This window comes from Aeromonas sp. S8(2024) (assembly GCF_041403085.1).
Taxonomy (GTDB): Bacteria; Pseudomonadota; Gammaproteobacteria; order Enterobacterales; family Aeromonadaceae; genus Aeromonas; species Aeromonas dhakensis.
The window spans coordinates 681,736-736,920 of record NZ_JBGLRF010000003.1 but is presented as its reverse complement, the minus strand read 5'-3'; the positions used below and the strand labels follow the sequence as shown (position 1 = coordinate 736,920).

The 55,185-nt window shown below is 64.2% G+C and carries 52 protein-coding genes and 1 riboswitch (1 of these 53 only partly in view); of the genes, 38 read left to right on the top strand and 14 right to left on the bottom strand.

The genetic code is table 11. From position 1 onward, the window contains the following. Positions 1-511, bottom strand: the 5' portion of a protein-coding gene (gene cysZ, locus ACB031_RS12210) for a sulfate transporter CysZ (protein ID WP_371139645.1). The gene continues 254 nt to the left of window position 1, outside the view; only the first 511 of its 765 coding nucleotides appear in the window; its start codon is at positions 509-511; its stop codon lies beyond the left edge, outside the window. 109 nt (positions 512-620) lie between these two features. On the opposite strand from cysZ, the gene ACB031_RS12205 reads away from it, so the two are divergent. The 3 genes from ACB031_RS12205 (at position 621) to ligA (ending at position 7,241) form a co-directional block, all read left to right on the top strand. Beyond that, positions 621-3,995, top strand: coding sequence for an AAA family ATPase (locus ACB031_RS12205; protein ID WP_017779873.1), 3,375 nt, complete (start codon positions 621-623; stop codon positions 3,993-3,995). A 15-nt stretch (positions 3,996-4,010) separates the two neighbouring features. Continuing rightward, positions 4,011-5,135 (top strand): cell division protein ZipA, encoded by a 1,125-nt coding sequence (gene zipA / locus ACB031_RS12200; RefSeq protein WP_017779874.1) that lies wholly within the window; start codon positions 4,011-4,013, stop codon positions 5,133-5,135. A gap of 99 nt (positions 5,136-5,234) precedes the next feature. Beyond that, positions 5,235-7,241 (top strand): NAD-dependent DNA ligase LigA, encoded by a 2,007-nt coding sequence (ligA, locus tag ACB031_RS12195; RefSeq protein ID WP_371139644.1) that lies wholly within the window; start codon positions 5,235-5,237, stop codon positions 7,239-7,241. A 73-nt stretch (positions 7,242-7,314) separates the two neighbouring features. Here ligA and ACB031_RS12190 read toward each other — a convergent pair whose 3' ends face one another. After that, on the bottom strand, positions 7,315-8,292 hold the full coding sequence (locus ACB031_RS12190; protein WP_371139643.1) for an ABC transporter substrate-binding protein: 978 nt from the start codon (positions 8,290-8,292) through the stop codon (positions 7,315-7,317). Positions 8,293-8,735: 443 nt separating this feature from the next. Here ACB031_RS12190 and nrdD point away from each other — a divergent pair, with 443 nt between their 5' ends. From nrdD to ACB031_RS12170, 4 genes are all read left to right on the top strand, one after another. Beyond that, entirely contained in the window at positions 8,736-10,853 is a 2,118-nt protein-coding gene (gene nrdD, locus ACB031_RS12185; protein WP_124249167.1) for an anaerobic ribonucleoside-triphosphate reductase, read from the top strand. A 169-nt stretch (positions 10,854-11,022) separates the two neighbouring features. Then, positions 11,023-11,532, top strand: a complete 510-nt coding sequence (gene nrdG, locus ACB031_RS12180) for an anaerobic ribonucleoside-triphosphate reductase-activating protein (RefSeq protein ID WP_268038181.1) — start codon at positions 11,023-11,025, stop codon at positions 11,530-11,532. A gap of 64 nt (positions 11,533-11,596) precedes the next feature. Continuing rightward, positions 11,597-11,767 carry a YqaE/Pmp3 family membrane protein gene (locus ACB031_RS12175; protein WP_005343870.1) on the top strand — a complete coding sequence of 57 codons (171 nt, stop codon included), beginning with the start codon at positions 11,597-11,599 and terminating at the stop codon, positions 11,765-11,767. 144 nt (positions 11,768-11,911) lie between these two features. Further along, positions 11,912-12,304: an energy transducer TonB gene (locus tag ACB031_RS12170; RefSeq protein ID WP_010634739.1), complete on the top strand. Its 393-nt coding sequence runs from the start codon at positions 11,912-11,914 to the stop codon at positions 12,302-12,304. 31 nt (positions 12,305-12,335) lie between these two features. On the opposite strand, the gene ACB031_RS12165 is transcribed toward ACB031_RS12170, so the two are convergent. The 5 genes from ACB031_RS12165 to slyA all read right to left on the bottom strand — a co-directional run bounded on the left by ACB031_RS12165 (position 12,336) and on the right by slyA (position 16,294). Next, positions 12,336-12,695 carry an MliC family protein gene (locus ACB031_RS12165; protein ID WP_371139642.1) on the bottom strand — a complete coding sequence of 120 codons (360 nt, stop codon included), beginning with the start codon at positions 12,693-12,695 and terminating at the stop codon, positions 12,336-12,338. Between the two features lie 127 nt (positions 12,696-12,822). Further along, complete coding sequence (locus ACB031_RS12160; RefSeq protein WP_123245535.1) at positions 12,823-13,584, bottom strand: ABC transporter substrate-binding protein; 762 nt, start codon at positions 13,582-13,584, stop codon at positions 12,823-12,825. Between the two features lie 140 nt (positions 13,585-13,724). Beyond that, on the bottom strand, positions 13,725-14,753 hold the full coding sequence (locus ACB031_RS12155) for a DUF2955 domain-containing protein (protein ID WP_005303346.1): 1,029 nt from the start codon (positions 14,751-14,753) through the stop codon (positions 13,725-13,727). A gap of 10 nt (positions 14,754-14,763) precedes the next feature. Beyond that, positions 14,764-15,819: an HlyD family secretion protein gene (locus tag ACB031_RS12150; protein WP_371139683.1), complete on the bottom strand. Its 1,056-nt coding sequence runs from the start codon at positions 15,817-15,819 to the stop codon at positions 14,764-14,766. A gap of 1 nt (position 15,820) precedes the next feature. Continuing rightward, positions 15,821-16,294 carry a transcriptional regulator SlyA gene (gene slyA, locus ACB031_RS12145; protein ID WP_010634735.1) on the bottom strand — a complete coding sequence of 158 codons (474 nt, stop codon included), beginning with the start codon at positions 16,292-16,294 and terminating at the stop codon, positions 15,821-15,823. A gap of 290 nt (positions 16,295-16,584) precedes the next feature. Here slyA and ACB031_RS12140 point away from each other — a divergent pair, with 290 nt between their 5' ends. The 5 genes from ACB031_RS12140 to ACB031_RS12120 all read left to right on the top strand — a co-directional run bounded on the left by ACB031_RS12140 (position 16,585) and on the right by ACB031_RS12120 (position 22,487). Continuing rightward, positions 16,585-16,806: a hypothetical protein gene (locus tag ACB031_RS12140; protein WP_017787826.1), complete on the top strand. Its 222-nt coding sequence runs from the start codon at positions 16,585-16,587 to the stop codon at positions 16,804-16,806. 529 nt (positions 16,807-17,335) lie between these two features. Beyond that, positions 17,336-18,643 (top strand): 2-hydroxycarboxylate transporter family protein, encoded by a 1,308-nt coding sequence (locus ACB031_RS12135; RefSeq protein ID WP_042007937.1) that lies wholly within the window; start codon positions 17,336-17,338, stop codon positions 18,641-18,643. A gap of 11 nt (positions 18,644-18,654) precedes the next feature. After that, entirely contained in the window at positions 18,655-20,205 is a 1,551-nt protein-coding gene (locus ACB031_RS12130; RefSeq protein ID WP_371139641.1) for an NAD-dependent malic enzyme, read from the top strand. Between the two features lie 17 nt (positions 20,206-20,222). Then, entirely contained in the window at positions 20,223-21,791 is a 1,569-nt protein-coding gene (locus ACB031_RS12125) for an ATP-binding protein (RefSeq protein WP_371139640.1), read from the top strand. A 3-nt stretch (positions 21,792-21,794) separates the two neighbouring features. Beyond that, a complete protein-coding gene (locus ACB031_RS12120; RefSeq protein WP_005303332.1) occupies positions 21,795-22,487 on the top strand; it encodes a response regulator in 693 nt (230 codons plus the stop codon). 97 nt (positions 22,488-22,584) lie between these two features. Here ACB031_RS12120 and ACB031_RS12115 read toward each other — a convergent pair whose 3' ends face one another. Next, positions 22,585-23,472 carry a DMT family transporter gene (locus ACB031_RS12115; RefSeq protein ID WP_042049751.1) on the bottom strand — a complete coding sequence of 296 codons (888 nt, stop codon included), beginning with the start codon at positions 23,470-23,472 and terminating at the stop codon, positions 22,585-22,587. Positions 23,473-23,568: 96 nt separating this feature from the next. Here ACB031_RS12115 and ACB031_RS12110 point away from each other — a divergent pair, with 96 nt between their 5' ends. Next, positions 23,569-24,375 carry a helix-turn-helix transcriptional regulator gene (locus tag ACB031_RS12110; protein ID WP_005298514.1) on the top strand — a complete coding sequence of 269 codons (807 nt, stop codon included), beginning with the start codon at positions 23,569-23,571 and terminating at the stop codon, positions 24,373-24,375. A 62-nt stretch (positions 24,376-24,437) separates the two neighbouring features. On the opposite strand, the gene ACB031_RS12105 is transcribed toward ACB031_RS12110, so the two are convergent. Further along, positions 24,438-25,955, bottom strand: a complete 1,518-nt coding sequence (locus tag ACB031_RS12105) for an aldehyde dehydrogenase family protein (RefSeq protein ID WP_371139639.1) — start codon at positions 25,953-25,955, stop codon at positions 24,438-24,440. A 235-nt stretch (positions 25,956-26,190) separates the two neighbouring features. Here ACB031_RS12105 and ACB031_RS12100 point away from each other — a divergent pair, with 235 nt between their 5' ends. The 21 genes from ACB031_RS12100 to ACB031_RS12000 all read left to right on the top strand — a co-directional run bounded on the left by ACB031_RS12100 (position 26,191) and on the right by ACB031_RS12000 (position 45,597). Further along, entirely contained in the window at positions 26,191-27,867 is a 1,677-nt protein-coding gene (locus tag ACB031_RS12100) for a sigma-54-dependent Fis family transcriptional regulator (RefSeq protein ID WP_371139638.1), read from the top strand. 85 nt (positions 27,868-27,952) lie between these two features. Next, on the top strand, positions 27,953-29,128 hold the full coding sequence (locus ACB031_RS12095) for an acyl-CoA dehydrogenase (RefSeq protein WP_371139637.1): 1,176 nt from the start codon (positions 27,953-27,955) through the stop codon (positions 29,126-29,128). Then, entirely contained in the window at positions 29,128-30,282 is a 1,155-nt protein-coding gene (locus ACB031_RS12090) for a CaiB/BaiF CoA transferase family protein (RefSeq protein WP_371139636.1), read from the top strand. Before ACB031_RS12095 ends, ACB031_RS12090 begins: the two co-directional genes overlap by 1 nt. 148 nt (positions 30,283-30,430) lie before the next feature. Continuing rightward, positions 30,431-30,841 (top strand): VOC family protein, encoded by a 411-nt coding sequence (locus tag ACB031_RS12085; RefSeq protein WP_371139635.1) that lies wholly within the window; start codon positions 30,431-30,433, stop codon positions 30,839-30,841. Between the two features lie 102 nt (positions 30,842-30,943). Next, a complete protein-coding gene (gene phoB, locus ACB031_RS12080) occupies positions 30,944-31,633 on the top strand; it encodes a phosphate regulon transcriptional regulator PhoB (RefSeq protein WP_005298527.1) in 690 nt (229 codons plus the stop codon). 9 nt (positions 31,634-31,642) lie between these two features. Then, complete coding sequence (phoR, locus tag ACB031_RS12075; RefSeq protein ID WP_005298529.1) at positions 31,643-32,938, top strand: phosphate regulon sensor histidine kinase PhoR; 1,296 nt, start codon at positions 31,643-31,645, stop codon at positions 32,936-32,938. A 377-nt stretch (positions 32,939-33,315) separates the two neighbouring features. After that, on the top strand, positions 33,316-34,290 hold the full coding sequence (locus ACB031_RS12070; RefSeq protein ID WP_005298532.1) for a PstS family phosphate ABC transporter substrate-binding protein: 975 nt from the start codon (positions 33,316-33,318) through the stop codon (positions 34,288-34,290). A 150-nt stretch (positions 34,291-34,440) separates the two neighbouring features. After that, positions 34,441-35,247, top strand: a complete 807-nt coding sequence (locus ACB031_RS12065; protein ID WP_017785985.1) for a M48 family metallopeptidase — start codon at positions 34,441-34,443, stop codon at positions 35,245-35,247. Further along, entirely contained in the window at positions 35,235-35,741 is a 507-nt protein-coding gene (locus tag ACB031_RS12060; RefSeq protein WP_099358645.1) for a GNAT family N-acetyltransferase, read from the top strand. Before ACB031_RS12065 ends, ACB031_RS12060 begins: the two co-directional genes overlap by 13 nt. 109 nt (positions 35,742-35,850) lie before the next feature. Continuing rightward, positions 35,851-36,753 (top strand): ROK family protein, encoded by a 903-nt coding sequence (locus ACB031_RS12055; protein ID WP_019839095.1) that lies wholly within the window; start codon positions 35,851-35,853, stop codon positions 36,751-36,753. A gap of 42 nt (positions 36,754-36,795) precedes the next feature. Continuing rightward, entirely contained in the window at positions 36,796-37,521 is a 726-nt protein-coding gene (locus tag ACB031_RS12050; RefSeq protein ID WP_371139634.1) for a copper homeostasis protein CutC, read from the top strand. A gap of 31 nt (positions 37,522-37,552) precedes the next feature. Next, entirely contained in the window at positions 37,553-37,648 is a 96-nt protein-coding gene (locus ACB031_RS12045; protein ID WP_195878161.1) for a copper homeostasis protein CutC, read from the top strand. Positions 37,649-37,679: 31 nt separating this feature from the next. Next, entirely contained in the window at positions 37,680-37,775 is a 96-nt protein-coding gene (locus tag ACB031_RS12040; protein WP_017780624.1) for a hypothetical protein, read from the top strand. A gap of 198 nt (positions 37,776-37,973) precedes the next feature. Next, complete coding sequence (locus ACB031_RS12035) at positions 37,974-38,585, top strand: FKBP-type peptidyl-prolyl cis-trans isomerase (protein WP_005298548.1); 612 nt, start codon at positions 37,974-37,976, stop codon at positions 38,583-38,585. A gap of 129 nt (positions 38,586-38,714) precedes the next feature. Beyond that, on the top strand, positions 38,715-39,596 hold the full coding sequence (locus ACB031_RS12030) for an ABC transporter ATP-binding protein (protein WP_371139633.1): 882 nt from the start codon (positions 38,715-38,717) through the stop codon (positions 39,594-39,596). 73 nt (positions 39,597-39,669) lie between these two features. Next, entirely contained in the window at positions 39,670-40,683 is a 1,014-nt protein-coding gene (locus ACB031_RS12025; RefSeq protein ID WP_211051565.1) for an ABC transporter permease, read from the top strand. Continuing rightward, positions 40,680-41,006, top strand: a complete 327-nt coding sequence (locus ACB031_RS12020; RefSeq protein WP_005298553.1) for a DUF2845 domain-containing protein — start codon at positions 40,680-40,682, stop codon at positions 41,004-41,006. Before ACB031_RS12025 ends, ACB031_RS12020 begins: the two co-directional genes overlap by 4 nt. Before the next feature lie 461 nt (positions 41,007-41,467). Next, positions 41,468-42,487 (top strand): amino acid ABC transporter substrate-binding protein, encoded by a 1,020-nt coding sequence (locus tag ACB031_RS12015; RefSeq protein ID WP_005298555.1) that lies wholly within the window; start codon positions 41,468-41,470, stop codon positions 42,485-42,487. A gap of 61 nt (positions 42,488-42,548) precedes the next feature. Beyond that, positions 42,549-43,736 (top strand): amino acid ABC transporter permease, encoded by a 1,188-nt coding sequence (locus ACB031_RS12010; protein WP_226009506.1) that lies wholly within the window; start codon positions 42,549-42,551, stop codon positions 43,734-43,736. Between the two features lie 9 nt (positions 43,737-43,745). After that, the gene (locus ACB031_RS12005; protein ID WP_371139632.1) at positions 43,746-44,840 is read left to right on the top strand and encodes an amino acid ABC transporter permease; all 1,095 of its coding nucleotides are present in this window, start codon (positions 43,746-43,748) and stop codon (positions 44,838-44,840) included. Between the two features lie 13 nt (positions 44,841-44,853). Next, positions 44,854-45,597 (top strand): amino acid ABC transporter ATP-binding protein, encoded by a 744-nt coding sequence (locus tag ACB031_RS12000; RefSeq protein WP_005298561.1) that lies wholly within the window; start codon positions 44,854-44,856, stop codon positions 45,595-45,597. A gap of 105 nt (positions 45,598-45,702) precedes the next feature. Here ACB031_RS12000 and ACB031_RS11995 read toward each other — a convergent pair whose 3' ends face one another. Further along, complete coding sequence (locus ACB031_RS11995) at positions 45,703-45,918, bottom strand: DUF1107 domain-containing protein (protein ID WP_005298562.1); 216 nt, start codon at positions 45,916-45,918, stop codon at positions 45,703-45,705. A 172-nt stretch (positions 45,919-46,090) separates the two neighbouring features. On the opposite strand from ACB031_RS11995, the gene yfcD reads away from it, so the two are divergent. Next, positions 46,091-46,594 carry an NUDIX hydrolase YfcD gene (gene yfcD / locus ACB031_RS11990; protein WP_017783488.1) on the top strand — a complete coding sequence of 168 codons (504 nt, stop codon included), beginning with the start codon at positions 46,091-46,093 and terminating at the stop codon, positions 46,592-46,594. Positions 46,595-46,657: 63 nt separating this feature from the next. On the opposite strand, the gene ACB031_RS11985 is transcribed toward yfcD, so the two are convergent. After that, positions 46,658-47,584 carry a phenylacetate--CoA ligase family protein gene (locus tag ACB031_RS11985; protein WP_010634714.1) on the bottom strand — a complete coding sequence of 309 codons (927 nt, stop codon included), beginning with the start codon at positions 47,582-47,584 and terminating at the stop codon, positions 46,658-46,660. Positions 47,585-47,710: 126 nt separating this feature from the next. On the opposite strand from ACB031_RS11985, the gene ACB031_RS11980 reads away from it, so the two are divergent. Together ACB031_RS11980 and ACB031_RS11975 are read left to right on the top strand one after the other, a co-directional pair. Continuing rightward, positions 47,711-48,184 carry a peroxiredoxin gene (locus ACB031_RS11980; RefSeq protein ID WP_017783489.1) on the top strand — a complete coding sequence of 158 codons (474 nt, stop codon included), beginning with the start codon at positions 47,711-47,713 and terminating at the stop codon, positions 48,182-48,184. Between the two features lie 124 nt (positions 48,185-48,308). Next, complete coding sequence (locus ACB031_RS11975) at positions 48,309-49,277, top strand: calcium/sodium antiporter (protein WP_094697009.1); 969 nt, start codon at positions 48,309-48,311, stop codon at positions 49,275-49,277. Positions 49,278-49,345: 68 nt separating this feature from the next. On the opposite strand, the gene ACB031_RS11970 is transcribed toward ACB031_RS11975, so the two are convergent. Next, positions 49,346-50,497, bottom strand: a complete 1,152-nt coding sequence (locus ACB031_RS11970; RefSeq protein WP_252604152.1) for a type III PLP-dependent enzyme — start codon at positions 50,495-50,497, stop codon at positions 49,346-49,348. 508 nt (positions 50,498-51,005) lie between these two features. After that, positions 51,006-51,116, top strand: a riboswitch (glycine riboswitch). Between the two features lie 250 nt (positions 51,117-51,366). On the opposite strand from ACB031_RS11970, the gene ACB031_RS11965 reads away from it, so the two are divergent. Further along, entirely contained in the window at positions 51,367-52,743 is a 1,377-nt protein-coding gene (locus ACB031_RS11965) for an alanine/glycine:cation symporter family protein (RefSeq protein ID WP_371139631.1), read from the top strand. 108 nt (positions 52,744-52,851) lie between these two features. On the opposite strand, the gene ACB031_RS11960 is transcribed toward ACB031_RS11965, so the two are convergent. Together ACB031_RS11960 and ACB031_RS11955 are read right to left on the bottom strand one after the other, a co-directional pair. Then, a complete protein-coding gene (locus tag ACB031_RS11960; protein WP_371139630.1) occupies positions 52,852-53,553 on the bottom strand; it encodes a protein ligase in 702 nt (233 codons plus the stop codon). A 99-nt stretch (positions 53,554-53,652) separates the two neighbouring features. Then, on the bottom strand, positions 53,653-55,050 hold the full coding sequence (locus ACB031_RS11955) for a nucleobase:cation symporter-2 family protein (RefSeq protein WP_371139629.1): 1,398 nt from the start codon (positions 55,048-55,050) through the stop codon (positions 53,653-53,655). Positions 55,051-55,185: the final 135 nt, after the last annotated feature.

The window sequence follows — 55,185 nt, the reverse complement described above, 5'->3', positions numbered from 1 at the left end:
CAGGCGCCAGGGTCTGGCCCACCACCGGAATGAGGAACAGGATCAGGCAGCCGATGGCCTTGGGCAGGTAGTATTTGAGCTTGAGCCACTCGCGGCCGAAGGTGCGTGGCACATCCTTGACGATGTCCAGCATGCCGGTGTCGTTGGCGGCCTCGCCAGTGAGCGCCTGCTCCACCTTCTCCGCCAGCAGGCCGTTGAAGGGGGCGGCTATCCAGTTGGCCACCGAGCTGAACAGGAAGGAGAAGACCACCAGTATGGTAATGAGGGCGATGGGCCAGAGCAGGTAGTCCAGCCAGTCGAGCCAGCTCGGGATCTGCTGGTGCAGCCAGGCGAACAGGCCATCCAGCTGCAGCAGCAGGGCGTAGAAGGCCCCGGCAAACAGCACGAAGTTGACCAGCAGGGGGATCAGCACGAAGGTGCGGATGCCGGGCTGGCGAATGAGGGAGAAGCCGCGCAGAAAGTAGTCTGCACCGCTGATCGAGTCTTTTACCATACGGGGGGAGTGGCTCATCGGAGCTCCATCTGTTCATGGGAAACTGCCAGCATATTACAAACAAGCTTTTGATTTGGTAAAGTCGCCTGCCCGCCTCCTCTTTATTTCGTTACCGACATAGGCCGCCATGCGTCTGAAATTGATCAAACTCGCCGGCTTCAAGTCGTTTGTCGAGCCGACCCGCATCGAACTCAACGCCGACATGACTGCCGTGGTGGGGCCCAATGGCTGCGGCAAATCCAACGTCATCGACGCTGTGCGCTGGGTGCTGGGGGAGAGCTCCGCCCGCCATCTGCGTGGCGAGAACATGACCGACGTCATCTTCAACGGCTCCATCAACCGCAGCGCCCACGGCCGCGCCTCGGTGGAGCTGGTGTTCGATAACCCCCACAACCGGGTACCCGGTGAGTTCGGCCGCTTTACCGAGATCTCGGTGCGCCGCGAAGTGCTGCGCGACGGCTCCAACCACTACCAGATCAATGGCCAGAAGTGCCGCCGCAAGGACGTGACCGACCTCTTCCTCGGCACCGGCCTCGGGCCGCGCAGCTACGCCATCATAGAGCAGGGCACCGTCAGCAGGCTGGTGGAGTCCCGCCCCGCCGATCTCAAGCTGTTCATGGAAGAGGCTGCCGGGGTCTCCCGCTACAAGGAGCGGCGCCGGGAGACCGAACAGCGCATCCGCCATACCCAGGAGAACCTGGAGCGCCTCGGCGACATCCGCGGCGAACTGGGGTCGCGCCTCGACCATCTTAAGGCCCAGGCTGAGACCGCCGAGCGCTACAAGCAGCTCAAGAGCCGCAGTCGCGCTGCTCGCGCCGAGCTGATCGGCTCGGAATTGTGGGCGCTGGAGACGCGTCTGGGCGAGGCCAAGACCGAACTGGCCCAGACCGAGCAGGCGCTGGCGGCCCTCGATGCCAAGCGCACCACTGATGAGGGGCGCCACGTCACCCTGTCGGTCGCCCGCCAGGAGGCGCAGGCCGAGCAGGCCAGCCGTCAGCAACAGATTTTTCTCGGCGGCCAGGCCATCGCCCGCCTCGAGCAGCAGCAACTGCACCAAACCGAACTCGGTCGAGACTGGCAGGCAAGGCGGCAGGCCCTCGGTGAGCGCATCGAGGGGCTCAAGACCCAGCTGGCCGGCCAACTGGAACAACTGGGCGAAAGCACTCTGCAGGGGGAGGTGGCGTCGGCGCGCCTCGAGCAGTGTGAGCAGTTGCTTACCGACCAGCAGAGTGTGCGCACGGCGGCGGGCGAGCGGCTCGAGCAGGCGCGCCAGCGCCAGCAGCAGTGGCAGCAGCAGCTTGGCCAGTTGCAGGGGCGGCTCAACCAGACCCGCGCCGAGGTGAACGGCCTGCAGGAGCTGCAGGCCAAGACCCGGCTGGCCCGTCTCAAGCTGGAAGATGAACAGGCCGGGCCCCTCGGCGGGGAGGGGGAGAACCTGCAACCGGCGCTCGATGCGCTGGCGGCGACGCTCTCGCTCTCCCGCGCCCGCCATGAAGAAGCCGAAGCGGCGTGGCAGGCCGGCGTGGCCCGTCATGAAGAGCTCAAGGCAGAGCAGGGGCGCCAGCAGGGTTTGCTGCGCGAGCTGGAGGCTCGCCTCGCCACTCTGGATCAGATCCTGGGGGAGCAGATGGCGGGCGCCACCCTGGCGGATCGGCTGCAGGTCCCCCCCGAGTGGGCCCGGGGGCTGGACAAGGTGCTCGGTCGCTGGTTAACCGCCACCCCGGCGGACGAGTGCAATCTGGCGCAATCCGGGCTCTGGATTGGTCCGGCCCGACCGGCGGTTGCCGGCACCCTGGCGGCGCAACTGGGCGGTGAGCACATACCCGCCTTCCTCAACGCTATCTGGCTGGCAGAGAGCCGGGAGGAGGCGCAGGCCCGCCTGCACAGCCTCTCTGCCGGTGAGTCGCTGCTCACTCCTGCCGGTGATTGGTTCGGCCCCAACTGGGCGGATCTGGGGGAGGGCATGGCCCTCGGCACCCTGGCGCTGCTCGGCGAACGTGAGCGGTTGCACAGCGAGCTGGTCGCGGGCCGGGAGGCGCTGCGCCGGCTCGATGAACAGTTTGCCGCTGCCGATGCGGCGCGGGCCCAGCTGCACAGCGCCCATGAACTGGCCCAGCGCACCCTGCGCGAGCAGGAGCAGCAGTGGCAGCAACTGCGCGAGGCCTGGAGCCTGCGCGAAGGGCAGCGCCAGGCGCGGTTGCAGCGCCTCGGCCAGCTGGGAGAGGAGTTGATCCGGCTGGATAAGGAGCAGGCTGAGGAGGCGCAGCGGCTAGTGTCGGCCGGGGAGCGGCTTGAGCAGGATGAAGCGGCCCTCGGCGAGCTGCAGGAGCAGGGGGAGCTGCTTGCCGAGGCGCTGCTGCTCGCCCAGGAGCAGGCGAGCACGGCGGATCGCGCTGTGGAAGAGGCCCGCCTGCGTCGTGAGCAGCAGCAAGCCGCCTGCCAGCGGCTGCAACTGGAGCAGCAGAACCAGCGCCAGCTCATCACCCTGCGCGAGCAGGAGCTGGCCCGCCTCGGGCTGGAGCTGGCCGAACTCAAGGAGCCGGGGGCCACTTCGAGTCAGGATCTGTCGCCCCTGCTGGCCGAGCAGCGCAGCCTCGAGGCGCAGCAACTTGCCTGTCATCAGCGGCTTGCAGAATTGGAGCGCCAGTTGACCGAGCTGGAGCAGGCCAGAAGCGCCGATCACAAGCAGCTGGTGCAGATACAGGAGAAGCTGGCGACCCTGCGGCTCGAGCGCGAACGCAACCTCACCCGCCGACAGGGGCTGCACGAGCAGTTCGAAGAGCTGGGGGTACGGCTGGTGGATCTCGATCAGGCGGTGCTGATAGCGGCTGATCGCGGCAAGCTGCGCCAGGAGATCCAGACCCTGGAGGCGCAGGTGGAGGCGCTTGGCGCCATCAACCTGGCGGCGCTGGAGGAGTATGAAGAGGCGAAGACCCGCGCAAGCTACCTGGAAAACCAGTGCCAGGATCTGGAGCAGGCGCTGGAAACCTTGAGCCAAGCCATTAAAAGAATTGATAAAGAGACACAAATACGCTTCCGTGACACTTTCGATAAGGTCAACGAAGATTTAAAATCCCTGTTTCCAAAAGTGTTCGGTGGGGGCAGTGCCTGGCTTGAGCTCACCTCCGATGATCTTTTGGAGGCCGGAGTGAGCATCATGGCGAGACCTCCGGGTAAGAAGAATGCTACCATTGCCCTGCTTTCCGGGGGGGAGAAGGCGTTAACCGCTCTTGCGCTGGTTTTTGCCATCTTCAGACTCAATCCGGCACCTTTCTGTCTGCTGGATGAGGTGGATGCACCGCTCGATGAAGTGAACGTCGGTCGCTTCTGTTCTCTTGTCAAAGAGATGTCGAGCACAGTACAGTTCGTTTACATCAGTCATAATAAGGTCTCCATGGAGATGGCTGAGCAGCTGGTTGGCGTCACGATGCAAGAGCCCGGGGTTTCGCGCATAGTGTCGGTCGATATCGGTGAAGCCGTCGCTTTGGCTGAGCAAAACTAGAAAGAGAAGCAGCTAATGCAGGAATTGCGTTACATCTTGGTTGCCCTGGGCGGTATTGCCATCGCGGCATTGCTCATTCACGGGTTGTGGAGCAACAGAAAGAATCGTCAGGCACCGATCAAAGAGAAACCTCTGGGTCGGATGGAATCCAAATCACGGGACCGTGACAACGACGCCTTCGACAGTGATGGCATCGGTCAGGTGCGAGTGGTCAGCGGTGGCCGTCGTGCCGAGCCCAAGCTCCACCATGATGAACCCCGCCAGCCGGACGTCAGCCGTCGCGCCCCCGCGCCCGCCTTCGATGATGAAGAAGATGATGACGCCGATCTGCCGCCGCCCGTGGTACGCAAGCCTGCCGCTCGCCCCGTGCCCCCGCCTCCCGTCTATGAAGAGGAGGAGTATGAGGAGCCGGTCGCCGAGCCCGTCGAGGAAGTCCCGGCCGCGCCGGTACGCAAGCCTGCCCAGGTGATCCGTCGTACCCCAGTCCACCGTTCCCGTCCCCAGCGCGAGCCGCTGCTGCAGCCGCTGGACGAAGAGCCGCTGGTGGAGCCAGCCTACGCCACCGCGCCCACCTTCGGTGCCCGTGAACAGGCCCAGGCCGCTGCGCCCGAATACAAGGCGCAGCCCCGTTACGCAGCCCCCGAGCCTGCCTACGAGGAGCCCGCCTATGAAGAGCCGGTGCAGGAGCCGCAGATTGAACGTCAGCCGGTCGAGAAGATCTGGCAGGATGTCTATGTCATCAACCTGATGGCGCGCCCCGGCCACGACCTGCAGGGGGCGACCCTGATCTCTTCCCTGCTGGCGCTGGGCTTCAAGTTTGGCGAGATGGACATCTTCCATCGCCACGAGGATCTCAACGGCAAGGGCGAAGTGCTCTTCTCCATGATCAACATGGTCAAGCCGGGTACCTTCAACCCGTACCGGATGGAGCAGTTCACCACTCCGGGTGTGTCGCTCTTCATGCAACTGCCGCTGCGCAGCAACGCAGCCTTTGCCTTCGAGCACATGCTGCAGTCTGCCGACCAGCTGGCCAGCGATCTCGATGCCATGCTGACTGACGTGGATCGCAGCCCGCTGAGTGACGAGACCATCGCCCGTTACCGGCACGAGCTGGCCGCCTACGAGGCCAGTCGCGACTAATACGCCAGGCGGGTCGAATGAATCAAAAGTGCGGTACCCAGGTGCCGCATTTTTATTGCTCCGCTGGCCGGTTTTTTCATCACACTTCGAGACTTTTTCATGAGCGATATCCTCTCCCGCCACCGTCAACTGTGTGAGCTGCTTACCGAATATGGGCATCAGTACTATGTGCTGGACAACCCCACAGTGCCGGATGCCGAATACGACCGCCTGATGCGCGAGCTGATCGCGCTGGAGGCCGACCATCCCGAGCTGAAAACCCCGGCCTCGCCGAGCGTGAGGGTGGGCGGTCAGCCGCTCACCGCCTTCAAGCAGGTGCGCCACGAGATCCCCATGCTGAGCCTGGACAACGTGTTCAGCAGTGAAGAGCTGCAGGCGTTTGAACAGCGCATGAGCGATCGCCTCAAGCGGGAGGTCAATTTCACCTTCTGCTGCGAGCCCAAGCTGGATGGCCTGGCGGTGAGCCTGCTCTATGTGGACGGCCAGCTGGTGCAGGCCGCCACCCGGGGCGATGGCACCACGGGTGAGGAGATCACCGAGAACGTGCGCACCATCAAGGCCATTCCCCTGACCCTGCGTGGCGAGGGGTGGCCGGCTCGGCTGGAAGTGCGCGGCGAGGTGTTCATGCCCAAGGCGGGGTTCGAGGCGATGAACGCCAGGGCGCTGGCCGCCGGCGAGAAGGTGTTCGTCAATCCGCGCAATGCCGCCGCCGGCAGCCTGCGCCAGCTCGACTCGCGCATCACCGCCAGCCGCCCGCTCAGCTTCTACGCCTATGGGGTAGGGATCGGTGGCGAGCTGCTGGGGGATTCCCACTACGGCCGCCTCACCCGGCTCAATGCCTGGGGGCTGCCGCTCAACCCCGAGGTGAAGCTGAAAGAGGGCGCAGCCGGTTGCCAGTCCTTCCACGACGACATCCTGGCGCGCCGTGGCGAGCTCCCCTACGAGATCGATGGCGTGGTCTACAAGGTGGATGCCATTCCCCTGCAAGAGGAGCTTGGCTTCGTGGCCCGTGCACCGCGCTGGGCCACCGCCCACAAGTTCCCGGCCCAGGAGGAGATGACCCTGCTCGAAAACGTCGAGTTCCAGGTCGGCCGCACCGGCGCCGTGACCCCGGTGGCCAAGCTCAAACCCGTGTTCGTCGGCGGCGTCACCGTCTCCAACGCCACCTTGCACAATGCCGACGAGATTGAGCGCCTTGGCGTGATGATCGGCGACACCGTGATCGTGCGCCGGGCCGGGGATGTGATCCCGCAGATCGTGGCCGTGGTGGAGGCGCAGCGCCCAAGCGATGCCCGTGAAATTCTGTTCCCGACCGAGTGCCCGGTGTGCGGCTCTGCGGTAGAGCGGCTGGAAGGAGAGGCAGTGACCCGCTGCTCCGGCGGCCTGTTCTGCGAGGCGCAGCGCAAGGAGGCGATCAAACACTTCGCCGCCCGCCGTGCCATGGACGTGGACGGCCTCGGCGACAAGATAGTCGAGCAGCTGGTGGACAAGAGGTTGGTGAAAACCCCGGCGGACTTGTTCAGCCTCAACGCCATTCAGCTGGCCGGGCTCGAGCGGATGGGGCAAAAATCGGCCCTCAATCTGGTGGCAGCCATCGATGCGGCGCGCAGCACCACGTTGCCGCGCTTCCTGTTTGCGCTGGGGATCCGCGAAGTGGGGGAGGCGACTGCGCTGAACCTCGCCAATCACTTCCTCACCCTGGACGCCCTGCGTGCCGCCTCGGTGGAGCAGTTGCTGGAAGTGGCCGACGTGGGGGACGTGGTGGCCAAGCATGTCTACTACTTCCTGCGCCAGCCCCACAATATCGAGGTGCTGGAGGCCCTGCTGGCCGCCGGTATCCACTGGCCCGCCATCGAGAAGAAGGAGGCCGCACAGCAGCCCTTTGCCGGCAAGACCTTCGTGCTGACCGGCACTCTCACCACCTTGTCGCGCAACGACGCCAAGGCGGCGCTGCAGGCGCTTGGCGCCAAGGTGGCGGGCTCGGTGTCGGCCAAGACCGATGTGCTGGTGGCGGGGGAGGCGGCGGGCTCCAAACTGGCCAAGGCCCAGGAGCTCGGCATCACCGTCTGGACCGAAGAGGAGTTGCAGCAGGCGCTGCAGGGCTGAGTCGCTGGCTCAACCAGATAAACGAAGAACCCGGCATGGCCGGGTTCTTTGTTATGGGGGCAATGATCGAGGCTTAATCACGCCAGAGGATCTTGTAGCGCCACTTGTCGGGCAGGGTGAGCTGCCAGCGGGCCAGCTCGCTCTTGCTGAACACATACTCGCCGCGCAGGGCAGCCCGCGGCGCCAGGGTCTTGGGCTGGGCTCCCTCCAGAATGGCATTGACCAGCTCGGCCGCCTTGGCCCCCTGATCGTGCCCATCCAGCACCAGGCCGCCGATGGCCTTGCCCTTGCCCACCGTAAACTCCCAGAAGCAGAACAGCGGCACCGGACTGTGGGCACTGGTCCACTCCAGCACCTGGCGTTCATCCACGTGGTGGCCCTGCTCATCGATGAGGGTGTGGTAGAGGCCGATGAAGATCGCCTGATAGCCGTTTTGCCTGGCGTTGAGCACGGCCTCCTGCCACAGGTCGTAGTCGCCGAGCAGCTGGCTGTTGACCCGGGTCTGGCCGACCCGCAACTCGGTCTGGGTCTTGAACTCATCCTCGATGGCGGTCAGGGCCACGTTGCTCGAATCAAACAGCACCAGTGCCTTCTTGATCCCCCCCATCAGCTGGCTCATCTCGCTGATGTTGCGCTTGAGCAGGGGGCGCTCCAGCACGCCGGTGATCTTGGGGTGGCCGACCAGTCCCTTGTGGCGCGGGTTCTCGTTCATGCCGAGGAACACCACCGGGGTGCCGAGGGAGGCTATGCTGGTGGCCAGGTAGTTGATGGCGTTGTCATCGCCAAGCACCACCAGATCCGGTTTCACATGGTGGTAGTAGGCGAGCGCCCGTTCGGCGATCTGGTCGAACTCTTCGGCGGGGCGGCGCTTGGTATCCATGTAGAAGTGGCTGATGTGGTGCTCGCCCTTGAGGTTGGCCACCAGGCTGGCGTTGTAGCTCTGATCCCACAGGTACTCGGGATGGTAGCTGCTGATCACCAGGATCTCGGCCGCCCACAGCCGCAGCGACAGGGGGCACAGCAGCAGTAGCAGCAACAAAGGCTTGGTCATATGGCTTCCCATCGGCGCAGGGGTGTTGTCATTCATTATGTTCACTCCTGGGCCAGCCGGTGCCTGTCAATTACTGTCGGAGGGGAAATCTTTTTCTCGCTGGCTGGTATCGGGCGCCAGCCCGCACCAGGCTTGAGAGTGGTCTCGTGTGGCGCTTTTTATGGCTGGTCGGGAACTGCGCCACTCGCCTCAAAACCTGTTCTGGATCAAGAAATACGACCCCGCTTTGGTGCCTAATAGACACCACATATAGGGCTGCATTCGTTTTTAATCCCTATATGTTGTGTTATTAAGCTGTGTAAAAGCTGTTCCCTTCTCATCGTCAGCCCAGGCTTGTCAAGCCTCGGCTGAATTTATTTGCGCCGAGGACGAGGCGTGGAGAAGGGGGCCAAACAAGGGTAAGCCGAGGGCGAGAGCCTGGCCTTTTTTAACGGGGAAACTCCATGAAACCGGTTGTGATCAAACGTGATGGATGTCGCGCACCATTCAATGCCCAGCTGATTGCCGAGGCGGTGGGCCGAGCGGCGGAGGCGGTCAATCAGGCCAGTCCGGCGCTGGCAGAGCGCATTGCCGCCGCCGTCAGCCAGGAGCTGGAAGGGCGGGGAGAAGTGGACATCCACGAGATCCAGAACCGGGTCGAAAACCACCTGATGGCTTCCGACGACAAGGCCATCGCCCGTGCCTACATCGAATACCGTCACGACCGGGATCAGGCTCGCGAGGCCCGCGGCCGGCTGGCCCAGGAGATCCGCGGCCTGGTTGAGCAGACCAACGCGGCCCTGCTCAACGAGAACGCCAACAAGGATTCCAAGGTGATCCCGACCCAGCGCGACCTGCTGGCGGGCATCGTCGCCAAGCACTACGCCACCAGCCACATGCTGCCCCGCGATGTGGTGCAGGCCCATGAGAGCGGCGATCTGCACTTCCACGATCTCGACTACTCCCCCTTCTTCCCCATGTTCAACTGCATGTTGATCGACCTGAAGGGGATGCTGACCCACGGCTTCAAGATGGGCAACGCGGAGATCGACACCCCCAAATCCATCAGCACCGCCACCGCGGTCACCGCCCAGATCATCGCCCAGGTGGCGAGCCACATCTATGGCGGCACCACCATCAACCGTATCGACGAAGTGCTGGCTCCCTACGTGACCATCAGCTGGGAGAAGCACCGGGAAGTGGCGGTGGAGTGGGGCATCGGCGATGTGGATGCCTACGCCATGGCCCGCACCGAGAAGGAGTGCTACGACGCCTTCCAGTCGCTGGAGTACGAGGTGAACACCCTGCACACCGCCAACGGTCAGACCCCGTTCGTCACCTTCGGCTTTGGCCTTGGCGACAGCTGGCAGTCACGCCTGATCCAGCGGGCGATCCTGAGCAACCGCATCGCCGGCCTTGGCAAGAACAAGAAGACCGCCGTGTTCCCGAAACTGGTATTCGCCATCAAGGATGGCCTTAACCACAAACAGGGCGATCCCAACTACGACATCAAGCAGCTGGCGCTGGAGTGCGCCTCCAAGCGGATGTACCCGGACATCCTCAACTACGACCAGGTGGTCAAGGTGACCGGCTCCTTCAAGACTCCCATGGGCTGCCGCTCCTTCCTCGGTGCTTACGAGGAGCACGGCGAGCTGGTCCACGAAGGGCGCAACAACTTAGGGGTGGTGAGCCTCAACCTGCCGCGCATCGCCCTGAAATCCCGCGATGAAGCGGATTTCTGGGACAAGCTGGACGCCGCCCTGCGGGTGGCCAAGACAGCGCTGATGTACCGCATCAAGCGCCTGGACGGAGTCAAAGCCCGGGTCGCCCCCATCCTCTACATGGAAGGGGCCTGCGGGGTGCGCCTCAAGGCGGACGACAACGTCAGCGAGATCTTCAAGCACGGTCGCGCCTCCATCTCCCTTGGTTACATCGGGGTACACGAGACCATCAACGCCCTGTTTGGCGATCAGGTGCACCTGTTTGACAGTGCCGAACTGCAGCAGAAGGCCATCGCCATCGTCGAGCGCCTCAAGGCCGCCACCGACGAGTGGAAGGAGGAGACCGGCTACGGCTTCAGCCTCTACTCCACCCCGAGCGAGAACCTCTGCTCCCGCTTCTGCCGCATCGACGCCAAGGAGTTTGGTGTGGTGGCGGGGGTGACCGACAAGGGCTACTACACCAACAGCTTCCACCTCGACGTGGAAAAGCAGGTGAACCCGTACGACAAGCTGGACTTCGAGGCGCCCTATCCGCCCATCGCCAGCGGCGGCTTCATCTGCTACGGCGAGTACCCCAATATCCAGCACAACCTGGAAGCGCTGGAGAACGTCTGGGACTACAGCTATGACAAGGTGCCCTACTACGGCACCAACACCCCCATCGACGAGTGCTACGAGTGCGGCTTCACCGGCGAGTTCGAGTGCACCTCCAAGGGCTTTACCTGTCCGCGCTGCGGCAACCACGACCCGGCCAAGGTGTCGGTGACCCGCCGCGTCTGCGGCTACCTCGGCAGCCCGGATGCGCGCCCCTTCAACGCGGGCAAGCAGGAAGAGGTCAAGCGCCGCGTCAAACACATGTGAGCCGAGCCCTCACCCTAGCCCTCTCCCAGAGGGAGAGGGTACCGGTCGAGGTGCTGTTTGTACTGCCTTGCTCCCTTCTCCCGCTCAGGTTGAAAAGAGTGGGAGAAGGGCTGGGGATGAGAGGGCATCCATCATCACCTGCCTGCCAAACCGTGAATCGAGAGACAAGATGCACTACCACCAGTACTACCCGGTCGATGTGATCAACGGCCCAGGCACCCGTGCCACCCTGTTCGTCTCGGGCTGCGAGCACCAGTGCCCCGGCTGCTACAACCAGAGCACCTGGCGCCTCGATGGTGGCAAGCCGTTCGATCTGGCGATGAGCGATCGCGTCATCGCGGATCTCAACGACACGCGCATCAAACGGCGGGGACTGTCGCTCTCCGGCGGCGATCCGCTCCACCCCGCCAACGTGCCCCAGGTGCTGGCGCTGGTGAAACGGGTGCGTGCCGAGTGCCCCGGCAAGGACATCTGGTGCTGGACCGGCTATCTGCTTGGCGAGCTCAGCCCGGCTCAGCGCGAGCTGGTGGCCTTGCTGGACGTGCTGGTGGACGGCAAGTTCGAGCAGGGGCTGGCAGACCCCGGTCTGCTCTGGCGTGGCAGCAGCAATCAGCAGATCCACGACCTCAACGCCTGGCGGGAAGGAGGGGAACGGATCCCCTGTCTGGTTTGCAGTTGAGGCCAGGGATGTTTATGGTTAGCCCATTCCAATCCCTGTGACATCGTTGACGAGGAAATCCGAGATGAACAATCTGCTCAAGATCCTGCTGGCCATCTTCCTGCCGCCGGTCTGCGCCTTTATCCAGGTGGGCTTCAGCCTGCATTTTCTGATCAACATAGTGCTGACCCTGCTCGGCGGTCTGCCCGGCATGGTCCATGCGCTCTGGCTGGTGGTCAGCGACAAGCGCGGCTGACGTTGAGCCTCTTTGCTAAAAGCCAACCCGATGGGGTTGGCTTTTTTTATGCTGCTCAAACGGGTTCCGATTGTTACAGTAATGGGCCGGCAACCCTGCCGGGGAGGGGTGACCCCTCCGATCTGACTCAACAAGGAGTGTTGAATGGGTTTGAAGGTCTTGCTGCTGGGCACTGTGCTCGGCCTGCTGGGGGGCTGTGCCAGCCCCAGTCCCACCGTGAAACTGAACCAGCCGCCGCTGGAGGTGACCATGGCGGAGCTTGGCAAATACTGGGTGCAGGATGGCGAAGTGCCCCCGTTTGAACCGGTGGGCGGCGCGCCAGCCAAGCGGCCCGTCAAGGGCTATGTGGAGATCCGTTATCTCATCGACTCCAACGGCAATCTGTTCAGCCCAGAGATCCTGGCCTCGGAGCCGCCCGGGGTGCTGGATCTGATCGCCCTGTCGGGGCTGGCCAAGACCCGCTATCGAGTGTCGGAGCAGAACCCGCAGGCCATTCCGGTGCGAGTGGTGGGTCGCTACGAGATTGAAGTGGAGTAATGAACAACCCCGGCCTGGCCGGGGTTGTTGTTTACTGCTGCTTGCAGTCGTTGTAGACGCTCTGCCACTCGCCGTCCTTGCCGCGCATCTCGACAAAGCCCTCATCTCCCTTGTTCCACCAGACGGTCTCGTGATCGTCGGTGTAGCGGGCGCCGGAGGCAGAGACGCTCTGCGGCAGGGTGTAGTCCTTGCCGTCCGGCAGTGCCAGCTTGACGAAGTTCAGGCTCTGATCGGAGAGGGCGAAGTAGCGCACCTGTACCCGTTGGCCCTGTTCGCACAGATAGGTGACGGGGTCGCCGCCGGTCACGCTCAGGGGGTCGGCGCCGCGTTCGCAGCCGCTCAGCAGGGTCAGGGTCGTGATGCCCAGCAGCAGAAGGTTGGCGTGCTTCATGTTGATTCTCCATCGGTGTCATCCGGGCGTGATCCTAACAGCTTGCCCAAGGGGGGCAATGCCGCTCGACCCGACTTGCGTCGATATGCGTCCATGGGCGTCAAAAGAAGCACTAATGAGTATGGGCTCAATGCAGGCCGAGTCTGGCCTCGAAGGCGCGCACCAGCGCCTCGTAGGTGCCGTTGTTCCTGATCTTCTGCAGCCCCTCTTCGAAGCGACTGGCCATCTCCTCACCCCGGGGATGGGCGCGGGAGAAGGCGAGCCAGAAACCGTCGGTGGAGATCTTGCCCACCTTGACCACCTTTCCGCTCAGCTGTTTCTGCTGGATCTTGAGGTAGCCCGGCATCTCGTTCATCAGTATGTAGTCGACCCGGCCGCGCACCAGCATCTCGATGATCTGGGTGTCTGACTTGGCCTGGAAGCGGGTGATCCTGGGGTTTTCCATGAAGTCGGTGGGGTAGGTGTAGCCGAGAGTGATGCCCACCGTCTTCTGTTCCAGCGAGGTTAGCTTGAGATCCCGGCGCGGTTCGCTGGCCAGGGCGAAGATGGCGAGATCCTCCTCGAACATGGGGGTCTCGTGCCAGAAGTACTGGTAACGGTTCTCCTCGGTAATGGTTGCATCGAAGCAGCCGAGCACCTTGTCGCTGCGCGCCTCGTACATGCAGCGGGCGAAGGGGATGGTGCGAAACTCCACCTCGACCCCCTCGGCGGCAAAGGCCGCCTTCACCAGCTCGGGGGCCAACCCCCGCGGCTGGCCGCTCTCTTTGTCGAGAACGCAGTAGGGCGCCCAGTCATCTTCCGCGGCGATCAGTACAGACTCGGCCCGGGCGCTTCCCACCATCAGCAGAAGACAGATAACCAGCCAGTGAATGTGGGTTGCGTGTGTCATGGTCTCTCTCCCGTTGCCAACTGCCCTAGCAAGCATAGTTGCTGGGGCTAGCCGCAGGCGCTGCCAGATACAGGGCAAAAAAACGCCCCGGTAGGCATAGCGGGGCGAAAGGCGCACATCCTTGAGCTAACAACAGGGGGTCAATAACCGAACCGGGTGGCCTCGAAACGGTTAAGCAGTCGGTGGATGAGGTAACAGGCCAGCAGGGTGGCGACGATGGCAAACAAGATGCTGCTGACCCGGTAGAGGGCGCTGAACACCAGATCGTTGCCGGGCGTCAGGTACTGGCCGAACAGGATGCCGAGGGTGGTGAGGGCGCCGAAGCCGACTCCGGAACCGCTCGCCTCCTTCACATGGGCATGGCTGAACAGCATGGCGCCGAGCCAGAGCAGGGGGGCGACCAGGATCAGCAGCCCGGACCAGTCGTAGAGCACCAGCTGGCCGACCAGGCCGAAGCTCACCCCGAGCAGGGTACCCATGGCTCGCTTGCGGGCATAGCTCAGGGCGCCGTCCCAGTGCATGGGGAAGAGCACCAGCAGGGTGGTGGCCTGGGCCGACATGGAGTCCCGCAGATCGAAGAGCTGGAACACCATGAAGGAGAGGGTGGCGATGCTGGCGCCAAGCAGCGCCTCGTGCCGCATCCGGTGCGGTGCCTTGGGGGAGGGGGCCGGCTTGGGGCGCTCCTCCACGTCGGGGATGAGCGCCGTCATCAGGTAGGCGATGAGCACCGACAGCACGCTGGCCCACAGGTTGCTGAAGATGAGGTCGTTGAGATCGGTCTGCGGGTAGCTGGCAAAGTGCAGCATGATGCTGAGGCTCAACACGCCGTTGGCACCGAACAGGAACAGGCTGCCCCGCGACATGGCGGCGAAACGGTAGAGAAACAGCAGGAAGGCGATGGGGATCATCAGGCCGGGATGGCCGCCGAACAGCCCCCCCAGCAGCCCCACTTCCAGCCCGCAGACCACAGCGGCGGCGATCAGCTGGCGGGCGGCATGACCATTCATCACCGGCACCATGCCCAGCAACAGCACAGGCGTCACCGTGTAGAAAACGCCGTAGTTCCAGCCGAACAGCTTGCAGAGCAGAAAGCCGCTGGTGCTGCCAAAGGCGATGCGCAGGCATTGGCGCAGTTCATTGGCGGTGAGGGGTCTGTGCCACAGGTTCATTGCCGTCACCTCAGTAGATGTAGTGCAGCAGGCTGAGCAGGCGGATCTGGGCGCGGGCCAGCAGCCCGGTCAGGGCGTTGTCGGGCAGCAGCTGCACGGTGGCGCGGGCACCGGCCGGCAGATGGGCGGGCAGCTGTTCCAGCGCCAGATGCAGGCGCAGACGCTGGGCGTCGCGCACCCAGCGATCCGACTCGGTGGGGCTGGCCAGCTGGCCGTTGGCATCGAACTGACCGGCACTGACCCCGGCATCCAGGCTGGTGACCCGGGCGGGATAGAGGCGGCCCGGCTCGCCATCGAAGGCGACCAGGGCCAGGCTGTCCTGGTCTACGTGGCGTAGGCTCTTCTCGCGAAAATCGGCGATCACGTCCACCTGCTCGGAGACCAGCGCCAGCAGCGGGGCGCCCGCCGCGGCGAAGCTGCCCGGCTTGAGCTGCAGGTTGGTGATGATGCCGTCCTGGCTGGCGTGAACCCGGCTGTAGGCGAGGTTGAGCTCGGCCTGGGCGAGGCGGTTGCGGGCCTGGCGCAGCAGCAGGTTGTCGTCGCCGGGCAGGCCGCGGTTGACCCTGGCCTGGGTCATGCGGGCCTTGCTGGCCAGCAGGTTGGCCTGGGCGGTGCGAAATGTGCTGTCGGCGTCATCCTTCTGCTGCTCGGAGACCATGTGGCGGCGATAGAGGGCGTCGATACGCTCCGCTTCCCGCAACTTGAGGGCGGCCTGGGTCTGCAACGAGCTGAAATCGGCGCTGGCGGCGTTGAGGGTGGCATCGAGCTGGCGATTCTGCTGCTCGGCTTGGGCCAGGGCGAGGCGAGCCTGCTCTACCGCCAGCTCGAAGGGGGCCGGGTCGAGGGCAAACAGCAGATCCCCCTGCTTGACGTGCTGGTTATTGGCGACAGCCACCTCCATCACCTTGCCGCTGACCTGGGGCGCCATCTTGGTGACGACGCGGGTTGCCATGGCTTGCGGGGTGAGCGGCATCTTGAGATCGGCCAGCAGGAAATAGGCAAAGACCAGCACGAAGGCGCCCATGGCCCATTTGATCCAGCGTTGGAATTGTTGATCCGGGGTCATCTCATTCTCTCTCTTCACTCTGCGCACCTATCTTGCCGAGGGCATTGGCACAGATGCGGTGTACGATATCTTCAAACTGTTCCAGCTCCCGCTGGCTGATGCCGGCGAGCAGCTCCCGGCGTATCTCCATGATGCGATCTTCAATCTGGTCGAGCAGCGCCTTGCCGGCCGGGGTCAGGGTGACGATGCGAGCCCGCTTGTCCTGGCTGCAGCAGTGGCGTTCCACCAGCCCCTGCTCCTCCAGCTGGCCCAGGGTGCGCATCAGGGAGGGCAGTTCGATCTCCAGCGCCTCGGCCAGGGTCTTCTGGCTGAGGTGGCCGCCGAGCCGGCTCAGCTTCCACAGGGCCGTCCAGCGGGGATGAGTCAGGCCGAGGGGGGCCAGCTCGAGATCGGCCACGGTGCGCCACAGCCGATGCAGCCGGCCGACCCGCTCGGCGAGGGAGAGCTCGCGCAGCATTTCCAGATCCTTCATCATGAGATTCTCCTTTTACTTAGCTTGCTAAGCATTGTAATTGTTTAGCAGGCTAAGTAAATAGTGTGATCGCGATCTTGTTTATGAAATTTGGAGGTAGGTCTCTGGTGGAGCTCAAACAGCGTGGGTGAAGGGGTGAGTTGGGAACAGCTGCACTTTTGAGTGAAGCAGGAGGCTGGATATGGTCGGCAGGGCCCGGCGAAATAAAGAGAGTCGTTTATTGGGATGGCATGAAAATAGTCACAGCTTTTTATGTGCACCCTAATTAGACGATGCAAAAAAATATTATATAAATGCGGCACTCTGTTTTTTATTCACTAATATTGATGAGTCAGCTAAACAGGGAGATGATAGCTGTGGAACGATATGAATCGGGTGACGCCCATCTCGCCATCGAGAGTCTGCTGGTGGATGTGGAATATGTGGTCGACGGCCATTATGGACTCAGCCTGGAAAATGCCGAAACCTGTCATGAATTTGACCCTGCCAATATTCCATTGTTATTAGCCGAATAGTCTTTCGGTCGGTGACATCCGCACGTCATATTGAGAGGGCAGCCTGTCACAGGGCCTGCCCGCACCCTTTATCCTCTTGCTGCAAGCCGCCATTACCTGCGAGAGCGCCATGCTTGTAACAAGCTAGGCGCTCGCTATCGAGCTGTCATCGTCTTTCTTTTTTATCACCCGGCAGATCCTGGCCGGAGCGTTTTTGTTGATCAGGGGATCACCCTTGCCTTGTACCGGGTGATCATTCACCACTGCCAAACCTGACAGGCCATTATTGTTGGTTACAGCGCTGGTTATTTGATCGCTATTTGATAGCGACCGCTTCAAGCGCCGCTTTAAAGTGCAAAAGAGTGCGCTTCTAAGTGATTTAATGACGACGACGGGGACCAAAATACCCCCTGTAAAATGGGTGCCAACCTTGCCCGCAGGCCATAGCGTTTAAGAATTTAATGTTTTTATATGCCTTTGTTGGCAGGCTAACCGACAGGAGGAGCGGAGATCTCTAGAGTGGCGCCACACCACACGCTGGAGCATAACAATGAAAAACCTCTCTACCCCACACACCAGAACCGCCCTGTTCGGCGGTCGACAGATTGCCGGCATGCCCATGATGATCTTTCTGGGCCTCGCCACCTGCGTCCTCTTCTCGGGTTGGAACGGCTCGCTGCCGCTCGGCATGGTCGGCGCGCTGGCGCTGATGTTCGTGCTCGGCACCCTGCTGACCGAGCTCGGCGAGCGCATCACTCCCATCCGCGAATACCTGGGGGGTGGCACCATACTCGCCATCTTCGGCGGCGCCGCCCTGTTTGAATACCGGATCCTGCCCGTCGAGGCGGGTCAGGTGATCATCGGCTTCATGAAGGAGGGGGGCTTTCTCAACTTCTTCATCGCCAGCCTGGTGACCGGCTCGGTGTTCGGCATGAGCGGCGCCCTGCTGAAAAACGCCGCCATGCGCTACCTGCCGGTGATCCTGGGGGGCGTCGCACTGGCGCTGCTCAGCGTCGGTCTGGTGGGCGCCCTGATGGGCTACGGCTTCAAGAATGCGGTGCTGCTCATCGGTCTGCCCATCATGGGCGGCGGCATGGGGGCCGGCGCCGTGCCGCTGGTGGAGATCCTCTCCGGGCCGCTGCAGATGTCGAGCGCCGATCTGCTGTCGCGCATGGTGCCGGCGGTAGTGATCGCCAACACCCTGGCCATTCTGGTGGGCACCCTGCTGGCCCGCCTCGGCCGCCGCTACCCCGCCCTGACCGGCAACGGCAAGTTGATGATAAAAGAGAGTACAGATAGCGTGGCCGAGGAGAATACGCAGGCGCCGACGCTGGAGAGTTTGGGTCTGGGCCTCTTCATCAGCTCAAGCATGTTCGTGCTGGGCTCATTGCTTGGCAACTTCATCCCCATGCACCCCTTCGCCCTGATGATCCTGGCGGTGGCCGTCATCAAGGTGAGCGGCCTGCTGCCCCGTCGCTACGAGCAGGCAGCGGCCGACTGGTACCAGTTTGTGGTCACCAACCTGACTCCCTCCCTGCTGGTGGGGATCGGTGTCGCCTACACCAGCATCCCCGAGCTCATCAGCGCCTTCTCCGTCAGCTATTTCGTGCTGGTGCTGGTGACCGTGCTCGGTGGCGCCCTGGGGGCGGCGCTGGTAGGGCGGATGATCGGCTTCTACCCCATCGAGGCGGCCATCACCGGTGGCCTGTGCATGGCCAACATGGGGGGCACGGGTGATGTGGCCGTGCTCTCGGCGGCCCAGCGCATGACGCTGATGCCATTCGCCCAGATCTCCTCTCGTCTCGGGGGCGCCGTCATGCTGATCCTGGCGACCCTGCTCATCTCGCTGCTGGCATAAGGAACAAGATAATGAACGACATCATGATGGGCACCAGTCTGCCCTATGCCGAACGCAAGCGTCAGGGATTGATGGGGCGCATGCCCCACAAGGAGGAGTCGCTGGCCCAGCAGCGGCGCCGCATCTACCGGCTGGTTTCGGCCATGCAGAGCCCGTTTGATCAGCATCTGCTGCTGCGCCAGTTGCAGGAGGACAACCCGGTGCTGTTCTACGAACTGGTGCGCCACCACCTGCCGGAGCTGTTGCCCATCATCTACACCCCTGTGGTGGGGGAGGCGTGCCAGCGCCACAGCGACCTCTATCTGCGCAGCCACGGCCTCTACCTCTCCTGGCACGACCGGGATGAGCTCGACCACATCTTCGCGGCGGTGGAGCAGGAGGTGGACGTCATCGTCATCTCCGACGGCGAGCGGGTGCTGGGGCTCGGCGATCTCGGCATCGGCGGCATGGGGATCTGCATCGGCAAGCTGGCGCTCTACTCCGCCGCCGGCGGCATCAACCCTTCGCGCACCCTGCCCCTGTGCGTGGACGTGGGCACCAACAACCCCGAGCTGCTGGAAGATGACTCCTACTTGGGCTGGCAGGCCCGGCGGGTGGATGGCGAGCCCTATTACCAGTTCATGGACAAGGTGGTGGCGGCCATTCGCAAACGCTGGCCCCAGGTAGTGCTGCAGTTCGAGGACTTCGCCGGCAAGCATGCCGCGAACCTCCTGGCCCGCTACCGCGACGAGCTGTGCATGTTCAACGACGACATCCAGGGCACGGCGGCGGTGGCGTCGGCCTGCGTGCTGGCGGGCTTGCAGCAGGCGGGCAGCGCGCTGGCGGATACTCCGGTGCTGATCGTCGGCGCCGGCTCGGCCGGCTGCGGTATCGCCGCCATGCTGGCCCAGCTGGCGGGCAGCCCGGAGCGAGTGCAGCTGTTCGATCAGGACGGTCTGGTCTGCCTGGATCGGGCCGGGCTCACCCCGGCCCAGCAGCCGTTTGCCCGCCCGGCGGCGGAGGCGTGCAATTCCCTGCCTGCGCTTATCGAGCGGCTGCGCCCCGGGGTGCTGATCGGGGTGAGCGGTCAGGGCGGTCTGTTCGACGAGGCGGTGCTGACGGCCATGGGGGAGGTGTGCGAGCGGCCGGTGATCCTGCCGCTCTCCAACCCCACCCGCAGCGCCGAGGCAACCCCAACCCAGGTGTGGCAGGCCACCGGCGGGCGGGCCCTGCTCGCCACCGGCAGCCCCTTCCCGCCGGTGGAGGTGGACGGCGCGGCGCGGGTGGTCTCCCAGTGCAACAACGTCTATGTGTTCCCCGGCATTGGTTTGGGGGCCTGCGCGGTCAAGGCGCGGCGCATCAGCGACGGCATGCTGCGGGCGGCGGTGCAGGCGGTGGGCGCCTATCCGCTGGCCGAGGGGCGGTTGCTGCCCCCCATCGAGCAGGTGGGGGAGGTGGCCCGCGCCGTGGCGAGGGCGGTGGCACTCTGTGCCCGTGCCGAGGGGCTGGCCGATTTTGCCGGTGATCCCGCACCTTTGATTGACCAGACCTGGTGGCGCCCGCACTATTGGTCCGCGTCCTGATGTTGCAAGGCTAATCGATGAAACTGCGTCACCAACTGGTCACCCTCTCCCTGGGCCTGTCACTGCTCCTGATCGTCATTCTGGGCAGCCTGTTGGCGCTCTTCATCCGCCATTTGCTGGAGAGCAATCTGGAGGACAAGGGAGGGGATCTGGCGCGGGTGCTGGCGGGGGACAGCCGGGTGGTGCAGGCGCTGCAGTGGGGGAGCGATCCGGGCCTGCGCGACTATGTGCAGGGGATCTGCAGCCGCACCGATGCCGCCTACATGGTGGTGACCGACGAGCACGCCCGCCGGCTGAGCCACCCCTCCCCGGAGCTGGTGGGTGGCCTGTTTCGCGGCGAGGATATCTGGCCCTCCCTCAACGAGCGCAGCAGCTACTGCTCCAAGGACGTGGGTACCCTGGGGCCGGCCATCCGCTGCTTCGCCCCGGTGATCGGGCCTGACGGGCGCGCCATCGGCGCCGTGGTGGTGGGGTATCTGATGCAGACGGTGGAGAGCATCTACCTGGATCGGATTGCTCTGCTCATCAGCGCCATCGGCGCCGTGCTGGGCTGCGGTCTGCTGCTGGCGCTCTGGGTTCAGCATCGGCTGCGGCGTACCCTGCTGGATCTGGAGCCGGAGACCATAGTCAACCGCTTCGTGCTGCAGGAGCTGGTGCTGGAGCACATCTCGGAGGGGGTGATTGCCCTCGACAGCCAGGGCCATATCCGCATGCTCAACAGCGCCGCCTTTTACCAGCTGCGTCTGCCCGGCACCGGCCGCCACGCCCTGCTCGGCCAGCCGCTCTCGGAACTGTCGCCGCCACTTGCCCCCGCCCTGACCCAGGTCGAGACCGAGCTCGGTTTCACCGTGCACGGCGAGTCGTTTGTCGGGCGCTGGCAGGCGGTGGAGGGCAAGATCCCCGGCCGGCTGCTGATCTTCAGCCGCCCCGAGGTGACCGGCAGTCTCGGCATGCAGGTGACCCACCTGCGTCAGTATGCCGAGATGCTGCGGATGCAGACCCACGAGTTCGCCAACAAGCTCAGCAGCCTCTCCGGCCTGCTGCAGCTGGGCCACGTGGATCAGGCGGTGGAGCTCATCCAGCAGGAGAGCGAGGCGTGCCAGACCATGCTGCACGATCTGCTGCGGGCCATCGAGGACAAGCCGGTGGCAGGGCTCATCCTAGGCAAGTTCAGCCGGGCCCGCGAGCTCGGGGTGGAGCTGGTGCTGGATCCCGATTCGGCGCTGGGCGAGTACCCGGCGGCGGTGTCAGCGGATCTCATCACCCTCATCGGCAACCTGCTGGACAACGGCATCCGCGCCGCCTGGGCCCGGCGCAAGCAGTACCCGCCGCGGGTGCTCATCTCCCTCAACGACTTCGGGCGCCGGCTGGTGATCGAGGTGGAGGACAGCGGCGAGGGGGTGGACGAGGCGCTGGCGGACCATCTGTTTGATTACGGCATCAGTCGCCAGACCGGCGATCACGGTGTCGGTCTGTTCCTGGTCAAGGAGACGGTGGCCAGGCGAGGGGGTGTGATAGAATGGCGCCGCACCGCCGAACAGACGACGCTGTTCGGTATCTACTTGAATAAAAACCAATTGGTGTGATCTATGGAGCCCATTTTCACGCTGGTGATCGAGGATGACGAACGGATAGGATCCATTCTGGCCGAACTGGTCTCCTCCACCCCCGGATTTTCCCTGCTGGGTCGGGCCGAGAGCCTGACCCAGGCCGATCTCATGATGCGCGCGGCCCAGCCACAACTGCTGCTGGTGGACATCTCGCTGCCTGACGGCTCTGGCCTGGAGTGGGTGAACCGGCTGCGCAGCCACAACCGCGAAGCCTACGTCATCATGGTGACCGCCTCCTGCGACGTGGAGACCATCCAGCAGGCCCTCAATCAGGGGGTGCAGGATTACATCATCAAGCCGCTGCGGCTGTTTCGTATCCAGCAGAGCCTGGACGAGATCCTCACCCTGCACCGGCGCATCTGCGAGCGCGGCTCCCTCGAGCAGAGCGATCTGGACCGGCTGATGGGCAAGGTGAGGCCCCAGGGGCGCGACGTGCGCGACACCCCCAAGGGGATCGACGCCATCACCCTGCGCCAGGTGCTGGAGCTGCTGGCGGGTGAGCCGGACAGCGCCTTCTCCACCGATACGGTGGCGCTACGCTTGTCCTTGAGCCGCACCACGGCGCGCCGCTATCTGGAGTATCTGGAGTCGGAGGACAGGGTGGACGTGGATCTCAACTACGGCCAGCGCGGCCGGCCCGAGCGCCGCTACCACTGGCGGCGGGGCAGCTGAGCCACTTGCCGCACGCAGATCCATACCAGCAAAAAGGGAGCCGAAGCTCCCTTTTTCAGGTCTATACGTTGGCACGAAAACCGGTACGACGGGCCGCTCAGGCCTCTTCCAGCAGGACGCGGCGGGCTCTTGGCTTGAACTGGGAGAGCATGACCCCGCTCAGGATGAGGCCGCCCCCCAGCAGGTGATAGCCGTGGATGGGTTCCCCCAGGCTGATGACGGCGATGAGGGCCGTGCACAGGGGCATCAGGTTCATGAAGACCGAGGTGCGCTCCGCCCCCAGACTGGCGAGGCCGCGCATCCAGCAGTAGGCGGCGAAGATGGATGAGGCGAGCCCGGCGAACAGCACCATGCTCCAGCCCTGGGCGGGAATGGCCAGGGAGTCGGCGGAGAGGGCCAGCGGGATGAGCAGCAGCACCGCCAGCAGGATCTGCAGGTAGAGGTTGAGCCAGGGGCCGAACGGCAGTTGCCAGCGGCGGATCAAAAGGCCATAGAGGGCATAGCTGGCCGCCCCCAGCAGCATCATGCCATCGCCTGGGTTGATCCCGCTGTGCAGCAGCGTCTGAGGGTTGCCCTGACCGAGCAGCCAGAGCACCCCGAACAGGGAGAGGCTCATGCCGAGCAGCGCCTGCTTGCCCGGCTTCTGGCCAAAGCAGCAGGCCCCGATCAGCAGGGTGAGCAGCGGCAGCAGGGAGCCGATGACCCCCATGTTGGTGGCCGAGGTGCTGTGGGCGGCGTAGTAGGCGAGGCACTGGTAGAGCACCATGCCAAGCAGGGAGAGCACCAGCAGCTTGCCGAGCCAGGGGCGGAGATCGCGCCGGCGGCGCCACAGTTGCGGCAGGCAGAAGGGGGTCAGCGCCAGGGCGGCGATCACCCAGCGGTAAAACGAGATGGCGGCAGGATCCAGCACGCCGGCGGCGGCCTTGGAGACCACGGTATTGGCGGCCCAGATCAGGATGGCGAGCAGGGGAAAGAGAAAGGGCATAGCGACTCCTTGGTATGATGGAGAGAGTCTAGCCTTGTCTTGAACGATGCAAGTAGCGTAAATAAGACATGTCATAACCGCTTTGGGACAATCTGCATGGGCACCCTCACCCTGGCCGAGCAGGATCGCCTGCTGGCCGCCCCCAACCCCCTCTATTTTCGCTACAGCCAGATCCAGGGGGGCAACGCCTGCGCCGAGCACGCCCACCCCTGGGGCCAGCTCAGCCTCATCAGTCTCGGGGTCATGGTGGTGGAGGTCGGGGGGCAGCGGCTGGTGGCGCCGCCAGACTACCTCATCTGGGTGCCGGCGGATCAGCCCCACACCGCCTTCAACGAGCAGACCCTGGACTACACCTCCATCTACGTGAGCCACGCGCTGGCGCCGCGCCTGCCACGGGAACCCCAGCTGCTGGCGCTTACCCCCTTGCTGCGGGCCCTGCTGGAGGATTTCACCCAGCGCCGGGTCGGCCACATGGAGGACGAGTGGGATGCCCGTCAGGGTGAACTCTTCATCGAGAAGCTGGCTCGCACCCGTTGCCAGCCGAGCTACCTGCCCCAGAGCCGGGATCGCCTGCTCGCCCCCCTGCTGGCGGCGCTGCAGGCGGCGCCGGAGGACAACCGCACCCTGGCCCAGTGGGCCAAGGTGCTGCACACCACGGAGCGCACCCTGGCGCGGCGCTGCCAGAAGGAGCTTGGCATGAGCCTCGGCCAGTGGCGCACCCGGCTGCGGCTGGTGAAGGCGCTGGACTGGCTGCGCGGCGAGATGCCGGTGCAGGAGATCGCCTGGCGCCTCGGTTACACCTCCACCTCGGCTTTTATCGCCATGTTCCAGCGCGAACAGGGCTGTGCCCCCCAGCGCTATCGTCAACAGCTGGGGATCGGCGCCGGGCAGGCACAGCTCTGACCGCGACCGCACCAGCAATGAAAAGGGCGCCCGCAGGCGCCCTTGTGGATCACGGGATGGGCTTAGAAGAAGCCGAGGGGGTTGATGTCGTGGCTCACCAGCAGGTTCTTGGTGTTCTGGTAGTGGTCCAGCATCATCTTGTGGGTCTCGCGACCGATCCCTGACTTCTTGTAGCCACCGAAGGCCGCGTGCGCCGGGTAGGCGTGGTAGCAGTTGACCCAGACCCGGCCGGCCTGGATGCCGCGCCCCATGCGCCAGGCCAGGTTGCTGTCGCGGGTCCACAGGCCCGCCCCCAGCCCGTACTGGGTGTCGTTGGCAATGGCCAGCGCCTCCGCCTCGTCCTTGAAGGTGGTGACCCCGAGCGCCGGCCCGAAGATCTCCTCCTGGAACACCCGCATCTTGTTCTGGCCCTGGAAGATGGTGGGCTGGATGTAGAAGCCCCCCTCCAGCCCGCTCACCCTGGCCGGGCCGCCGCCGATCAGCATTTTTGCCCCTTCGCCGCGGCCGATCTCCATGTAGCTCAGGATCTTGTCGAACTGCTCGCGGGACGCCTGGGCGCCGACCTGGGTGGCGGTGTCGAGGGGGTTGCCCTGCACTATGGTGCGGGCGCGGGCCAGCACTCTGTCCATGAAGTCGTCATAGATGCTCTCCTGCACCAGGGCGCGGGAGGGGCAGGTGCACACCTCGCCCTGGTTGAAGAAGGTCATCAGCATCCCTTCCACCGCCTTGTCGATGTAGCTGCTCTCGTGCTGCATCACGTCGGCGAAGTAGATGTTGGGGGACTTGCCGCCCAGCTCCACGGTGGAGGGGATCAGCTTGTCGGCGGCGCAGCGCAGGATGTGGGCCCCCACCTCGGTGGAGCCGGTGAAGGCGAGCTTCTGGATCCGGTTGCTGGTGGCGAGCGCCTGGCCCGCCTCGGCGCCAAAGCCGTTGACCACGTTGACCACCCCGGCGGGCAGTATGTCCTTGATGAGATCCATCATCAGCATGATGGTGACCGGGGTCTGCTCGGCGGGCTTGAGCACGCTGCAGCAGCCGGCCGCCAGCACGGGGGCCAGCTTCCAGGCCGCCATCAGCAGCGGGAAGTTCCACGGGATGATCTGGCCGACCACCCCGATGGGCTCCTTGAAGTGGTAGCTGACGGTGTTCTGATCCAGCTCGGCGGCCGAGCCCTCCTGGGCGCGGATGCAGCCGGCGAAGTAGCGGAAGTGATCCACCACCAGTGGCAGGTCGGCGGCCAGGGTCTCGCGCACCGCCTTGCCGTTCTCCCAGGTCTCGGCGATGGCGAGCACCTCGATGTTCTGCTCGATGCGATCGGCGATGCGCAGCAGCAGGTTGCTGCGTTCGGTGACGCTGGTCTTGCTCCAGCTGGCGAACGCCTTGTGAGCGGCGTCCAGCGCCAGCTCGATGTCGGCGGCGTCGGAGCGGGCCACCTCGCAGAACACGCGGCCATCCACCGGCGAGATGTTTTCAAAGTAGCGGCCGGCGCGCGGGGCGACCCAGTCGCCACCGATGAAGTTGTCGTAACGGTACTTGAAGCTGACCAGGGCACCTGCCTGACCGGGAGCGGTATAAATCATCTCATCATCCTTATGTGTGTGGTCCTGACCGGGCTGGCGGGCAGCCCGGCTGCTGCTGTGTATCGCAAGGGACGTGCCAGAGGGTCTGACCAGCGCTTCAAAAGTTACAAAAACGTTATCAAACGGGGTGCGGCAGCGTATCTTGGTTAACCAATGACCGCGGCGGTGGCGATACAACTGTGCCGTTTCTGGACAGTGGTCGCGACAGTCGTGCCGTTTGTGAACAGGAGGTGTGATGAGCGAGTTCCCTCAATCTGGTGCCAGCCCGATCCAGCGCTCCTGGCAGCGCTGCCTGCACCAGGGGCTGAGCCGTCAGCAGAGCGCCGAGCTGGACTTGCTGCCCCAGGGAGAGCTGTCGGCCCGCCAGGAGCAGCACAGGGTGCTGATCGCCAGCTTCCGGCGCTTCGTGCTGCCGCTGTTTGACCAGCTGCTGGCGGAGCGCCCCTGTCGGTTGCTGCTGTGCGATGGCGAGGGCGCCATCCTGGCTGCCAGCGGTGACGACGGCTTCGCCCGCCACGCCGAGCGGGTCTTTTTGCGCAGCGGTGCCCGCTGGGGGGAGGCGAGCAAGGGCACCAATGCCATCGGCACCGCGCTGGCCGAGCAGAGCGAGGTACAGGTGCTCGGCACTCAGCACTTCTTCGCCCAGCACAGCTTTCTCAGCTGCAGCGCCTGCCCGCTGCTCGGGCCGGACGGGCAAGTGATCGGGGTGCTCGACATCTCCACCGATGCGGCCCACCACGGCGGCGACATGCTGGGCACGGTACGGCTGCTGGCCATGACCCTGGAAAATGCGCTGCTGGCACGCCAGCCGGGCTGGCTGGTGGATCTCGAGCCCCAGAGTCTCTGGTCCGCCCGCCTGCTGCTGGGGGAGGAGGGCGAGCTGCTCGGGGCCAACCGGGCCGGCCGGCTCTGGCTCGGCCAGCACCCCTTCGACGGCAAGCAGCTGCTGCGGGATAGGCGCGGCTTGCGGCTGGTGCCGGAGGCCAGCTCAGGTGTGGTCCAGCCCGGCCTGCCGGCCGCTGCCGGTGGCTCGCACGGCCGGCAGGTGCCGCTCAAGATGCTGGAGCGCGGCATCTCGCTGCTCATCGAGGGGGAGACCGGCAGCGGCAAGGAGCATCTGGTGCGCGAACTGCACGGGCAGTCGAGCCGGCGTGCGCAACCGCTGGTGTGCGTCAACTGCGGCGCCCTGCCGGCAGAGCTGGTGGAAGCCGAGCTGTTTGGCTATGTCGGCGGGGCCTTCAGCGGTGCCCGCAGCCAGGGCAGTCAGGGGTATCTGCGCGCCGCCCACGGCGGCATCCTGATGCTGGACGAGATCGGCGAGCTGCCGCTCTCGGCCCAGACCCGGTTGCTGCGGGTGTTGCAGGAGCGCGCCGTCACCCCGGTCGGTAGCCACAGACCCGAGGCGGTGGATTTCTGGCTGGTCAGCGCCAGCCATCGGGATCTGGCGGCCATGGTGGCGGCCGGCACCTTTCGCGAGGATCTCTACTACCGCATCTGCGGCTGGCGCCAGCAACTGGCGCCGCTGCGCGACTGGCCGGCCTGCGAGCGGCAGGCGCTGGTCCAGCGCCTGCTGGCCGAGATGGATCCTGCCCTGTGCCTGAGCGATGAGGCCGAGCGCCACTTGCTGGCCCACCCGCTACCCGGCAACGTGCGCCAGCTCAAGCAGGCGCTGGAAGTGGCCTGCGTGCTGGCGGAGGGGCAGGGCTGGATTGAGCCTGCCCACCTGCATCTGCCGACCGTGGTTGTGGCGCCGGTCGTCACCACGGCGCTGGCGGGCAGCACATTGCGCCAGCAGAACCGGCAACGGGTGCAGCAGACCCTGACAGAGTGCGATGGCAACGTGAGCGAGGCGGCGCGCCGGCTCGGCATCAGCCGCACCACCCTCTATCGGGCGCTGCGGGAGGCAAGCTGAGGCGTTTGTGACCTAAGTTTTTCGTGGTTAAGATGGGTCCACAAGAGACCCTTTGATGATTCTTTTGCATGGCATGGAGTGCCTTATGACGCGTACCCGATTTGATTGGCAAGACCCCTTCTTTCTCGATAGCCAGCTCGGCGAAGAGGAGCGGCTCATCCGCGACGCCGCCCGCGACTACTGCCAGGCGCGGCTGATGCCGCGGGTGCTGGAGGCGAACCGGCGCGAGCAGTTTGACCGCACCATCATGAACGAGCTGGGGGAGCTGGGGCTGCTCGGCGCCACCCTGCCGGAGCAGTACGGCTGCGCCGGGGTCAATCACGTGGCCTACGGCCTCATCGCCCGGGAGATGGAGCGGGTCGACAGCGGCTACCGCTCGGCCATGAGTGTGCAATCCTCCCTGGTGATGCACCCGATCCACGCCTATGGCGACGAGGCCCAGCGCCAGCGCTGGCTGCCAGGGCTGGCCCGGGGCGAGCTGGTGGGCTGCTTCGGCCTCACCGAGCCGGACGCGGGCTCCGACCCGGGCTCCATGAAGAGCCGCGCCGAGCGGGTCGATGGCGGTTATCTGCTGACCGGCAACAAGATGTGGATCACCAACTCCCCCATCGCCGATCTGTTCGTGGTGTGGGCCAAGCTGGACGGCGAGATCACCGGCTTCGTGCTGGAGAAGGGGATGGCCGGGCTCTCTGCCCCCAAGATCGAGGGCAAGTTCTCCCTGCGCGCCTCCATCACCGGCGAGATAGTGATGGAGCGGGTCTTCGTGCCGGAGGCCAACCGGCTGGCGGGGGTGAGCGGCCTCAAGGGGCCGTTTGGTTGCCTCAACAAGGCGCGCTACGGCATCGCCTGGGGGGCGCTCGGCGCCGCCGAGTTCTGTTGGCATGCCGCCCGCCAGTACGGGCTGGATCGCCAGCAGTTCGGCCGTCCGCTGGCCGCCACCCAGCTGTTCCAGCTCAAGCTGGCCAACATGCAGACCGAGATTGCCCTCGGCCTGCAGGGCTGTCTGCAGGCTGGGCGCCTGATGGATGAGGGGCGCTGCCCGGTGGAGCTGGTGTCGCTCATCAAGCGCAACAGCTGTGGCAAGGCGCTGGAGATTGCCCGCGTCGCCCGCGACATGCACGGCGGCAACGGCATCAGCGACGAGTTTCACGTCATTCGCCACGTGATGAACCTGGAGGCGGTCAACACCTACGAGGGAACCCACGACATCCACGCCCTGATCCTGGGGCGGGCCCAGACCGACCTGCAGGCGTTCGAGTGATGGGGCCCCTTGCCGGCGTGTGCGTGCTGGATCTCAGCCGTGTGCTGGCCGGCCCCTGGGCCAGCCAGCTGCTTGCTGATCTCGGCGCCGACGTGGTGAAGGTGGAGGCCCCCGGGCGCGGTGACGACACCCGCCATTGGGGCCCGCCCGAGCTGGTGGCAGGGGAGGCGGCCTACTTTCATGCTGCCAACCGGGGCAAACGCTCCATCGCCCTGGACCTGGTGCGCGACAGAGACACCCTGCTGGCATTGGTGGACTGTGCCGACGTGGTGATCGAGAACTTCAAGGTGGGGGGACTGGCGCGCTTTGGCCTCGATTATCCGAGCCTCAAGGCCCGCCGCCCAGAGCTCATCTACTGCTCCATCACCGGCTTTGGCCAGGACGGCCCCTGGGCCCAGCGACCCGGTTACGATCTGCTGATCCAGGGGCTGGGCGGGTTGATGAGCATCACGGGTCAACCCGACGGGGTGCCCGGCGGCGGGCCGGTCAAGGTGGGGGTGGCGCTCGTCGACATCCTCACCGGCCTCTACGCCACCATCGGCATCCAGGCGGCCCTGCGCCATCGGGAGCGAACCGGGGAGGGTCAGCAGATCGATCTCGCCCTGCTCGACGTGTCGGTGGCGGTGCTGGCCAACCAGGCGATGAATTATCTCGCCACCGGCCAGGCGCCCGGGCGCCTTGGCAACGGCCACCCCAATATCGTCCCCTACGACGTCTATCCCACCAGCGATGGCCACCTCATCCTGGCGGTGGGCAACGATGGCCAGTTTGCCGCCCTGGCGGCCCTGCTGGGGGAACCCGGGTGGGCGCAGGACCCCGACTTTGCCACCAACGCCGCCCGGGTGCGCCAGCGTCACCGGCTCAACGCCCTGATTGCCGAGCGGCTGCTGGCGCGCAGCAGCGCCCAGTGGAGTGCCATGCTGGAGGTGGCCGGGGTGCCGGGCGGCCCCATCCTCACCCTGGATGCGCTGTTTGCCCTCGAGCAGGGGGCGGTGCGCGGCTGGGTGCAGCAGGTGCAGCGTGGGGAACAATCCTTGCCCACCCTGGCCAACCCGCTGCATCTGTCGGCCACTCCGGTGTGCTATGGGCGCGCCTCGCCGGCGCTGGATGGCGACCGGGATAGCGTGCTGCGCGACTGGCTCGGGCAGGAGTGAACCGGTTGCTTTAAGCGGGGAGATCGCGCCTGCCCGGCGCCATGCTCCCCTCTTCCATCCTCTGCCATCTCATCTGCCCCGGTGCTGGAGCCCGGGGCCGTCCCCCGTTATGATGCGCCCCGTCCATTCATCTGTTGAGGTACCTCCCATGGCACAACACATTGGCGCCCTGGCCCTGCTGGTGGCCGATTACGACCAGGCCATCACCTTCTTTACCCAGGGACTGGGGTTCGAGCTGCTGGAAGACACCCCCCTCGACGAGCCGGGCAAACCGGGCAAGCGCTGGGTGCGGGTTGCCCCCAAGGGAGCCCTCGGTTCCGCCCTGTTGCTGGCGCGGGCTGCCACCCCGGAGCAGCGGGCCGCTATCGGCCAGCAGGGGGGCGGCCGGGTCTTCCTGTTCCTCGAGACTGACGACTTCTGGGGCGACTACCGGCGCATGCAGGTGTACGGTGTCCATTTTTGTGAACAGCCGCGCACCGAGCCTTACGGCACCGTGGTGGTATTCGAGGACATCAGTGGCAATCGCTGGGATCTGCTGCAACTCACTGCTGCCAACTGAATCTGAAAACGTTTATCATCCCGCCTGTCATAAAGTCATAAAAGTGTCACAGAAAGTTCTAATAATTGGCGCACCCATCTTCACAGAGGAGAGAGAAGGGATATGGCTAAGCGAATTCTGGTGGTCGAGGACGAAGCACCGATCCGCGAAATGCTCTGCTTCGTGCTCGAGCAGAAGGGATATGAAACAGTAGAAGCTGAAGATTTTGCCGACGGATTGGCGAAGGTGCGCGAACCCTACCCCGAACTCATCGTGCTGGACTGGATGATGCCAGGCGGCAGCGGCATCCAGTTCATCAAGCAGCTGAAGCAGGATGAGGTGACCCGCCAGATCCCGGTGGTGATGCTGACCGCCCGCGGTGAGGAAGAGGACAAGGTGCGCGGGCTGGAAGCGGGGGCCGATGACTACATCACCAAGCCGTTCTCCCCCAAGGAGCTGACCGCCCGCCTGCATGCGGTGATGCGCCGCGTCTCTCCCACCTCGGTGGACGAGGTGATCGAGGTGCAGGGGCTCAAGCTGGACCCTGTCTCCCACCGGGTCAGCGCCGAGGAGAAGGCCCTCGACATGGGGCCGACCGAATTCAAGCTGCTGCACTTCTTCATGACCCACCCGGAGCGGGTCTACAGCCGCGAACAGCTGCTCAACAACGTCTGGGGTACCAATGTGTACGTCGAGGACAGAACCGTGGATGTGCATATCCGTCGCCTGCGCAAGGCCATTGAAGAGACGGGGCATGATCGCTTGATCCAGACGGTGCGCGGCGCGGGCTATCGCTTCTCAACCCGTCTCTAAGAGGCACTTATGTTGCAACCATACGCCTGGCGGCGCCAGTTGTGGCGAATGGCATTCTTCTATGCGCCCTTCGTCTTGGTCGGCTGGCTGACGGAGAGTCTGGCCCTGTGTCTGTTGCTGGCTACCGTCATGCACCTGGGCTGGCACTACCGTTTCCAGAAGCGGCTGTCGGACTGGCTGTGGCACGATCGCAGCCTGGTGCCTCCCAACGGCAGCGGCAGCTGGGAGTACATCTTCAACGGCATCTACAAGCTGCAGCAGCGCCACCGGGCCCGCCGCCGCGAGCTGGCGGGTCTGATCCGCCGCTTTCGGGAAGGGGCCGAGGCACTGCCCGATGCGGCCGTGGTGTTTCGCACCGACGGCAGCATCCTTTGGTGCAACCGGCTGGCAGAGCAGCTGCTCGGCTTTCGCTGGCCGGAAGACGCCGGTCAGCACATCGGCAACCTGATTCGCAATCCCGCCTTCGGCGCCTACCTCGGCAAGGGGGAGTACGACGAACCGTTCGAGATGACCTCGCCCATCAACGAGGAGAAGTTTCTCGAGTTTCGCATCATGCCCTACGCCGAGGATCAGGCCATGCTGGTGGTGCGGGACGTGACCCGGCTGCGCAGCCTGGAGAAGACCCGCAAGCATTTCGTCTCCAACGTCTCCCACGAGCTGCGCACCCCGCTCACCGTGCTCAAGGGCTATCTGGAGATGACTGAGGAGCCGCCGCCGCCCGCCATGTGGGCCAAGGCACACAGGGTGATGATGGAGCAGACCATCCGCATGGACAACCTGGTCAATCAGCTGCTCACCTTGTCGCGGATCGAGGCGGCGCCCACCGTGGATCTCTCCCATCTGGTGGACATGCCCGCCATGCTGGGGCTGCTGGAGCAGGAGGCGCGGGCGCTCTCCGGCGAGCGGGCCCACCAGATCGAGTTCATGGTGCAGCCCAATCTGCTGGTGCGCGGCGATCAGGATCAACTGCGCAGTGCCGTCTCCAACCTGGTCTACAACGCCATCCACTACACCCCGGCGGGGCGCAAGATCACGGTGGAGTGGCGCAAGCAGGGGACGATGGCGCTGTTTGCGGTGCAGGACGAGGGGGAAGGGATCCCGCCCGAGCACCTGGCGCGGCTCACCGAGCGGTTCTACCGGGTCGACAAGGCGCGCTCGCGCCACACCGGCGGCTCCGGGCTCGGCCTTGCCATCGTCAAGCATGCCCTGAGTCACCACGACTGCCAGCTCGACATCGAGAGCCGGGTCGGCCTTGGCAGCCGTTTCAGCTTCCTCATCCCCGCTCGCATGGTGGTGTTGAAATAAGCTTTTCAAGCAATGGGTTAGCAATGAAAAGAGGGCGGCGATGGCGGCCCTTTTTTCATTTGGTCAAAAGCCTCGCCATGTCATTAAAGTGTCACATTAAATCCATAAATTTGTCACTGCCAGGTCAGATACTGGCGCCGTCTTGAGAACGGACCTGTGCCAGTGCGGCGCAGGGAGAGAATGAAACGCGACCGGCCGATCGCCCCACTCGGGATGCCACCACGTTTCGGCCTCAGATTGATGACTGCCTTCCACCGCCCAGGAGTCGGGCCAAAGAGGGCAGGGAATGACACTCAGCGCCCCGGTCGGATGACCGGCACTGAGCCAAGTTAACCCGTGTTTTGATGGACTGCGTTCTGCAACCTTGGAGAGATTGGATGAAACTCAACAAACTGGCTGGTGTAATCGGATTCACCGCAGCAACCCTGTTTTCCGTCAGCGCCCTGGCTGCCGGTGTGGATAAAAATCTGCCGGATTACACTCCGACCAGCGGCATCTCGGGCAACCTGTCCTCTGTCGGCTCGGACACCCTGGCCAACATGATGACCCTGTGGGCCGAAGAATTTAAGCGCATGTACCCCAACGTCAACGTGCAGATCCAGGCCGCCGGTTCCTCTACCGCGCCGACCGCGCTGACCGAAGGCGTCGCCCAGTTTGGCCCCATGAGCCGCGCCATGAAGTCCGGCGAGGAAGAGGCGTTCGAGAAGCGCTACGGCTACAAGCCGACCGCCATCCGCGTCGCGGTCGATGCCCTGGCGGTGTTCGTCAACAAGGACAACCCCATCAAGGGCCTGTCCATGCAGCAACTGGATGCCATCTTCTCCAGCACCCTCAAGTGCGGTGAAGCCAAGGCGGCCACCAAGTGGGCCGACCTGGGTCTGGACGGCTCCTGGTCCGGCAAGGATCTGCAACTGTTCGGTCGCAACTCCGTCTCCGGTACTTACGGCTACTTCAAAGAGCACGCCCTGTGCAACGGTGACTTCAAGAGCGGCGTGAACGAGCAGCCGGGCTCCGCCTCCGTGGTGCAGTCGGTCTCCTCCTCCCTGAACGGCATCGGCTACTCCGGCATCGGTTACGTCACCTCCGGCGTGCGCGCCGTACCGCTCTCCAAGGATGGCAAGACCTTCATCGAAGCGACCTCCGACAACGCCATCACCGGCAAGTATCCGCTGTCGCGCTTCCTGTACGTCTACGTGAACAAGCACCCGAACAAGCCGCTCTCCCCAATGGAGCAAGAGTTCCTGAAGATGGTGCTCTCCAAGGCGGGCCAGAACATCGTCGCCAAAGATGGCTACGTACCGGTACCGGCCAAGGTGGTCGAAGCCGACCTGAAGAAACTGGGCATCATGTAAGCCGGTTTCCTCTGCCAGACGGGCCCCGCGGGGCCCGTTTTCTTTTTGGGGCCGGCTGTGACCGCTTTCGCCGGACCGGGTGATTTGTCGACTTGCACCGGACGCCCGCATTTCCGAAAATAGGGCATCTTTATGGTGAAGGACACCTCCATGACATCTCCCTTGTTCAAGCTTGGCCTGGCGGCACTCTGTACGACCCTGCTCGCCAGCTGTGCCCAGTCTCCCACCGGTCGCAGCCAGATGCTGCTCTTCTCGCCCCAGCAGATGAGCAAGCTGGGGGCTGACTCCTTCGAGCAGATGAAGAAGCAGGAGAAGGTGAGCAAGGACGCCAGAGTGAACGCCTATGTCTCCTGCGTCGCCAAGGCGGTGACCGCCCAGGTGCCCGCCAGCTACGGCATCACCAACTGGGAAGTGGTGGTGTTTGACTCCAAGCAGGTGAACGCCTTCGCCCTGCCCGGTGGCAAGATAGGGGTCTACAGCGGCCTGCTCAAGGTGGCCAAGAATCAGGATCAGCTCGCCACCGTCATCGGCCACGAGCTGACCCACGTGCTGGCCCAGCACTCCAACGAGCGGCTCTCCCGCAGCCAGCTGACCGGCCTTGGGCTGGCGGCGGCCGACATCGCCATGGGCAGCAGCGAATACCGCGGCGCCACCATGGCGGCGCTGGGGCTCGGGGTCGAGGTCGGCGTCATGCTGCCCTATGGTCGCGAGCAGGAGAGCGAGGCGGACAGGCTGGGGCTGGATCTGATGGCCCGCGCCGGTTTCAATCCGGCCGAAGCCATTCCGCTCTGGCAGAACATGAGCGCGGCCGCGGGCGGCAATGCGCCGCCCCAGCTGCTCTCCACCCACCCCAGCAATGAGAGCCGGATCGCCGAGCTGCAGGCCCAGCAGGCTGAGGCCGTGCCGCTCTATCAGCAGGCCCGCGCCTCCGGACTGGTGCCCCAATGCAAGGCATAAGCCTGCGCATGGCGCGGCCCGATGACGCCGCCGCCATGACGGTGATGCAGCGGGCCAGCTGGCTCGCCGCATATGGCAGCGTGCTCGGTACCGACATGCTGGCCCAGCTGGCGGTCACCGAGCACCTGCAGATCTGGCAGCGCCGGCTGGCGGAGGCGGGCCCAAGGCCCATGCTGCTGTGCCAGGACGAGGTGGTCATCGGCCTGCTCTACTGGCAGCCGGAGCTGGCGGGGGAGTACCCCACCGCCTGGATCCGCGCCTTTTACCTGCATCCCGACCACTGGCGCCAGGGCCATGGCAAGCGGCTGTGGCAGGCGGTGGCGATGCAGATGCGGCGCGCCGGCTGTGAAGGCGTCAGATTGTGGCTGCTCGATGGCAACCACATAGGTGAGGGGTTTTATCTGCGCCGCGGCTTCGTCTTCGATGGCCAGGAGCGCACCCTGATGAGCCTCGGCCAGCCCTGCCTGCAGCGACAAATGTTTCGTTTGCTTTGATCTCTCTCCCGTTTTTCGCCCTCGGTCACTTTATTTTTTTTGCGAATTAATACAATGTCCCCCTCTGGACAGGCTGAGGTGAGGCGGCTCACCGACAAGGGAGTGTGGCATGTATTACGGCTTTGATATTGGTGGCACCAAGATAGCGTTTGCCGTCTATGACGGCGCCTTGAATCTCTGCCACGAGGAGCGCATGAGCACTCCCGGCAATGACTATCAGGGGCTGCAGCAGCTCATTCGCGAGCGGGTCGAACAGGCGGATGCCCGTTTCGGCGCGCGCGGTGCGGTGGGCATCGGTTTTCCCGGCATTCTCAACCGGCACGACCACAGCATAGTGGCGGCCAATCTGCCCTCCATCAATGGTCGCCACCTGGGCGCCGATCTGGCCGAACTGCTGGGCAGACCGGTCAAGGTGGACAACGATGCCAACTGCTTCCTCTGGTCCGAGGTACATCAGGGGGCGGCGGCGGGGGCCGACAGCGCCCTCGGCGTCACCATAGGCACCGGCATCGGCGGCGCCGTCTATCTGGCGGGCAAGCTGATCCAGGGCCGCAACTGGCTGGCGGGGGAGATAGGCCACTACCCGCTGCCGGCCACCATGCTGATGAAATACCCCGACCTGCCTCGTCCCCGTTGCGGCTGCGGTCGCCTGGTCTGTTTTGAAACCTATGCCTCCGGCACCGGGCTGGAGCGGCTCTATCACCACTTCCACGGCCAGCGTGCCAGCGGCCACCAGATAGTGGGGCGCTTCGAGGCGCACGAGCCCCATGCGGTGGCCGCGGTCGACTGCTGGCTCGAGATCATGGCCGCCGGGCTTGCCACCGCCATCTCGGTGGTCGACCCCGACGTGGTGGTGCTGGGGGGCGGCCTGAGCGGCCTGCCCGCGCTCTATGAGCAGTTGCCGCTGCGCCTGCCCGGTCACCTGCTGCCCGGGGTCGCCCTGCCCGAGATCCGCGAGGCCCGCTTCGGCGGCGCCGGCGGGGTGCGCGGGGCCGCCTTGCTCAATTTATGAGATCAGATCCGGGGTCTGATCTCCCCAATAAAGGAGTCCATCATGACCTCTCTTGAAATCTGTATCGACAACCTGGAATCCCTGTTCACCGCCCAGGCGGCCGGCGCCGATCGCATCGAGCTCTGCTCTGCGCTGGGGCTGGGCGGCCTGACCCCCTCCTATGGCTTCATGCAGCTGGCGGCGCGCCATGCCACCATTCCCGTCTACGCCATGATCCGGCCCCGGGCCGGCGACTTCTGCTTTGGCGAAGGGGAGTTCGAGATGATGCTGCAGGATATCGCGGCGGCCCGTGCCGCCGGCCTGCAAGGGGTGGTGGTCGGTCTGCTGGACGAGGAGGGACGGGTGCCTGCCGCCAGACTCGGCCAGCTGGTGGAGGCGGCGGGGCCCCTTGGCGTCACCTTCCACCGCGCCATCGACCTCTCCTCCGACTGGCGCCTCGACTTGGAGACCATAGTCGCCGCCGGCTGCGAGCGCATTCTGAGCTCGGGCCATGCACCGACTGCGCTGGCGGGGCTCGAGACCCTGCAGGCGATGCAGCAGGCGCTGGCGGGGCGGGCCAGCCTGATGCCCGGCGCCGGGGTCAGTGCCGACAACGTGCGCACCATCATCGAGTTTACCGGGGTGAACGAAGTGCACATGTCCGGCATGGGCTGGCGCGGCGGCATGGTGCCCCATGGGGTCAACATGGGCACCTCGGACGACGGTCGGGTCAATATCACCGACGGCGCCAAGGTGGCGGCAGTGCGGGCCCTGCTGGACAGGGCCTGATACGAGCCGCACGGCGGCATGATGTCTCTTCATGGGCGTCAACATGGGCACCTCGGACGATGGTCGGGTCAATATCACCGACGGCGCCAAAGTTGCAGCGGTACGGGCTCTGCTGGACAGGGGCTGATACGGGCCGCGAGGCGGCATGGTGTCTCGTCATGGGCGTCAGCATGGACACCTCGGACGACGGTCGGGTCAATATCACCGACGGCGCCAAGGTGGCGGCGGTGCGGGCTCTGCTGGACAGGGCCTGATACGGTTTGAATGTGAGCAGGGGTGATGGTGCTCTGTTTTGCTCCCTTCTCCCCTGGCGGGAGAAGGGGCGGGGATGAGGGGCTGATGTGAGGCACCTCCCACCTGGGGGCAAAACCGGGGACAGGTCGGCAGCACCCGGCGCAAAAGTCTGATATTATCCCGTCTCTTTTACCCTCAGGACCCGGAGCAACTTCTCAATGTCCCAATACGACTCTATCGAACAGAAGGCCAGCTATGGCATCGGCCGCAACATGGGTGATCAACTGGCGCAGCAAGCCTTCGCCGGTCTGGATATCCCGGCCCTGCAGCAAGGTCTGGCAGATGCCCTGAATGGTCTGGAGTTCGCGGTCAGCCGTGACGATATCAACGATGCCTTCCAGGTCATCACCGCCCGCATGCAGGAAGAGCAGGAAGCCGTTGCCAAGGCTGCCGCCGCCGAAGGCGAAGCCTTCCTGGCCGACAACGCCAAGCGCGCCGAAGTGAAGACCACCGAGTCCGGTCTGCAGTACGAAGTGCTGGTGGAAGGCAACGGTGCCGTGCCGGTAGCCGGTCAGTCCGTCCGTGTGCACTACCATGGTACCTTCACCCACGGTGGCGTGTTCGACAGCTCCGTCGCCCGCGGCCAGCCGGCCGAATTCCCGGTGACTGGCGTGATCGCCGGCTGGGTAGAAGCGCTGCAACTGATGCCGGTTGGCTCCAAGTGGAAGCTCTACATTCCGCAGGATCTGGCCTACGGCGCACGCGGTGCCGGTTCCATCCCGCCGTACTCCGCCCTGGTATTCGAAGTGGAGCTGCTGGACATCCTGTGATCCGGCTGGCTTGATTGATACAGACGGCGACCCTCGGGTCGCCGTCTGTTTTTTTGCGCCGCGCACGGCGGGGCATGGGCAGCGCCTGCGCTTTTGGATATAGTCATGGCTCCTGCTGGGAGAGCGCCCATGGCTGCCATCATTGAAGTCGTCGATCTCGTCAAGCACTTCCCCGGCGTCAAGGCGGTGGACGGGCTCAGCTTTGCCATTCCTGCCGGCAGCTGTTTCGGCCTGCTCGGCCCGAACGGGGCGGGCAAGACCACCACCATCGAACTGCTGGAGGGGATCCTCACCCCGGACAGCGGTCAGATCCTGTTCCACGGCGCCCCACGCGGCCCCGACTACCGCTCCCGCATCGGCATCCAGTTCCAGCACACGGCGCTGCAGGATTTCCTGACGGTGCGCGACACCCTGCGACTGTTTGCCAGTCTCTACCCGGCCCCCTTGCCCCAGGCCCAGCTCATCGAACTGTGCGCCTTGGGGGAATTCATCGATCGGGACAGTCGCAAGCTCTCTGGCGGTCAGCGGCAACGGCTGCTGCTGGCCTTGGCCCTGCTCGGCGACCCCGAACTGCTGTTTCTGGACGAGCCCACCACGGGTCTCGATCCCCAGGCCCGTCACCACTTCTGGCAGCGCATCGAGACGATCAAGGCGCAGGGCAAGACGGTGGTGCTCACCACCCACTACATGGACGAGGCCCAGCAGTTGTGCGATCAGATTGCCATCGTCGATCACGGCCATCTGCTGAGCCTGGATACCCCGGTCGCCCTGCTGGCCCAGCATTTTGACGGCGTGCTGGTGCGCCTTGCGGCTCACCCGGCCCTCGCCAGTCTCGGCTATCCCCTGCGCCCGCTGGGCGAGCAGGTGGAGCTGAGCTGCCCCGACGTGGCGAACTTGCTGCCACGGCTGCTGAGCCTGGGCGTGCCGCTGACCGGCATGCAGGTGCGCTCCCCCAATCTGGAGGATCTCTTCCTGAACCTGACCGGCCACAGCCTGCGGAGCGGCGCATGAACGCGGCCCCGTGGCACTCCGCAGGGGCTCCTGCCTGCATATCGCTTCAGCTTGCCAGCCCAAGGAGCACCAGATGACGGGGTCCCTCAAGCGCATCGGGGCGCTCTTCTATGCCCGCAACCTGGAGTTCGTGCGGGATCGGGCCGCGCTGATCTGGAACCTGGCCTTTCCGCTGCTGCTGGTGCTGGGGTTCACCCTCATCTTCTCCGGCCCGCCCAAGCCGCTGGTGCAGATGGGCGTGGTGGGGGAGCTGCCCGTAGCCTATGCCCCGCTGCGCGCCGTGCCGCTGCTCAAGATCATCCCTTATGACGAGGAGGAGAAGGGCCGGCTCAAGGTGCGCCACCACCAGCTGGATCTGCTGCTCTCGCCCGGTACGGGCCGTTACTGGATCAACCCGGACGCCCCCCAGGGCGCCATGGCCGAGTACTTGCTGCGCCAGGCCGTGCCGGTGCAACTGGTGCGGGAAACCCTGAGCGGGCGCGCCATTCGCTATGGCGACTGGCTGCTGCCCGGGGTGATCGGCATGAACCTGATGTTCTCCGGCCTGTTCGGGGTGGGCTTCGTCATCGTCCGTTACCGCAAGAACGGGGTGCTCAAGCGGCTTGGGGCCACCCCGCTCTCGGCCGCGGAGTTTCTCTGCGCCCAGCTGCTGTCGCGCATCCTGATCACCCTGGTGGTGAGCCTGCTGGTGTTTCTGATTGCCTACTTTCTGCTCGGGGTGCCGCTGCTGGGTTCGGGCTGGCTGCTGCTGTTGATCGCCCTGCTGGGCGGGGCGTCGATGGCATCTCTCGGCCTGCTGGTGGCGGCCCGCATCCAGAACGAGGAGCTGGCGAGCGGGCTGCTCAACGTCATCAGCATGCCGATGATGTTCCTCTCCGGCGTCTGGTTCTCGCTGGAAGGGACCCCCGCCTGGCTACAGCAGCTGGCAGCCTGGTTGCCGCTCAGCCAGATCATCGCGGCGGCCCGTGCCGTTATGCTGGAAGGGGCAGGCTGGGCCGAGGTGGCGGCGCCACTGGGCTGGGTCCTGCTGTTTACGCTCTGCTGCATCACCCTGGGCAGCGCCCTGTTCAAATGGAGTCACAGATGAAGCTATCGATGAAGTCACTGCCGCTGGTTGGCGGAACCCTGCTGGCCCTGCTGCTGAGTCTGCCGGCCAGTGCCGGCGCCATGCGCTGCAAGAATGCGCTGATCACCGAAGGGGACAGCACCGCCGAGATGCTGATCAAGTGCGGCGAGCCCATGCTGCGCGAGGAGCTGACCCGCAACGAGGAGAACCAGTTCGGCAACCTGGTGCAGGTGAAGTATGGGGAGCGCTGGACCTACAACTTCGGCAAGAACGAGTTCATGCGCTTCGTCACCGTGCGTAACGGGGTGGTCACCGACATCGAAAACGGCCCGCGCGGCAATTGATCCTGCCGACCGGATGCTGCGCGCCGAGTGCGGTGGTGTGGCTCCGGTCTCTTTCCGGCGTTTACGCCCCCGTTCCCACCTTTCATCCCTCTCTTCCGGTTGCCCGGTATTGGTTCATTCCCCCCAATAACGGGCCCTGTTGTTGGCAAAATGCGCCCGATAAATGCGTTGTCAGCGCGTTTTTCTGCCCCAATCCGGTGCGTCCGATTTTTTGCGAAAAATAATCCTCACGTTATCGGGGGCTTGGAACCGTAGGCCATTTTGCGAATAAGGGTCTATTTTTAATTCTAAGAGTGCATATCGGCCCGTAGACCTATTTTGTGCTGCTGCACCAAGGTTGGGCCGGCTTGCACCGATTGACAGGTTTTTGAGCCGCTCGATAAGCTGTGAAAAAGCAGAGAAACGAAGGCATCTTGCCAGGTTCTGGTGCCTATTTGAATCAAACCACAGGGAAGCGTGAGATGAAGCAGATACACAAGGCAGGTATGGTGATGGTGCTGTCGCTGGTGGCAGCCAATGCATGGGCCGACGGCACCTTGGATGCCGTCAAGAAGAAGGGATTTGTGCAATGCGGGGTGGGTGACGGCCTGCCTGGTTTCTCCAATCCGGATGCCAAGGGCACCTGGACCGGTCTGGACGTGGATGTGTGCCGCGCCGTGGCCGCGGCCGTGCTGGGGGATGCCGGCAAGGTCAAGTATGTCTCCCTCACCGCCAAGGAGCGTTTCACCGCCCTGCAGTCCGGCGAGGTGGATCTGCTGTCGCGCAATACCACCTGGACCCTGACCCGGGACGGGTCGCTGGGCCTGACCTTTGCAGGGGTGAACTACTACGATGGCCAGGGCTTTCTGATCAAGCAGTCTCTTGGGGTCAAGAGCGCCAAGGAGCTTGACGGTGCCGCCGTCTGCATCCAGTCCGGCACCACCACAGAGCTCAACCTGGCGGACTATTTCCGCGCCAATGGCGGCATGAAATATACCCCTGTGGTGTTCGACACCTCGGATCAGACCGTCAAGGGGTTCGAGGCGGGCCGCTGCGATGTGCTGACCTCGGATCAATCCCAGCTCTATGCCCTCAAAATCAAGCTCAGCAAGCCGGCGGAGGCCATGGTGCTGCCTGAGGTGATCTCCAAGGAGCCGCTGGGGCCTGCCGTGCGCCAGGGTGACGATCAGTGGTTCAAGGTGGTGCGCTGGAGCCTCAACGCCATGCTCAACGCCGAGGAGGCCGGGGTCACCAGTGCCAACGTGGACGAGATGCTCAAGTCCACCAACCCGGATATCCGTCGTCTGCTGGGGCTGGAAGAGCCCAAGGGGTCGGTGCTCGGGCTGGATGACAAGTGGGCCTACAACATCGTCAAGCAGGTCGGTAACTATGGCGAATCCTTCGATCGCAACGTCGGTGCCGGCTCCCCCCTCAAGATCGAGCGCGGCATCAATGCGCTCTGGAACAAGGGTGGCCTGATGTACGCGCCGCCCATCCGCTGAGTCGACAACCATCGGGGGGCCGAGGCCCCCCATTTCCCCTGGCTTTGTCGGAGTCATCCTCATGGCGTTACACGCATCAAACCATAGGAAGGAACAGGGCCGCTGGTGGTATGACGCCAAGGTGCGGGCATTGATCTTCCAGTGCCTGGCCATCGCGGTCGTGGTCGGGTTCCTGTTCTACATCATCCACAATGCCCTGACCAATCTGGCCACCCGTGGCATCACCACCGGCTTCGATTTTTTGGGCAACACGGCTGGCTTTGGCATCCTGCAGAGCCTGATCCCCTATGACGAGACCTATACCTTCGGCCGTACCTTTCTGGTGGGGCTGCTCAATACCCTGCTGGTCTCCGTGCTCGGCATCCTGTTTGCCACCCTGCTCGGTTTCATGCTCGGGGTGGCGCGCCTGTCGCGCAACTGGCTGGTGGCCAAGATAGCGACCGTCTACATAGAGACGTTTCGCAACATCCCGCTGCTGCTGCAGATCTTCTTCTGGTACTTCTCGGTGCTGCGCACCCTGCCATCTCCGCGCCAGAGCGTGGATCTGGGGGGGCTCGCCTTCCTCAACGTACGGGGCCTCTATCTGCCCAAGCCCCTGTTCGAAGAGGGATTCGGCTACGTGCTCTTGGCCCTGCTGATTGCCGTGGTGTTGAGCTGGGGGCTGAGCCGCTGGGCACGGCGCCGTCAGGCCCTGACTGGCAGGATATTCCCGTTCTGGCGCAGCGTGGCCGCTCTGGTCATTCTGCTCCCGGCCGCCGCCTTCCTGCTGGCGGGCAGCCCGCTCAGCTGGAGCGTGCCAGCCCTGCAGGGGTTCAACTTCCGGGGCGGGCTGACGGTCTTGCCCGAGCTCGCGGCCCTGCTGCTGGCGCTCACCATCTACACGGCGGCCTTCATCGCGGAGATAGTGCGCTCCGGCATCCTGGCCATCAGCAAGGGGCAGACGGAGGCGGCCTCCGCCCTCGGGCTCTCACCCGCCAAGACGCTGCGGCTGGTGATCATTCCCCAGGCGATGCGGGTCATCATCCCTCCCTTGACCAGCCAGTATCTGAACCTCACCAAGAACTCCTCGCTGGCCACGGCCATCGGCTATCCGGATCTGGTGTCTGTGTTCATGGGCACCACCCTCAACCAGACCGGGCAGGCCATCGAGGTCATCGCCATGACCATGGGGGTCTATCTCGTCATCAGTATCACCACCTCGCTGCTGATGAACATCTACAACCGCAGAATGACGCTGGTTGAGCGCTAGGGAGTAGTCATGTTTGTGAACGAATTGCAGGAGGCTCTGCCGCCTCCCAGCCATCGCCGGGGCCTGGTCGCCTGGCTCAGGCAGAATCTGTTTCCCAACTGGTGGAACGGCCTGCTGACCCTGGTGCTGGCTTATCTGCTGTTGCCGCTGATCTTGTCTGCCCTGGACTGGGCTCTGTTCTCCGCCATCTGGCAGGGGAGCAGCCGCGAGGCCTGCGGCCAGGGCGGCGCCTGCTGGATCTTCATCGAGAGCCGGCTGGGGCAGTACCTCTATGGCTTCTACCCGGCCGATCAGTACTGGCGCATCAACCTGACCTTCGCCGGCCTAGCGGTGTTGCTGGCCCTGCTCATCTGGCCCAAGACCCCGCGCAAGGGGTGGCTGGCGCTGTTCACCCTGCTGGTGTTCCCTGTCATCGCCTTCTTCCTCATCCATGGCGGGGCGGGGCTGGAGGTGGTTGAGACGAACCGCTGGGGCGGGCTGATGCTGACCCTGGTGCTGGCGGTGGTGGGCATAGTGGTGGCCCTGCCGTTCGGCATTCTGCTGGCGCTGGGGCGGCGCTCCCACATGCCGGTCATCGCCAGCCTCTGCACCGTCTACATCGAGTTCTGGCGGGCGGTGCCGCTCATCACCGTGCTCTTCATGGCGTCCGTCATGCTGCCACTGTTCATGAGTACCGAGGTGGAGCTCGACAAGCTGCTGCGGGCACTCATCGGCATCATCCTGTTCCAGGCGGCCTATGTGGCTGAGGTGGTGAGAGGCGGGCTGCAGGCGATCCCCAAGGGGCAATATGAGGCGGGGGAGGCTCTGGGGCTCTCCTACTGGAAGGTGATGGGGCTCATCATCATGCCGCAGGCCCTCAAGATCACCATCCCCTCGCTGGTGAACACCTTTATCTCCCTGTTCAAGGACACCAGCCTGGTGCTGATCATCGGGCTGTTCGATCTGCTGGCCATCTCCAAGGTGGCCCTGGCGGATCCGGCCTGGCTGGGGTATTCCACCGAGGCGTATGTCTTTATCGCCATGATCTTCTGGATGTTCTGTTTTGGCATGTCCCGCTACTCCATCTATCTGGAGCGCAAACTCAACACGGGCCACAAGCATTAGGAGTAGTTTCGAGATGAAAACGGACGCTGTCGTCGAACTGAAAGCAGTCAACAAGTGGTACGGTGAATTTCACGTGCTGCGCAACATCAACCTGCAGGTGGGCAGAGGGGAGAAGATCGTCATCTGCGGGCCATCGGGCTCAGGCAAGTCCACCATGATCCGCTGCATCAACCGGCTGGAAGAGCACCAGAGCGGGGACATCCTGGTCAAGGGCACGGCCCTGACCTCGGATCTCAAGAACATCGAGGCGGTGCGCCGGGAGGTGGGCATGGTGTTCCAGCACTTCAACCTCTTCCCCCACCTGACCGTGCTGGAGAACTGCTGCCTGGCCCCCATCTGGGTCAAGCAGCTGCCGCGCAGGGAGGCCGAAGAGATCGCCATGAACTTCCTGCGCCGGGTGCGGATCCCGGAGCAGGCCCTGAAGTATCCGGGTCAGCTCTCCGGCGGCCAGCAGCAACGGGTCGCCATCGCCCGCAGTCTCTGCATGAACCCCCAGGTGATGCTGTTTGACGAACCCACCTCGGCGCTGGATCCCGAGATGGTGCGCGAGGTGCTGGACGTCATGGTGGAGCTGGCCCACGAGGGGATGACCATGCTCTGCGTCACCCACGAGATGGGGTTTGCCAAGCAGGTGGCGGATCGGGTGATCTTCATGGACCGGGGGCAGATCATCGAGGAGAACGTGCCGGATCAGTTCTTCGACAACCCTCAGTCGGATCGGACCAAGCTGTTCCTCTCCCAGATCCTGCAACATTGAGCCGCATGGGGGGATGTCGTCCATAAAAAAGCCCGCACTCTGGTGAGCGGCGGGCAAGTAGTAAAAGCATGGACGCAGACTACAAAACAGAAAGGACTATGGAAGTTACCCCAACAGCAGGGTGGTGTGGCGCAGGCCGCGAACCTCCAGATTGATCTGCCGGGCCAGACTCAGGGTCTGACGGCAGGTCAGGCTCTCCAGATTGATCTCGCCGCCGCTGAACTCGAACCGCCCGTGGGTCTCCACCATGAAGCTGCCGTGATGGAAGCTCTTGATGTAGCGGGCAATCTGGCGGGGAGACAAGTTCTTGAACACCTTCATCACAAAACACCTGTTGCGTGGACAGGGCACACTATGGCCTCGTCAGGTGACACGGATGTGACAATTCATGGAGGTTTGTATGAATCCGGTTTGTCGTCGGCGGCCGGCCGGGACGCAACTGAAAAAAGGCTGCCATGACAAGCCGTTGCCCCGATATACTGCGGTCACTTGGATGAATCAGAAGGGTCTGCGTGTGGAGTGGGTGGATGTGGTGGATGGAGAGAACCGGGTGATCGGCGTGGCCGAGCGGGCCAAGGTGCGGCGAGAGAACCTCTGCCACCGTGCCAGCTATATCCTGGTGCTCGACGAGGCTGACCGGATCCTGGTGCAGCGGCGTACCCTCAGCAAGGATTTCTGCCCCGGCATGCTGGACGCCTGCGCCGGCGGTGTGGTCACCACGGGCGAGCAGATGGAACCCTCCGCCCGCCGCGAACTGGCCGAGGAGCTGGGCATCGAAGGGGTGCCGCTGCAGGGTTTTGGCACCTTCTATGCCGAAGGGGAGGGTTACCGGGTCTGGGGCGGCCTCTATAGCTGCCACTATCAGGGACCGCTGCGGCTGCAGGCCGAAGAGGTGAGCGAGGTGTGCTGGATGAGCCAGGCAGAGATAGCCGCGCGGGCCGCCGAATTCACCCCCGACTCTTTGCTCGCCATCGCCACCTGGCAGGCGCGGCGCTGAGCGGCGTTGCATGCAGAACGGGCAGCCACTGGCTGCCCGTTCTGTTTCTGGATGGATGGAACCTCATACCAGCCTGAGTCGCCGGTTGGTGCGCCCGCAGGGGCTGGCACCGGCGAGCCAGTGGCCCTGCCACTCGGTCACCAGGCGCAGCAGCGGGTACTCCAGATCGAGCCGGGTTACCACCAGCTGGCCGACGGCGTCGCCGATGACCGGCTCGCCGCTGGCCAGATCGATGATCTCGACCAGACAGTTCTCGTTGACGATGAACCCCTGGCCGGGCTGGCTCTCGTAGGCGATCACCCCCGCATCCTGCAGCAGCAGGCAGTTGAGCGCGCGGATGCCGTGCACCGCCTGCAGCGGCCGGGTGTCGGGGTGGGACGATTCGCACAGCAGGGCGCAGCGCAGGCTGTCGCTCGGCACCTCGGCCCGCTCTGCCGCCTCCAGCAGGTCCAGCAGCACCGCCAGCGGTCCGACGAAGCCGGTCGGTTCAAAGCGCTGCAACGCCTCCAGTTGGCGCCGGGTATCGTGGGGGCCGCAGGGCACCACCGGGCTCCCCAGCTGGCGGGCGCCGTTGTCGAAGATGAAGGCGGTGGGGCTGATGTGGTAGTCGTGGCCGTTGAGCAGCACCTCCCCGGCCTTGAAACCGGCGGCGAACAGGGCCCGCGCCGCCCCCCACCAGTCGGCCCCGGCATATTCGGGAATGGCCAGCTGGCCGGGGCAGGCAAACACCCGCAGCGCCTGGCTGGCGGGGCGACCGGTGAGGCCGGCAAAGGGCGGGTGGGCCTGCTGGGCGGCGAACAGCTCGCCGGCATTGAGCAGGGGCAGGCTGGCCAACTCCCCCAGATCCTGCAGGCGGCGCTGGCGGTAGGCGCTGGAGTAACCGGTACAATACTGGCCGACATGGGCAAGCAGGTGGTTGAGCTGATCCAGCTGCTGCTGCTCGCGCAGGGGGGAGGGGCGGATTTCCAGTCCATCGTAATAGTGCTGCATGAGGCCTCCTTGGTCGGCTGATCCTGCTCAAGGTTAGTTCAAATGATCCCGCTAAAGGGGGGCCTGTGTCACAGCTCGGCCGTGGGGTAGACTGGGGCTCCTTCCCTCCACTTAAGGATGAGCACAATGATTGCGATGGGTCAGACCCTGCCTGCGGGCGAATTCACCTTCATCACCCCAGAGGGGAAACAGCAGCGGGATACCCACAGCCTGTTTGCCGGCAAGCGGGTGGTGCTGTTTGCGGTGCCCGGCGCCTTTACCCCCACCTGTTCCAACGCCCATCTGCCGGGATACGTGGTGCTGGCCGACCGGTTCAAGGCCAAAGGGGTGGATGCCATCTGCTGCCTGTCGGTCAACGACGCCTTCGTGATGAAGGCGTGGCAGGATGCCCAGAACGCCGCTGCCATCACCATGTTGGCGGACGGTGACGGCAGCTGGACCCGGGCCCTGGGACTGGCCAAGGAGACCGGCGCCTTTGGCGGCGTGCGCGCCCAGCGCTTTGCCCTCATCGCCAATGACGGCGTGGTGGAGCGGCTGTTCGTGGAGGCGCCTGGCAAGTTCGAGGTGTCGGATGCCGAGAGCCTGCTGGCGGCGCTGTGAAAGATTAATCGCCGTTTGATTTCATCTTGAAATAGCAAGGCGGCCCGTTACACTGTTGCCGCGTTTGGATGGAGCCAGGCAAGTTGCCTGGCTCTCGTGTTTGCCGTGGATGAGATAGAAAAATATGACCCTGGCTTTTGTTGCCCTGATTGCCGGACTGGCGTTGCTGGTCTGGAGTGCCGACAAGTTCGTGGACGGTGCCGCCGCCACTGCCCGTTATGCCGGTATGCCGCCGCTGCTCATCGGCATGGTGATCATCGGTTTTGGTACCTCGGCCCCTGAAATGGTGGTCTCCGCGCTGGCGGCTTCCCAGGGCAACCCCGGGCTCGCGCTCGGCAACGCCTATGGCTCCAACATCACCAATATCGCCCTTATTCTCGGCTTGACGGCCCTGATCAGCCCCATCGCCGTGGCTTCCCAGGTGGTGCGCAAGGAGATCCCCATCCTGCTCGGCATCACCCTGCTCTCCGGCGCCCTCTTGCTGGATGGTCGTCTGGATCGCACGGACGCCGCCATCCTCGGCGTGGTGTTCCTGGCGCTGATGGGTTGGTCCATCTGGGCCGGCATGCGCGGCAAGGGGGATGCGCTGGATGCGGAGACCGAGGAGAGCATCGACAGCGAAGGCATGTCCCTCAAGCTGGCCCTGTTCTGGCTGGTGGTCGGGCTGGTGTTGCTCATCGGTGCCTCTCGCCTGTTGGTATGGGGGGCGGTGACCATAGCCCAGGGCTTTGGCATCAGCGATCTGGTGATTGGTCTCACCATAGTCGCCATCGGCACCTCGCTGCCGGAGCTGGCCTCGTCCCTCATTGCCATTCGCAAGAACGAGCATGATCTGGCCCTTGGCAACGTGCTCGGCTCCAACCTGTTCAACACCCTGGCGGTGGTCGGGATCGCGGCCGGCATCCACCCGCTGGACGTGGCACCGGAAGTGCTCTCCCGCGACTGGAGCCTGATGATGGGGTTGACCCTGTTGCTGCTGGTGATGTGCCTGGGCCGCAAGGGGCAGGGGCGCATCAACCGGCTGGAGGGGGGCGTGCTGCTCGCCTGTTTCGTGGGTTACACCGGCTGGCTGCTGACCAGCCAGTTTATCTGACGATTCGCCAGACCATAACAAGAAGGGGGAAGCATCGGCTTCCCCCTTCTGTTTTTGGCGCAGGTCTGTCAGGCCACGGCAACCAGCTTCTGCCCCTGCTGGCTGCTGTCCAGAATGAGGATGTTTGCCTTGGGGAAGAAGTTGAAGGTGGAGGCCGATGCCCAGGTGTAGGCCCCCATCACCCGGCCCACCACCAGCTCGCCGATGGCCAGATCCGGCAGCATGATGCCGTCGCGGATCACGTCCACGCTGTCGCAGGTGGGGCCGGAGAGCACAGAGTTGTGCAGCTCGCCGCGGGCCAGCGGGGTGCTCACCGGGTAGGTGACGTGGTCATAGAGCTGGCCGTTGTAGCTGCCGTAGAGACCGTCATCCAGGTAGTACCAGATCTTGTCGCCGCGGTGGGCCTTGCCCATCACGCTGGAGACCGAGGTCATGGCCGGCGCGCTGATGAAGCGGCCCGGTTCGGCAATCTTCTGCACGGTGGCGGGCAGCTTGGCCAGCGCCTCGCGGATCGGGGCGCAGAAGCCGTCGATGTCGAACTCGCCGCCCTCATAATCCACCGGGAAGCCGCCGCCGATATCCAGCACCCAGGGCTTGAGGCCGAGCTCCCAGGCCTGCTCCATGATTTCGCGGCAGGCGTCGATGGCCTGCACGTGGCGACGGGCATGGGGCACCTGGGAGCCGACGTGGAACGACAGCCCCATCACCTTGATCCCCTTGGCGTGGGCCAGCTGCAGCAGCGGCAGCGCCTGTTCCGGAGTGCAGCCGAACTTCTTGGAGAGGTCGACCTTGGTCTCGGGATTGGGGAAGCTCACCCGCAGCAGCAGTTTCACCTCGTCCTTGTAGGGGAGGAACTTCTCCAGCTCCAACGGGTTGTCGTAGACAAACACGGTGCAGCCGTACTCCAGCGCATAGCGGATATCGCTGTCGCGCTTGATGGGGTGGGTATGAATGCAGCGCCCCGGGCGGACACCCTGACTGCGCACCAGATCCACTTCGCCATTGGTGGCCAGATCGAAACAGGCCCCCTCTTCCTTCAAGACAGAGACCACTGCCTCGTGGGGCAGGGGCTTGAGTGCATAGTGCAATCGTACATCGGGCAGGGCGGCGGCCAGGGCCCGATACTGTTTGCGGACGGCTGCCTTGTCTAGCAGCAGCAGGGGGGAGCCGAATTGTTCAACCAGCTGACGGTAATCTTGTGCTACCAGGGTCTCGTTCATTCTCTTTTGGTCATCCTTAGGGGGCGTGATATGCCCAAGCCATATGCGATTGAACCGGCGACGGCCGGCTCAGGCGAGCGGTCCGGGGGGACCAACCAGGCACACTGCATAACCTCCTTGCAAAGTGCTTAGTTATGCGCGGGATTATCGGCTTATTGCGTTTGTGTGCAACCCTTTTGATTGGATATGTCGGCAAGTTTTTCTGGTCGAGACGAAAGATCATCTTGATATGGCCCATGTTTCGACTAGCAAGCGGCAGGTTGTGCAGGCAACCTTGTCTAACGTATTGATAGTTAACGAACAAATAACATTCGGCCCCAGCCTGGCCAGAATCGAAAAAAATCGGCGACGAGGGGGCGCGAGTGGGAGACAGCTCACACTTTTTGGATTACCATGCCCGCTTCCTAATCCAAACTAGTTCGGATGAAGGTAGCAGGAGAGCGATGGGCAACCATCCACCGAAGAAGTGAATCTTTCAGGTACCGGGCAACCGGTGTGGACTGCTACTGGACGATACTCTGGAGAGACCCGTTGAATCGGGCGCCGAAGGAGCAAGGCACCGTGATTGCATCGCAATCTGGCGCCGGAAACTCTCAGGCAAAAGGACAGAGGGGATGGGATGGTTGTACCTGAGCTTGAAACTGTTCACGGTCTGTAACGAGAGGTCGTCAGCAAGGTAAAGAGCAGCGCAGGAACCGGAGTGTATGTGAATACATGAGGCTTTCGAGCAGCGCATGAGCCTTGATCACGACCTCGCAGCAAGAGTGTGAACACGTTTTTTGCCTGCATCCGATCGCCTCTGGCCGATCGCGACACCTATGGGAAGATCATCCTTCTCCTCCTTAATTTCTGTTTCTTAAGGAGGATGCATGTCATCAATTCAATCGGCGCTCGCCGCCATCGATAGCTTTATCTGGGGGCCACCCCTGCTGATCCTGCTGGTCGGGACCGGCGTCTACCTCACTCTGCGTCTGGGTCTGCTTCAGGTCGTGCGTTTGCCGCTCGCCCTGCGTCTGGTTTTTGGCCGCGATCAGGGTCAGGGCAAGCAGGGGGATGTTTCCAGCTTCGGCGCGCTCTGCACCGCCCTCTCCGCCACCATAGGCACCGGCAACATCGTCGGGGTCGCCACCGCCATCAAGCTGGGCGGCCCGGGCGCCCTGTTCTGGATGTGGATGGCCGCCCTGTTCGGCATGGCCACCAAGTACGCCGAGTGTCTGCTGGCAGTGAAATATCGCCAACAGGACGCCAACGGCCAGATGGCGGGCGGCCCCATGTACTATTTGGAGAAGGGGCTCGGCTCCAAGGTGCTGGCCAAGCTGTTCGCCCTGTTCGGCATCGGCGTCGCCTTCTTCGGCATCGGCACCTTCCCCCAGGTCAACGCCATCAGTGACGCCATGAGCCTCTCCTTCTCGGTGCCCCGTGAAGTGACCGCTGTGCTGCTGACCCTGATCGTGGCACTGGTGACCCTGGGGGGGATCAAGTCCATCTCCAGCGTGTCGAGCAAGGTGGTGCCCTTCATGGCCATCTTCTACATCGTTGCCTGCCTCGGCGTGCTGGTGAGCAACGCCGCCGCCCTGCCGGATGCAGTGGCGCTGGTGCTGCAGAGCGCCTTCACCGGCCATGCGGCCACCGGCGGCTTCGTCGGCGCCGGCATCATGCTGGCAATCCAGTCCGGGGTGGCGCGCGGCGTCTTCTCCAACGAGTCGGGACTGGGTTCTGCCCCCATCGCGGCGGCGGCGGCCAAGACCGATTCCTGCGTGGAGCAGGGGCTGGTCTCCATGACCGGCACCTTCATCGACACCATCATCATCTGCACCATGACCGGGCTGACCCTGGTGGTGACCGGGGTGTGGAGCGGCGATGTGAGCGGCGCTGCCATGACCAGTCTGGCCTTTGCCCAGGGGCTGGATGCCCATATCGGCCAGTATCTGGTGAGCATTGGCCTGCTGTTCTTCGCTTTTACCACCATCCTTGGCTGGAACTACTACGGCGAGCGCTGCACCGAGTACCTGTTCGGGGTGAAGGCGATCAAGCCCTACCGCCTGGTCTACCTGGTGCTGGTGGCGTGCGGCGCCTTCCTGCATCTGGACATGATTTGGCTCTTGGCCGACATCGTCAACGGCCTGATGGCGGTGCCCAACCTCATCGGCCTTATCGGCCTGCGCCACGTGGTGATTGCCGAGACCCGCGCCTACTTCAGCCGGGACAGCGATACGGAGTCCGAGCCCGAGCCGCAGACGGCCTGATGCCACGACACTGCATTCAAACGAAAAGCCACGACCTGGGTCGTGGCTTTTTCTATGGGCGCTTTTATGAGGGGAGCAGGCTGCTGTGCCCGGCAGCAGGGCCCGTGCTCACTCCTTGCTCAGCAGCGCGCTGAGCCGGGCTTTCACCCTCTCTACCAGCTCGCCATCGCGCCCTTGCCAATCGATGGCTTGCGCAATGGTGGTGGAGGTGCCCGGGATAAAGCGCAGCTCGCCGCCCGCCAGCTCGTAGAAGCGACTTGCCATCCGGGTGCCCTCGTCTACATCGCCGGCCACCAGCAGCATGGCCTGGGCCAGCACGGCCCCTTGGTGATCCTGGCCCGGTGCCAGCCAGCGCTGGGCGGTGCCGGTCACCTTGCGACCCCCGATCACCAGATTGTACTGGCCATCGCAAAACGAGCCGGGCACGAAGTCATAGCTGCCCTCAAGGCCATATTGCGCCAGCAAACTGAGCAGCGGTGCCCCCAGCAGCCGGTAGTAGTGAGCCAGATCCGTGGTAGTGCGAGGCAGCATGAGCGACAGATTGAGGATGCCGGCGCCGTGGGGCACGGCGGTGCCGCCGCTGTCGCGCACGTGCACAGGCCAACCCTCGGCAGCAAGCTGCTCGCAGGCGGCCTGGTAGCGGGGCAAGCGGGTGTCCTTGCGGGTGACGATGAGGCATTGGGGCGCCTGCCAGAGGTGGGCGCGGGGCTGGCGGTCATGGGCACACTCTCGCAGCCAGCGCTGCTCCTCGGTCAGGATCTGATCCGGGGTGTGGTTGCTGGGCAGGGGGGGAAGCAGGGTATAGGGCATGAAAGGCATCCTGAGCAGAGGCTGCCCAGCACACTACCCGTGGCGGCTGGCAAGGTAAAGCCCCGCATGGCGGGGCTTTGGTGCAAGGATGGCGGAGTGTCAGGCCTGTGCGGTGGCGCGCTTGGGCAGCAGCAGATTCATGATGATGGCGGTGAGGCCGCCGGTGGCGACGCCGTAGGAGAGCACGCTCTTGGCCAGATCCGGCAGGTGCTGCAGCACTTCCGGCACCTGTGCCACCCCGAGGCCCATGGCCAGCGACACCGCCAGGATCATCAGGGCGCGGCGGTCCAGCTCCTCGCGGGAGATGATGCGCACCCCGGCGGCGGCGATGGTGCCGAACATGACGATGGTGGCGCCCCCCAGCACGGGTTCAGGGATCTGCTGCACCAGGCTCGCCACCGCCGGGAACAGGCCGAGCAGGGCCAGCATGGCGGCGATGAACAGTCCGACGTGGCGGCTGGCCACCCCGGTCAGCTGGATGACGCCGTTGTTCTGGGCGAAGGTGGACATGGGGAAGGTGGAGAACACCGCCGCCAGCATGGAGTTGGCGCCATCGGCCAGCACGCCACCCTTTATCCGTTCCATGTAGACAGCCCCTTCCAGCGGCTCGCCGGAGATGTCGGAGGTGGCGGTCATGTCGCCGATGGCCTCGAGCGCCGTCACCACGAAGATGATGGCGAGCGGCACGAACAGCTGCCAGTCAAAGCCGAGCCCGTAGTGGAGCGGGATCGGCACCATCAGCAGCGGGCCGTCAAAGGTGGGGGCGTTGACCTTGCCCAGCAGCAGCGCCACCGCATAGCCCACCAGCATGGCGATCATGATGGCGGAGAGGCGCAGCCAGGGGTTGCGGCTGCGCTGTAGCAGCACGATGAGACCGAGCACCAGCAGGGAGAGGAAGAGGTTGGTGTGGCTGGCGAAGCTACCGTCCGCCAGGGCGCCGTAGCCGCCCCCCATGCTGATGAGACCCACCTTGATGAGGGTCAGGCCGATGAGCAGCACCACGATGCCGGTCACCAGCGGGGTGATGATCCGTTTGACCAGGTGCAGGAAGCGGCTCATCACCACGATAGTGAGGGCGGCCGCCAGCATGGTGCCGAACAGGGTGCCCAGCAGATCCTCTGTGGGCATGGCCGCCTGTTTGAGGGCGAGGCCGGAGGCGATGATGGGGCCGAGGAAGTTGAAGCTGGTGCCCTGCACCGAGAGCAGGCCGGAACCGAGGGGGCCGAAGCGGCGGGTCTGGATGAAGGAGGCGATGCCGGACATGACCAGCGACATGGAGACGATATAACGGGTGTCGGCGGCAGGGAGGCCGAGGGCGTTGGCGATGATGAGAGGAGGAGTGATGATGGCGACAAACATGGCGAGCATATGCTGCAGGGCGGCGAACAGGGTCTGGGGCAGGGGCGGGACATCCTCTATGCCGTAGACCAGTTCGCTGTGGGCTCGTCTGGGTGGATGGGCCTCTCGGGTTGCGCGTACGGCGGCAGCCTGTTCCATAAATACCTCGAATGTGTGGGGGAGGGGGGAGAAAATTGGGCGCTATTTTAGTGATTGAGAACGGGCTGACCAGCGCTAATTCGGCTGGAAACGGGTTTATTTTTCGATGGGTTGAAACGTTTGCGCGTGGCGATT

What these genes read in the sequence shown, in the direction of transcription:
- ACB031_RS12205 (WP_017779873.1), top strand. Translation starts at nt 621, where the DNA reads ATGCGTCTGAAATTGATCAAACTCGCCGGCTTCAAGTCGTTTGTCGAG.
- zipA (WP_017779874.1), top strand. Translation starts at nt 4,011, where the DNA reads ATGCAGGAATTGCGTTACATCTTGGTTGCCCTGGGCGGTATTGCCATC.
- ligA (WP_371139644.1), top strand. Translation starts at nt 5,235, where the DNA reads ATGAGCGATATCCTCTCCCGCCACCGTCAACTGTGTGAGCTGCTTACC.
- ACB031_RS12190 (WP_371139643.1), bottom strand. Translation starts at nt 8,292, where the DNA reads ATGACCAAGCCTTTGTTGCTGCTACTGCTGCTGTGCCCCCTGTCGCTG.
- nrdD (WP_124249167.1), top strand. Translation starts at nt 8,736, where the DNA reads ATGAAACCGGTTGTGATCAAACGTGATGGATGTCGCGCACCATTCAAT.
- nrdG (WP_268038181.1), top strand. Translation starts at nt 11,023, where the DNA reads ATGCACTACCACCAGTACTACCCGGTCGATGTGATCAACGGCCCAGGC.
- ACB031_RS12175 (WP_005343870.1), top strand. Translation starts at nt 11,597, where the DNA reads ATGAACAATCTGCTCAAGATCCTGCTGGCCATCTTCCTGCCGCCGGTC.
- ACB031_RS12170 (WP_010634739.1), top strand. Translation starts at nt 11,912, where the DNA reads ATGGGTTTGAAGGTCTTGCTGCTGGGCACTGTGCTCGGCCTGCTGGGG.
- ACB031_RS12165 (WP_371139642.1), bottom strand. Translation starts at nt 12,695, where the DNA reads ATGAAGCACGCCAACCTTCTGCTGCTGGGCATCACGACCCTGACCCTG.
- ACB031_RS12160 (WP_123245535.1), bottom strand. Translation starts at nt 13,584, where the DNA reads ATGACACACGCAACCCACATTCACTGGCTGGTTATCTGTCTTCTGCTG.
- ACB031_RS12155 (WP_005303346.1), bottom strand. Translation starts at nt 14,753, where the DNA reads ATGAACCTGTGGCACAGACCCCTCACCGCCAATGAACTGCGCCAATGC.
- ACB031_RS12150 (WP_371139683.1), bottom strand. Translation starts at nt 15,819, where the DNA reads ATGACCCCGGATCAACAATTCCAACGCTGGATCAAATGGGCCATGGGC.
- slyA (WP_010634735.1), bottom strand. Translation starts at nt 16,294, where the DNA reads ATGATGAAGGATCTGGAAATGCTGCGCGAGCTCTCCCTCGCCGAGCGG.
- ACB031_RS12140 (WP_017787826.1), top strand. Translation starts at nt 16,585, where the DNA reads ATGCGGCACTCTGTTTTTTATTCACTAATATTGATGAGTCAGCTAAAC.
- ACB031_RS12135 (WP_042007937.1), top strand. Translation starts at nt 17,336, where the DNA reads ATGAAAAACCTCTCTACCCCACACACCAGAACCGCCCTGTTCGGCGGT.
- ACB031_RS12130 (WP_371139641.1), top strand. Translation starts at nt 18,655, where the DNA reads ATGAACGACATCATGATGGGCACCAGTCTGCCCTATGCCGAACGCAAG.
- ACB031_RS12125 (WP_371139640.1), top strand. Translation starts at nt 20,223, where the DNA reads ATGAAACTGCGTCACCAACTGGTCACCCTCTCCCTGGGCCTGTCACTG.
- ACB031_RS12120 (WP_005303332.1), top strand. Translation starts at nt 21,795, where the DNA reads ATGGAGCCCATTTTCACGCTGGTGATCGAGGATGACGAACGGATAGGA.
- ACB031_RS12115 (WP_042049751.1), bottom strand. Translation starts at nt 23,472, where the DNA reads ATGCCCTTTCTCTTTCCCCTGCTCGCCATCCTGATCTGGGCCGCCAAT.
- ACB031_RS12110 (WP_005298514.1), top strand. Translation starts at nt 23,569, where the DNA reads ATGGGCACCCTCACCCTGGCCGAGCAGGATCGCCTGCTGGCCGCCCCC.
- ACB031_RS12105 (WP_371139639.1), bottom strand. Translation starts at nt 25,955, where the DNA reads ATGATTTATACCGCTCCCGGTCAGGCAGGTGCCCTGGTCAGCTTCAAG.
- ACB031_RS12100 (WP_371139638.1), top strand. Translation starts at nt 26,191, where the DNA reads ATGAGCGAGTTCCCTCAATCTGGTGCCAGCCCGATCCAGCGCTCCTGG.
- ACB031_RS12095 (WP_371139637.1), top strand. Translation starts at nt 27,953, where the DNA reads ATGACGCGTACCCGATTTGATTGGCAAGACCCCTTCTTTCTCGATAGC.
- ACB031_RS12090 (WP_371139636.1), top strand. Translation starts at nt 29,128, where the DNA reads ATGGGGCCCCTTGCCGGCGTGTGCGTGCTGGATCTCAGCCGTGTGCTG.
- ACB031_RS12085 (WP_371139635.1), top strand. Translation starts at nt 30,431, where the DNA reads ATGGCACAACACATTGGCGCCCTGGCCCTGCTGGTGGCCGATTACGAC.
- phoB (WP_005298527.1), top strand. Translation starts at nt 30,944, where the DNA reads ATGGCTAAGCGAATTCTGGTGGTCGAGGACGAAGCACCGATCCGCGAA.
- phoR (WP_005298529.1), top strand. Translation starts at nt 31,643, where the DNA reads ATGTTGCAACCATACGCCTGGCGGCGCCAGTTGTGGCGAATGGCATTC.
- ACB031_RS12070 (WP_005298532.1), top strand. Translation starts at nt 33,316, where the DNA reads ATGAAACTCAACAAACTGGCTGGTGTAATCGGATTCACCGCAGCAACC.
- ACB031_RS12065 (WP_017785985.1), top strand. Translation starts at nt 34,441, where the DNA reads ATGACATCTCCCTTGTTCAAGCTTGGCCTGGCGGCACTCTGTACGACC.
- ACB031_RS12060 (WP_099358645.1), top strand. Translation starts at nt 35,235, where the DNA reads ATGCAAGGCATAAGCCTGCGCATGGCGCGGCCCGATGACGCCGCCGCC.
- ACB031_RS12055 (WP_019839095.1), top strand. Translation starts at nt 35,851, where the DNA reads ATGTATTACGGCTTTGATATTGGTGGCACCAAGATAGCGTTTGCCGTC.
- ACB031_RS12050 (WP_371139634.1), top strand. Translation starts at nt 36,796, where the DNA reads ATGACCTCTCTTGAAATCTGTATCGACAACCTGGAATCCCTGTTCACC.
- ACB031_RS12045 (WP_195878161.1), top strand. Translation starts at nt 37,553, where the DNA reads ATGGGCGTCAACATGGGCACCTCGGACGATGGTCGGGTCAATATCACC.
- ACB031_RS12040 (WP_017780624.1), top strand. Translation starts at nt 37,680, where the DNA reads ATGGGCGTCAGCATGGACACCTCGGACGACGGTCGGGTCAATATCACC.
- ACB031_RS12035 (WP_005298548.1), top strand. Translation starts at nt 37,974, where the DNA reads ATGTCCCAATACGACTCTATCGAACAGAAGGCCAGCTATGGCATCGGC.
- ACB031_RS12030 (WP_371139633.1), top strand. Translation starts at nt 38,715, where the DNA reads ATGGCTGCCATCATTGAAGTCGTCGATCTCGTCAAGCACTTCCCCGGC.
- ACB031_RS12025 (WP_211051565.1), top strand. Translation starts at nt 39,670, where the DNA reads ATGACGGGGTCCCTCAAGCGCATCGGGGCGCTCTTCTATGCCCGCAAC.
- ACB031_RS12020 (WP_005298553.1), top strand. Translation starts at nt 40,680, where the DNA reads ATGAAGCTATCGATGAAGTCACTGCCGCTGGTTGGCGGAACCCTGCTG.
- ACB031_RS12015 (WP_005298555.1), top strand. Translation starts at nt 41,468, where the DNA reads ATGAAGCAGATACACAAGGCAGGTATGGTGATGGTGCTGTCGCTGGTG.
- ACB031_RS12010 (WP_226009506.1), top strand. Translation starts at nt 42,549, where the DNA reads ATGGCGTTACACGCATCAAACCATAGGAAGGAACAGGGCCGCTGGTGG.
- ACB031_RS12005 (WP_371139632.1), top strand. Translation starts at nt 43,746, where the DNA reads ATGTTTGTGAACGAATTGCAGGAGGCTCTGCCGCCTCCCAGCCATCGC.
- ACB031_RS12000 (WP_005298561.1), top strand. Translation starts at nt 44,854, where the DNA reads ATGAAAACGGACGCTGTCGTCGAACTGAAAGCAGTCAACAAGTGGTAC.
- ACB031_RS11995 (WP_005298562.1), bottom strand. Translation starts at nt 45,918, where the DNA reads ATGAAGGTGTTCAAGAACTTGTCTCCCCGCCAGATTGCCCGCTACATC.
- yfcD (WP_017783488.1), top strand. Translation starts at nt 46,091, where the DNA reads ATGAATCAGAAGGGTCTGCGTGTGGAGTGGGTGGATGTGGTGGATGGA.
- ACB031_RS11985 (WP_010634714.1), bottom strand. Translation starts at nt 47,584, where the DNA reads ATGCAGCACTATTACGATGGACTGGAAATCCGCCCCTCCCCCCTGCGC.
- ACB031_RS11980 (WP_017783489.1), top strand. Translation starts at nt 47,711, where the DNA reads ATGATTGCGATGGGTCAGACCCTGCCTGCGGGCGAATTCACCTTCATC.
- ACB031_RS11975 (WP_094697009.1), top strand. Translation starts at nt 48,309, where the DNA reads ATGACCCTGGCTTTTGTTGCCCTGATTGCCGGACTGGCGTTGCTGGTC.
- ACB031_RS11970 (WP_252604152.1), bottom strand. Translation starts at nt 50,497, where the DNA reads ATGAACGAGACCCTGGTAGCACAAGATTACCGTCAGCTGGTTGAACAA.
- ACB031_RS11965 (WP_371139631.1), top strand. Translation starts at nt 51,367, where the DNA reads ATGTCATCAATTCAATCGGCGCTCGCCGCCATCGATAGCTTTATCTGG.
- ACB031_RS11960 (WP_371139630.1), bottom strand. Translation starts at nt 53,553, where the DNA reads ATGCCCTATACCCTGCTTCCCCCCCTGCCCAGCAACCACACCCCGGAT.
- ACB031_RS11955 (WP_371139629.1), bottom strand. Translation starts at nt 55,050, where the DNA reads ATGGAACAGGCTGCCGCCGTACGCGCAACCCGAGAGGCCCATCCACCC.